Raw genomic sequence first — 56810 nt, 5'->3', positions numbered from 1 at the left:
GCCACATGGGCCGCCAGGGCCTCGGCGGTGTCGAAACGGCCACCGTTCTGGCCGTCGGTGCCGACAAAGTCCGTATCGCAGAAATCACACACCGCCGTGGCCCGGCCGGACTCCCGGCCGTTCCACAGGTTGCACTTGCTAAACCGGCAGAACACGGCGGCACGCCCGGCCTGGGCACCTTCCCCCTGGAGGGTATAGAAGGCTTCCTTCACCCGGTACATCAGTTACGGGCCTCATAGGGCAGGGGGTCGGTCATACCGTGGGAGGCAAAGGCTTCCAGCCGCTCGACACAGGAGCCGCAGACACCGCAGGCCTTGTGCCGTCCGTTGTAGCAGGTCCAGGTCTGGCCGTAGTCGAGGCCCATGGCCAGGCCCTCGGCGAGTATTTCCCCCTTGTCGGCGCGGATATAGGGGGCCTCGACGGCCACCGGTTCATAGTTGGCCACCCGGCACACCGCATCCATCTTCTCGACGAACTCCGGGCGACAGTCGGGGTAGATGGCGTGATCGCCACCATGGGCGCCGAACCACACCGCATCCGCCGCCACGGTCACCGCGTAGCCGGTGGCCAGGGACAGCAGGATCATGTTGCGGTTGGGCACCACGGTGGATTTCATGCTTTCTTCCTCGTAATGCCCCTCGGGCACCTCGCTGCCCCCGGTCAGGGCGGAGCCCGCCATCACCGCCTGCAGGGACCGGATATCCAGCACCTTGTGGGGCAGGCCCAGTTCACCGCAGACCGCGGAGGCTGCCTCCAGTTCACGGACATGGCGCTGGCCATAGTCAAACGACAGCGCATGCACCCGGTGCCCTTCCGCCAGGGCCCGGTGGAGCAGGGTGAATGAGTCCATCCCCCCCGAATAGATCACGACAACGGTTTTCGACACCTGTCCTCCCGCTTGCAAAATGGACACTGGTGATTAATTGAGGATCGGGTCACGATCAGCGCATCCCTCAAGCGCACCCCTCGGAAGTACCGGACTGTCAGGAAACCTCCGCCGGGGTACCATCGACTTCCTATTGTAACAGCCACCCGACACTATGGGTTCGCGTCAAACCACATGGACGGTTACACTTTGCAGACAGCTCAACGACTAACTGAATTGCCGATGACCCAGCCCAACGCACCGGCCTTTATCGATTTTGAGGCTTCCAGCCTCGACCTGATCGCCAGTTACCCGATCGAGGTTGGTCTGTGCCTGCCGGACGGTTCCCTGCACAGCTGGCTGATCAAGCCCCACGTGCTCTGGCACGACTGGTCGGACAGCGCCGAGCAGATCCACGGCATCAGCCGCGACACCCTGAAAGCGGAAGGGCTGAGTGTCAGGCAGGTGGCCCACCACCTCAACGAACTGCTCGACGGCGAAGTGTTCTGTGATGCCTGGACCTTCGACAGCTTCTGGCTGCACCGCCTCTACCGTGCGGCGGACATGCGTCCGACCTTCCAGCTCGAGTCGGTGTCGCTGCTGCTGTCCCCGGCCCAGGTCCACCACTGGTCCACTATCCGGCACCAGGTGATCCAGGACCTGGGACTGCCGGTTCACCGGGCAGCCAATGATGCCCAAATCCTTCACTCCACCTGGTGCCAGGTAACCGCCGCCATCGAAGGTGACCAGCACGCCCCCCTGGACAAGCTGTAGGGCAACGGATCTCCCGCGCAAAAAAAAGGCGCTGCGGGAAGCCCGTAGCGCCAAAACAATAAAGGAGAGATCACACAGTAACTGACGTGATACTGCGGATTGCACAACGTAAAACACGTGACAGTGATTATTTTCCGCATCCTTCCCCCAATGGTCTGTACGCGTTTGCCGAAGGCAGGGTTTGTGCTTATACCCGCCACTCCGATACCCATTTGCAAACCACCACCTCCGCGATACACTGATACATCGTCGGCCCTTCGGTGGCCGGCCATCCACTGAACAGCATTGCCTGACCATGAAACCGTACGGAGAGTCCCACATGGGCTTGAAGACACATCGCTATCCATTGTTCACGGGCGCACGGCGCAAGGCCCTGATGCCGGTCCGTGGCATGGTGATTTTCAGGTAAAGCTTTCGGTTCTGCCCGGAAGCTCAGGCGACCGGGCATGCAGTTTCCCGCATGCAGACCCGGTCCCGTGAGACCGGGTTTTTCGTTTTTTGCAGCCGCAAAACGGTAAGGAGATTGCTATGAGGAGCGCCGTGAACAGACCAACAACCAGACGTGCCGCCAATGTACCGGCCAGCCGCAGGCCCGGCCCTATCCGCCGTCCGGAGAAAATGCCGCTGCTGGATGCGATCTGCAGGAAACTGAACCAGCGGGTCAATCTTGACGATGAACGCAGCGTGCTCGGTCTCTATGAGCGCGGCTGGATCTTCAACGGCGTGCTGGCCAGTCTGGACGGTGCCGAGGCCCGTTACGTCAAGGCTCTGGCGAGCCGCTACGATTCGTGGATCGCCCGTCAGGTGGCGTGACGGCGGAAGTGCTATAGTCTGGGTCATGATAACAAGGAGCCTATCATGAGCCAGACTTCCGTTGCCGATACCCTGCGGGAATACCTCTCCCTCCTGGAAATCCTCGACGATGCCTACTGGGAAGCCAGCACCATCCAGAACAAGGACCTGCTGTACGACATCATCAGCATCTTCCACCAGGAAGTGGCGGAACTGAACAAGCTGAGCGTGCAGGACCACCACTACCCCTACGAAGTGATCACCGAAGGTATCCGTCGGGTGGTACCGCAACTGGAACGGCTGGACGAGGAACGCCACGACATTATCCAGCGTACCCAGACCCTCACCGATTTCCGGGACATCGTCTCCTCGGTGCTCGGCATCCTGGAGGCCCAGCTACGCACCATCTGATGCGATTACGCGCCGTCTGATTCGATAATACCCGGCACCTCGCTCACCACCACCGTGCGGTTGCGCCCCCGTTCCTTGGCCTGATACATGGCCTTGTCCGCCATACGGCACAGGTTGGCCGCCGAACCGGCGTGATCGGGATAGACCGCCACCCCGATGCTGATGGTCAGGTCCAGGGTTTCACCCGCCGAGACCCGGACCGGCTCGTCGGCGATGCGCCGCCGCAGGCGTTCGGCAATATCCCAGGCCTCCTCCACGGACATCTCAGGCAGGACCACGATGAACTCCTCGCCGCCGAAACGCCCCAGGGTATCCACCGTTCGGATACTTTCGGCGAGGCGCAGGCTGACGGTACGGAGTACTTCATCCCCCACTGCATGGCCCCGGGTATCGTTGACCTCCTTGAAATGGTCCAGGTCTATCCACAACACCGCCAGATGCCGTTCATAGCGCTCCGCCCGGGCTACCTCCTCCTGCAGGATGCGCTCGGTTTCCCGCCGGTTGAACTGACCGGTCAGGGGATCCAGGGTCGCCAGCTCCGACAGCCGGGCTTCCAGGGCCTTGCGATCGGTTACGTCCAGGATGATGCCCTCCAGCACCAGGCCGCCGTCATCCTCGACACTGCGCCCGCGCTCCCAGACCCAGATCACCTCGCCATCCGCCCGGCGCAGCCGGTACTCCATGGAAAAAGGCTCGGCGGATCCAATGGCGTTCTCCACCGCCTGGGTTACGCTGACACTGTCCTCCGCCAGTATCAGGCTTGCCCAGGACACCACCTGATTATCGATCAGATCCCGGGGAGCATAGCCCGTCAGGTCCCGGCAGCCACTGGAAATGAACTTCATGGTCCAGTGCTCATCGTACAGGCACCGGTAGGCCATGCCCGGCAGGTTATCCATGATGGTGGCCATCTGGCGTTCCCGGGCCTGGAGTGACCGCTCCGCCGCCTTGCGTTCGGTGATGTCCATGCCCAGGGCAATGGAGCCCGCCACCTTGCCGTGGACATCCCGGAAGGCCTTGGAGTGCCAGGCGATCACCCGTTCTCCGTTATGGCGGGTATGGACGGAGGTTTCCAGGCCTTCGGCCTCTTCATGACCGGCCAGGATACGGAACACCCGATCCCGCACCCACTGTCGATACTCGGGGTCCGGGTAGAGGGACTCCCAGATGGCGTCATTGCCAATGACTTCGTCACTGGTATAGCCACTGATCTCTTCCGCGGCCCGGTTCCAAAGCTGGATCCGACCGTCCTGATCCAGCAGGTTGATCCAGATATTGGCATTGTCGATCACACTGCGCTGGAACTCGCTGAGCTTGATGATCTCCTGCTGTTGCCCGTACTGGCGCTCGAACAGTTCCCGGTCACGGTGGAACTGACGCAACATGGCCAGGAAAAGAACCGCAGCGGTCACCACGACGAAAGCCCACCCCTTCCAGGTCTGGACACGGGTAAGCATCGCTGGATCGCGGACCAGCCGTTCCACGGCAGCATCGGAGAACAGGATCCAGGCCCCACCAGCCAGCAGGTAGACAAGGGCAATGGTGAGTGACCGGTTAAACGGCATTTGGCGTCTTTTGATAGGATTCATTGGCCAGCGGTTCATCCAACAGCATCGGTAAACAGCCAAAGGCACTGTTGCGCGGGAAGCCCATATTCTCAATTCATACGATTGCATGGCCCGGGCGGTTTGCAGGCCCTGTTGTTAACAGTAGTGTGTTACTTCGTTAACGTCGACCGCTTCCACATTTTTTTACGACTGTCATACTGCGGTCGTAACAAGGCTCCAGTGTCCCCAAACCACATCACTACAGGGAACCTTCCTATGACATCCGGTCATCCTGGAACCGTCAACAGGGAAAACCGACGAGCACTCTGGTCCTGGGCTCTTTACGACTGGGCCAACAGTGCCTTCTTCACCATCATCCTCACCTTCATCTTCGCCCGCTATTTCAGCCAGTCGGTGGTCCAGGACGATGTGGCCGGTACCGAAGCCTGGGGCAATATCGTGGGACTGTCGGGGCTGGCCGTGGCCATCCTTGCCCCGATACTGGGCGCCATCGCCGACCAGAATGGCCGCCGCAAGCCCTGGCTGATCGGCTTTACACTACTCTGCGTGATTGCCACCGCCATGCTCTGGTTTGTCGCGCCCGGCAGCGGTGACCTGTGGTTCGCGGCCTTCTGGATCAGCCTTGGCATACTGGGCGCGGAATGCGCCTTTATCTTCTACAACGCCATGTTGCCGGACCTCGCCACGCCCGAACGGGTGGGCCGCTGGTCCGGCTGGTCCTGGGGCCTGGGCTACGTGGGCGGTGTCACCTGTCTGGTGGTGGCGCTGTTCGTCTTCATCGAGGGCGACACCAGCTGGCTGGGCCTGGACCGGGACGCCCTTGAGCATGTGCGCGCCACCTTCATACTGGTGGCGATCTGGTACCTGGTGTTCTCCCTGCCGGCCTTCTTTTTCATTCCGGACCGCCCGTCCCGGGGCCTGCCTCTGGTGCCGGCGGTCCGGGCGGGGCTGGTCCAGCTCCGGGACTCCATCCGCCAGGTGCGGCAGTACCGCACCATCGTCCGCTTCCTGATCGCGCGCATGCTCTACACCGACGGACTGGCCACCATCTTCACTTTCGGCGGGGTCTATGCCGCCGGTACCTTCGGCATGGATCAGACCCAGGTACTGCAGTTCGCCATCGCCCTGAACGTCACCTCCGGCCTGGGGGCACTGGCCTTCTCCTGGGTGGACGATGCCATCGGCGGGCGCAATACCGTCTTGTTGTCGCTAACGGGGCTGACCGTCTGCGCGGCATCCATACTCTTTGTCACCGATCCCCTCTGGTTCTGGGCCGTGGGCATGACCCTGGGCATCTTCGTGGGCCCGCTGCAATCCGCCAGCCGCTCCTATATGGCCCGAGTGGCGCCGCCACACCTGCAGACCCAGATGTTTGGCCTGTTTGCTTTCTCGGGCAAGGCCACCGCCTTCCTCGGTCCGCTGCTGGTGGGGTGGGTCACCGCCTTTACAGACAGCCAGCGCTGGGGTATGAGTACCATCCTGATATTCCTGCTGATCGGTTTCGCGCTTATGCTGACGGTGCCGCCGGCATCGAGAACCGTCCATCACCAACCTGCGGAAGCGAAGTAAGCCATGACACCCGGTATAGAGGCCGCCAGAAAGGCCGGTATCAGCCACAATATCCACCAGTACGACCACGACGCCCACAGCGAATCCTACGGCCTGGAGGCGGCGGAAAAACTGGGCGTGGAGCCGGACCAGGTCTTCAAGACCCTGGTGGTGGAAACCGACAACGGCCAGTTGGTGGTGGGGATCGTGCCGGTCTCCGCCAGCCTCAACCTGAAGAAAATCGCCAAAGCCGCCAAGGCAAAAAAGGCGGCCATGGCGGACAAGCAGAAAGTGCAGCGCACCACCGGCTACGTACTCGGCGGCGTCAGCCCCCTGGGCCAGAAGAAGGCCCTGACCACAGTAATTGACGGCTCCGCGCAGAACTTCGGTGCCATCTACGTCAGCGCCGGGCGGCGGGGCCTGGAAATCGAACTGGCGCCGGCGGATCTGGCAAAGCTGACAAACGGCATTTTTGCGGATATCCGACAGGACTGATAACACAGCTCTCTTTCAATCGAACCTCTGGCGCTACAGCAAAAAAGCCCGGTCGGGTCTCCCCGGCCGGGCTTTTTACTACCAGACGGTTACTCAGGTGCGCTTGGCGCTCTCCCGGGCTTCGTCCAGGATCTTGTTGAGGGTCTCGCTGGGCTGCATGATCTTGCAGACCTTGTCCGCGGGCGGGTGGTAGTAGCCACCGATATCCGCCGGATGGCCCTGGATCACGCTCATTTCCTCCAGGATCTGGTCCTTGTTCTCTTCCAGCTGTTTGGACAGCTTGGTGAAGAACTCCTTCAGGTCCTTGTCCTCGTCCTGGTTGGCCAGCTCCTCCGCCCAGTAGCGGGCCAGATGGAAGTGGCTGCCCCGGTTGTCCAGCTCGCCGGTCACCCGTGATGGTGACTGGTTATTTTCCAGCAGACGACCGGTAGCCTTATCCAGGGCCTCGCCCATCAGGCGGGCACGCTGGTTGTCCTGCTTCTCGCCCAGTTCTTCCAGGGAAACCGCAATGGCCAGGAACTCACCCAGGGAATCCCAGCGCAGGTGGTTCTCCTCCAGCAGCTGCTGCACGTGCTTGGGCGCGGAACCGCCAGCGCCGGTCTCGTACAGGCCACCGCCGTTGAGCAGCGGCACGATGGACAGCATCTTGGCGCTGGTGCCCAGCTCCAGGATCGGGAACAGATCGGTGAGGTAGTCACGCAGCACGTTACCGGTCACGGAGATGGTGTCCAGGCCACGGATCAGGCGCTCCATGGTCCAGCGGATGGCGCGGACCGGGGACATGATGCGGATATCCAGACCCTCGGTGTCGTGCTCTTTCAGGTAGGTCTTCACCTTCTCGATCAGCTGGGCGTCGTGGGGACGCTCGTCGTCCAGCCAGAACACCGCCGGCATGCCGGTGGCGCGGGCCCGGTTGACCGCCAGCTTGACCCAGTCGCGGATCGGCAGGTCCTTGGTCTGGCAGGCGCGCCAGATGTCGCCTTCCTCAACCTTGTGCTCGGTCAGCACGGTGCCGTCCTCGGCTACGATGCGGACGGTGCCGGCTTCGGGAATCTCGAAGGTCTTGTCGTGGGAACCGTATTCCTCGGCCTTCTGTGCCATCAGGCCGACATTGGGCACGGTACCCATGGTGGTGGGATCGAAGGCGCCGTGGGTCTTACAGAAGTTGATCACTTCCTGGTAGATGGTGGCGTAGGTGGACTCCGGCATGACCGCCTTGGTGTCCTTCAGCTTGCCATCCCGGGCCCACATCTTGCCGGAGTTACGGATCATCGCCGGCATGGAGGCATCCACGATCACGTCACTGGGCACGTGCAGGTTGGTGATGCCCTTGACCGAGTCCACCATGGCGATTTCCGGGCGGTGCTCGTAGGTCTTGTGCAGGTCTTCCTGGATCTGCTCCTGCTTGGATTCCGGCAGTTGCTTGATCTTCTCGATCACGGACGACAGGCCGTTGTTCGGGTTGACGCCGATTTCCTGGAACAGGTCGCCGTACTTCTCGAACAGCTCCTTGTAGAAGACCTTCACCGCGTGACCGAACACGATCGGGTGGGAGATCTTCATCATGGTGGCCTTCACGTGCAGGGAGAACATCACCCCGGTGTTCTCGCAGTCGGCAATGGCGTCCTCGAAGAACTTCACCAGCGCCTGCTTGCTCATGTACATGCCGTCCAGCACTTCACCTTCCTGCAGAGGCAGATCGGCCTTCAGTACCGTCTGCTCACCCTTGCTGTTCTCGAACACGATGTTGGCCTTGGTGGCCTTGTCGAGGGTGACGGACTGTTCGCTGGAGTAGAAATCGCCGCCGCGCATATGGGCGACGTGGGTGCGGGAAGCGGGGCTCCACTCACCCATGGAGTGCGGGTACTTGCGGGCGAAGGCCTTGACCGCCGTGGGTGCACGACGGTCGGAGTTGCCTTCACGGAGTACCGGGTTCACGGCACTGCCGAGAACCTTGGAATAACGTTTATGGGCTTCCTTTTCCTCGTCGGTTTCCGGATGTTCCTTGTACTCGGGAACCTTGTAGCCCTGCTCGTTCAGCTCCTTGATGGCCGCCCGGAGCTGCGGGATGGAGGCACTGATGTTCGGCAGCTTGATGATGTTGGCGTCCGGGTCCTTGGTGTACTCGCCCAGTTCCGCCAGGGCATCGGGGACCCGCTGGTCTTCTTCAAGGTAATCGGGAAACGCCGCCAGGATACGGGCGGCGAGGGAAATATCACTGGTCTCGAAGGTGATGCCCGCCGGGGCGGTGAAGGTCTGCAGGATCGGTAGCAGGGAGCGGGTCGCCAGGGCCGGCGCTTCGTCGGTCAGTGTGTAGACAATCTTCGGATTTTCGGTTGTCATTTTCGTCCTCTGGATAATGGATGAATTCAGGACGGTCACCATCTGGCCAAGCGTCTTGTGAACCCCTGACCGCAACAATGACTGAATAGGGTCTTTTGATGAGTCACATAAGATAGCATTTTTTTTTGACATTGGGTTACGATCTTAGTCTTAACCCAATCCATTACCGCAACGTTACCCTCTGATGGGGCCAGTCAAAACAGCCAGTTACACCATCGAAAGCCCTGCCTGGCATTCCCTCCCGACCTGTGCTTTAGTAATTCACAAACGCTCTGACACCCCCTGCCGGGAGAAACTGCATGATTCATGGACGGACTGCACCTGTCGCCGCATTTCTGGCCCTTGTCACCCTCACGGGCTGTGCCGGTCGCGATGCCACGCTCTCCCGGGGAGTTGATGACCCTTGCGCCACCGTACAGGGGCTGATCGCCGACTACCCTGGGGGGTTCCCGGCCTATCGCGGCAAGGCCAACAACACCCGCAACATCACCACCTACCGGGCGAAGGAAGACCTGGTGGCCGGCCACTGCGAGATCTGGCGGTGGGGCAATGGCGATAGCGCCTATAGCTGCTCGGCGACCGCCCCCTCCATCGATATTGCCAGGGATCGCTACCTCAAGTCGGTGAACTACCTGATGCAATGCCTGGGGCCGGACTGGAGCACCGTTGAAATGAGCCGAAACCGGGATGGCGAGACCGACGGCCAACTCACCCGGTTCACCTCCGACGAGCATCCGGACCTGTCCGTGTCGGCCCATCTGATCGATGAGAAACGGGGCCCGAAGCGCCGCTACACCAACTACCTGTACCTGGGCAGTCGGTCCCAGGCTCCAGCGGTTCAGGACTGAGCATCAATGCCTGACAGGGGCCGAAACCAGGGAACGGCTATGATGGGCTCCACCCATGACAGTTGGCAGGCTTCCGGCTCAGCCCTCCCCGTCCAGCAGGCCGGCAGTGCGGCATTGCTCGCGGATATGGTCCAGGGCCTGGGGGTTGGCCAGGGCGTCCCGGTTGTCCGCCCTGGTTGAACCATTGATCAGCCGGGCCACCGCCAGCTCCACCTTCTTGCCGCTGCGGGTATAGGGGATGTCGTCCACGGCAATGATGTGCTTCGGCACATGGCGCGGGCTGGCCCCTTCACGGATACGGCGGCGTAGCTGCTGCGCCAGGTCGTCGGTGAGGGTCTGGCCCGCTGCCGGTACCACCAGCAGTACCACTTCCACATCGCCGTCGATCTGGCGTCCCACCACCAGGCTGTCCGCCACCTCGGCGATGGTCTCCACCTGCCGGTAGATTTCCGCAGTACCGATGCGCACGCCGCCCGGGTTCAGGGTGGCGTCGGAGCGGCCATAGATAATCGCACCACCGTGCTCGGTGAACTCGATGAAATCGCCGTGGGCCCAGACGCCGGGGAAGGTGGCGAAGTAGGCATCGTGGTAACGCTCACCATCCGGGTCGTTCCAGAATCGCACCGGCATGGACGGCAGTGGCTGGCGGCAGACCAGCTCACCACGACCCTCGCTGACCGGTTGACCATCATCACCATAGGCCACCGCATCCACCCCCAGGAAGCGGCACTGGATCTCGCCCCGGCGTACCGGCAACAATGGTGTCGCCCCCACAAAGCAGCCGCAGATATCCGTGCCGCCGGCAATGGAGCCCAGCAACACATTGGGTGCGCCATCGCCATACACCCAGTCATAGTCTTCCGGCAGCAACGGTGAGCCGGTGGAGAACACCACCCGCAGGTGGCTCTGGTCCAGGTTCCGGGCCGGGGCCAGTTCCGCCTTGCGGCAGCCAGCGATAAAGCGGGCGCTGGTGCCGAAATGGGTGACCCGTTCCCGGGCCACGGTGTCCCACAGCATGTTCAGGTCCGGGTAGCCGGGTGAGCCGTCCACGGTGACCACGGCGGCGCCGGTTATCAGCGCGGACACCTGCCAGTTCCACATCATCCAGCCGCAGGTGGTGAAGTACAGGAAGCGGTCGTCCGGCCCCACGTCGCCGTGGAGCATCAGCTCCTTGGCGTGGTTCACCACCAGCCCGGCACTGCCGTGCACGATGCACTTGGGCTTGCCGGTGGTGCCGGAGGAATACAGGATATAAACCGGGTGATCCGGCGGCAGCGGCGTGAAGGACGGTGCCTGGCCCACCCCGGCGGCCAGCGCCTCCTCCCAGGTGGTGACCCCACCACCGGCAATGGGCGCCTCGTCCGGCAGTTGCGCAATGCTCACCACGCACTTCAGCGAAGGCAGTTGTGCCACCAGGTCACGGAAGGCCTCCTGGCGCGGGAATACCTTGCCGCCGTAGCCATAGCCGTTCACGGCCACCAGCGCCGTGGGCTCGATCTGGCCGAAGCGGTCGTTGATGGCCCCCACCCCGAAGTCCGGGGAGGCGGAACTCCAGATGGCCCCCATGCTGGTGGTGGCCAGCATGGCGACAATGGCCTCGTAGCCGTTGGTGACAATACCGGCCACCCGGTCCCCCTGGGTAATCCCCTGGCTGCGCAGGAAGGCCTCGAACGCGCCAACATCCGCCTTCAGCTGGCCATAGCTGCGCCTCAGTACCAGGCGGGTCTCGCAATAGGCCACCACCGCCTCACGATCGGCATGGTCGCCCTCCGCCAGCCGCAACAGGTTGGCGGCGAAATTGAGCCTCATTCCGGGGAACCACTCCGCCCCCGGCATCCCACGGCTGCCCAGTACCCGTTCGGCCGGGGTGTCGCAGACCAGGCCGCAATAGTTCCAGACCTTCTGCCAGAAGGTCTCCAGCTCGTCGACGGACCATTGGTGCAGGGCATGATAGTCGGCAAACGGCCCCAGGCCCTGGTCTTCCAGCCAGGTCCGGAAGCGCCCCATGCGGGAGGTTTCCAGGGTTTCGTCAGACGGTGTCCAGACCACCATGGACTCGTGCTTGTCACTCATTCAGGACTCCTTTACTGCATGTGCCAGCCATGGCTGACCACAATGGACTGACCGGTCAGCGCGGCAGAGGGGAAAGCGGCCAGGTGGACGGCCAGCTCCGCCACATCCTCGACGGTGGTGAACTCGCCATCCACGGTGTTCTTCAGCATGACGTTGCGGATCACTTCCTCTTCGGAAATCCCCAGCTCCTTCGCCTGCTCGGGAATCTGCTTTTCCACCAGCGGAGTGCGCACGAAGCCCGGGCAGATGATGTTACTGCGCACACCATGCTCGGCCCCTTCCTTCGCCACCGCCCGGCAAAGGCCCAGCAGGCCGTGCTTGGCCGCCACGTAGGGGGATTTCAGGGGCGAGGCTTCCACCGAGTGCACCGAGCCCATGTACAGCATGGTACCGCCCTGGCCGTCGTACATCTGCCTCAGGGCCGCCCGGGTGACCAGGAAGGCGCCGTTAAGATGGACGTCCACCACCTTGCGCCAATCGCCATAGGCCAGTTTGTGGACCGGGTCGATGTGCTGCACCCCGGCGTTGGCCAGGGCGATGTCCACACCGCCCCACTGGTCGGCCAGTTGGCGGAAGCCGTCATCCACGGCCTGTTCGTCAGTGACATCCATGGCCAACGCCATGGCCTGGCCGCCGGCCGCGCGGATCGCTTCGGCAGCTTCGCTGGCGCTCTCGTGGTTCAGGTCGGCGATGGCGACCCGGGCGCCCTCCCGGGCGTACTGCTCGGCGACGGCCCGGCCGATGCCACGGGCGGCGCCCGTAATCAGGGCGGTTCTCTGTTTCAGCCTCATGACGGATACTCCTTGTTGATCCAGTTCATTATTGTTGTTCATTGACCACCATACACTTCATTGGGCAACCAGGTGGCCAGGGGTTCGAAGGCAAACACCAGCCCCAGCCCCAGCAACTGCAGCAGGATGAAGGGCAGCACCCCCAGGTAGATATCCCGCGTGGTGATGCCGGGTGGACAGACCCCCTTAATATAGAACAGAGAGAAACCCACCGGGGGTGTCAGGAACGACGTCTGCAGGCAGATGGCGAACAACACCGCGAACCACACCGGCTCCACCCCCAGGGAAAACAGCACCGGGGCCACCAGGGGCAGGATAATCAGGGTGATCTCCACCCAGTCCAGGAAAAAGCCCAGCAGGAAGGTAATCAGCAGCACCGTCAGCAGGACACCCGTGGTGCCGAAGGGCAGGCCAGTGATGGCGTCGCGGATCACATCATCACCGCCCAGCCCCCGCAACACCGCCGCAAACACCGTGGCACCGATAAAGATGCCGAAGATGAACGCGGTAGTACGACTGGTCTGATACAGCGCCTCCCGCAGTACGGTCGTGTCCAGCCGACGGCTGACAAAGGCCATCAGCATGGCTCCGGCGGCCCCCACTGCCGACGCTTCCGTGGTGGTGGCAATACCGAAAAAGATCGACCCCAGTACCGCCAGAATCAGCGCCATGGGCGGCACCACCGACAGGAACACATCCAGCAGGACCCTCAGATCCAGTTTCTGGTGGTGCTTCGGCGCCGGCGCCAGGTCCCGTTTCAGCCAGGCGGCAATACCGATATAGAGGATGTACATCACCCCCAGCATGAGGCCAGGGATCAGCGCGCCCATGAACAGTTTGCCCACCGACGCATCGGAGGTTCCCAGCCGGTCCGACATCAGTACCAGCATAATGCTCGGCGGCACCAGAATACCCAGGGTACCCACGGAACAGGCGGTGCCCACCGCCAGGGACTTGTTGTAGTGGGCCTGCATCATTGGTCCCAGGGACAACATGCCCAGCAGCACCACCGAGGCTCCAACAATGCCGGTGGACGCCGCCAGCAGGATGCCGACGATCACCACGGTGATGGCATAGCCACCCCGCAGCGGCCCCAGCACCCGCACCAGGCTGTGCATCAGTTTTTCGGCGATGCCGGAACGGTCCAGCATGATGCCCATGAAGATGAACAGCGGCAGGGCCACCATCAATTCATTGGCCACGATGCCGTAGATACGGGCATCCAGCACACCGATGGTGCCGGACCAGGTAAACCACAGGTCCGCGTCGAAGTATTCAACCAGTACATGACCAACGACCGCGAACACCAGGCCAATGCCGGCCAGTGACCAGGCCACCGGGAAGCCCAGCAGCAACAGTGCCATGAAACTGGCGAACATGGCGATAACGAGCAGCGTTTCCAGTCCCATCAGTGGTCCTCCTCCCGGTCATGGGGAGCGGCCCGGGGAAAGCCGGCCAGCAGGGTGGTGCAGCGGGTCAGCCGGGAGAACAGGGCCAGGGCCACCAACGCCAGTCCCAGGGGCAGGAAGCCCTTGAAGATAAACCGGTACGGCAGACCGCTGGGGGCCTGGGAGCGCTCCTCCAGCACAAAGGCCTTCCAGGCGTAGGGCACCAGGGCATCCATCATCAGGTACAGGATCGGCAGCGCCAGCAGGGCGATGCCCAGGGCCTCGATCAGCGCGCGGGTCCTCAGGGAGAACTTCTCCCGCAGCACGTCCACCCGCACGTGGTCATCCTTCACCACCGCATAGGCCAGGGTCATCATCATGGCAATGCCGAACAGGTGCCAGGACAGCTCCTCCAGGGCGATGGAGCCCCTGGACAGCACGAACCGGCTGAATACGTTGACCAGCACCACCACCAGCATCACCAGCCACAGCCAGGACAGGCCCCGGCCAATGGCGCTGATCAGCCTGTCCAGGCCCAGGGAGAGCCGGTTGTGGGGCAGGCCATTAGGGTGGGCAGCGGGGCTGGCCGGAGCACTGAAAGTCGCAGGTTCCGTCACATCAACCTCGGGTATGTTCTGGTTTCAGGGGAAAAGCGGGCAGGCGCGGAATGCGCCCGCCCGTCGCTGGCTACGGGATCAGTCGTACTGGTAGAAATCCCGGGGCAGGTAGCCCTTGCTGTGCCAGATGGAGTGATGCTCCATGAACTCACGCTGGCTGGTGAGCACCCGCCTGAACATCTCGTCCTCGGCGGCGATGTCATCCAGCACCTTGTTGGTGGCGTCCTGGAGTTCCCGCAGTACCGGCTCCGGCAGGGTCTGGGCGGTCACGCCCTCTTCCTGGTAGTCCCGCAGGGCGGTGGGCTGGGCGAATTCACTCTCGGCGAAGCCCTTGAGGGTGGCAGCCTCGCAGCCCATTTCCACCAGGGCGCGGGTCTGTGGTTCAAGGCTTTCCCAGACATCCTTGTTGACCAGCAGGTGGGAGGTGGTCAGGGTCTGGTGCCAGCCCGGCATGATGTAGTTCTTGATGATCTGGTCCAGTCCCAGCATCTTGTCGATGGCCGGTTGCGAGAACTCGGTGGCATCGATGGTCTGGCGTTCCAGGGCCTGGTAGATCTCACCACCGGGCACCATGGTCACCGAGGCGCCCAGCTCTTCGAGCACCTTGCCGCCGATGCCGGCGAAGCGGATGCGCAGACCGTCATAATCCTCCAGTGATTCGATGGGTTCGGCAAACCAGCCGGCACCCTCGGGCCCGATGATGCTGCACAGCATGGGGTGGATGTTGCGCTCGGCGTAGATTTCCTCCAGCAGTTCGCGGCCTTCGCCCTCGTAGTACCAGGCCAGGTAGGCCGGGGGCTCCATGTTGAACGGCGCACCGGAATACAGTGGCAGGGCGGGGATGGTGCCCTGGTCATAACCGACCCAGGTATAGCCGGCGGGGTACTTGCCCTCGCTGACGGCATCCATGATCTCGAAGGGGGGCACCAGTTCGCCCGGCTCGTAATAGCGGAACTGGATGTCGCCGCCGGAGATGTCATTGAGGTTCTCGGACAGATGCTTGACCGGTGTGGTCAGCCCCACCAGGTGGGAGGGAAATGCCAGCGGTACCTGCCAGCGGACCTTCTCGGCGGCGGCGGGGGTGGCGGACAGGGCCAGGGTGCTGGCGGCAGCCACACCCAGAGCCAGACGGGAAACGGAGGTCTTGATCGACATATCGGGTTCCTTGTTGTTTTTGTCGCACTCACGACAGGACTGTCTGTTGCAGCCAGAACAACCGGAACCGGACCGTCATCATCATGGACACGGAAAGCCAGCGTTATTGGTGGTTGTTCTGGCTGGCATCCTGGTGAGCAGGAACCGTGCCGTTTATATTTTTACCTTTAATATCATTATTTTATAAGTTCACCCGACAACCGGACACATTGCAGTGTCCTGAAATCAGGACATGTTGCGCGCGAACGGTGATGGCCATGTCCTGAATAAAGGACACCTGTCCTGAAATCAGGACAGTCGGGACAGTTTCTGGTAGAACACCGAACGGGAAATGCCCAACAGCCGGGCCGCCTGGCTCCGGTTGCCCCGGCAGGCCGCCAGGGCTGATTCGATGGCCTCGCGTTCAGCCGAAGCCACGGCCTCCGCCAGGGTCCGTGTACCGGCCAGGGCGTTGTGGCCAGTCCGGCTCCCTGCATCCGTATCGTTGGTTGGTAACGGCTCGAGAGCGGGCAGAACCTGGGCCAATGCCTGCCGGTCCAGGATCTCCGCTCCGTCGTCCAGGGTCAGGGCACGCTCCAGCACATTGCGAAGTTCCCGGATATTACCCGGCCAGTGATGCCTGGCCAGCAGGGCCAGGGCGTCATCCGTGATCTCCGCGCCGAGGCCCGGTCCGTCCGTAAGGTCCGCCAGCAGACTTTCACATAGGATACCAAGGTCCGCCAGCCGCTCCCGTAGCGGTGGCACCCGGATTTCCAGCACATTGAGCCGGTAGTAGAGGTCGGACCGGAAGCTACCCTCGGCCACCATCGCCTCCAGGTCACGGCTGGTGGCGGCAACGAGGCGCACATCCACCGGCACCACCCTGCTGGAGCCCACCGGTTCCACCTCACCCTCCTGCAGGGCCCGCAGCAGCTTGGCCTGGAGCGACAGGGGCATGTCCCCCACCTCATCGAGGAACAGGGTGCCACCACTGGCCAACTGGAAACGACCGGTACGGTTCCGGTCGGCACCGGTAAAGGCACCGGCGGCGACCCCGAAGAACTCCGCCTCCAGCAGGTTTTCGGGTATGGCCGCCAGGTTCACCGCCACGAACGGCTGCTCCGCCCGCCCGGACCCGGCATGAATCGACTGCGCCAGTACCTCCTTGCCGGTGCCGGTTTCCCCCAGCAACAGCACGGGCACGTCCCGGCCGGCGGCCAGCCTGGCCTTGCGCTTGACATCCAGGGCCTGCGGGCTGGCGCCGGTAAAGTCCGACAGGCTGTAGCGGGTGCCACGGGCCGTCCTTGCCAGCGCCTTGCGGGCAGCCTGCAGGTCCTGGTGCAGGCGCCGGTAGCGGGCCACCAGCGGCGTCAGGGGCTGCAGGTCGTCGTACAGAATACAGGCAATGGCACCGACAACCTCGTCATCGTCGTTGAAGTACGGCAGACGGGTGACCACCAGTTGCTGGCCCTGATGCTCCATGATGTCCAGCAGCAAAGGGTCGCCACTGGCTACCACCTCCGGCATGCGGGTGTGGGGGATCACCCGTTGCACCGGCTGGCCGAGCACGTCCTGCGCCCTTACCCCCAGCAACCGACAATAGCTGTCGTTGATCCAGGTGATTTTCGCATCCCGGTTCACCGCGATGGCACCGGCACTGGCCTTCTCGAACATGGCGATCAGCGCATCGATCATGTCCCGGGTCAGGCCACGGATTCCGCTGGGCTGGTAGGATTGCGACATGGCATTACCTGGCTTTGGATCTGGTCTGGACGTTGAGCCGGCTCCGTGGCGGCGACGTATGATATGACACACCCATTTTCGAGACGCCCCCATGACGCTGGCACGCTGGCTGTCGGCACTGGCACTGCTGGTGCTTGGCGGATGCACCACCCATATCAACCCACCGGACGATCTGGTGGAACCCAAGCATACCGGGTTTGAGGAACGGCTCAACATCCGCTACTCGCCGGAGGGCTGGCCCGAGGCACTGCACGCCGACTTCTACGTGGCGGAGCGGACCACACCGGGGCCGGCGGTACTGGTGGTCCATGGTGGCGGCTGGCAGGGTCGTTCACGGGCCGACATGACCGACACGGCCCGTGAACTGGCCCGCCATGGCCTGACCGCCATGAATATCGACTACCGGTTTGCCCCGGACCATCAGTACCCGGCGCAGTTGAGGGACCTGCAACAGGCCCTGGACTGGCTGCGGCGACACCACCATCAAATGAACGTGGACCCCGAGCGCATTGCCGGTTTCGGTTATTCCTCCGGGGCTCACCTGATAAGCCTGCTGGCCACCGTCAACAGTAGCGACCATCCCGACCGGGCTCCCTGGAATCCGGACCAGCAGGGACTGCTCGCGGTGGTGGCGGGTGGCCTGCCCGCCGATCTGCGAAACTTCGATTCCGGACGCTTGCTCAGGCAATTCCTCGGCGACACCCGGGAGGCCATGCCGGAACGCTATGAGAGGGCGTCACCGGCTGCCTGGGTGACGGCGGATACACCGCCCCACTTCCTGTTCCACGGCACCTGGGACGATCTGGTGCCGGTCTCCCAGGCCCGCGACTTCCATCGGCGCCTGGAGGCGGCGGATGTAACCAGCCAGCTGGTGCTGATGCACGGCCAGGGCCACGTCACCACTTTCCTGTTCCGGGGGGCCGTCATGGATGAGGCTCTGGTGTTTCTGAAAGCCCACACCCGATAACCCGGGTCACCCCAGCCGGAGGAAGGGGGCCAGGGATATCCCGAGGATAAACACCAGTGCCACCAGCGCCGCAATAACCGTGACCGGCTTGCGCAGGAACTGGTGCCAGATACCGTCGCCACGCCCCTGCCGCAAGGCCTCTTCCCAGGCCTCCCGCTGGCTGCGCTGGCGTCGGGCCTGGTAGTCCTCCAGCAGGGTCCTGGCCCGTTCCGCCTCGATCTCGTCATGGGCCCAGAAACCGCCCATGCTGATACCCCAGAACGACGGCGGCGTCTCGTAGTAGTTGATCCGATGCTCGTCGAACAGGGCGCGGATCTCATCCGCCTCGTCGTCGGGCACATGGCGCAGATTCATCAAATGGTGGGGCATCGGTTACACTCTCGGGGCCGTCTGGCTTTTGTACGTCATTGCTACAAGGATACTCCATGCCCGGCCACCTTGAGACCCTGCTGGCCTTCGATCACCAGTATCAGCGCGACCAGCGGCAGTCGCCGGCCTTCCTGCACCGGCGGGACCGCCGCTACGCCCTGGATCGGGGCGAGGGCCAGAAGCCGGACATCCATCACTGGCTGGGCCAGCTCGAAGCCCTGAACGGCGCAACATCCGCAGGCTTCCCGGAACTGAGGTTCTGGCGACAGTTCGCCACGGCCTTCATCAGCGCCGGGGCACTGCTCGGGATCATCACCATGTCCGGGCTGCTGTTTTACGACGGTGGCCAGCAGATCAATATCACCGTGATCCTCGGCGTCATCCTGCTGCAACTGGTGCTGGCCCTGTTCACCGCCTGCCAGGGGCTGGCCGGCTGGCAACCCTGGGCCCCCCTGGTCCACAGCCTGCAGCACCGTCTGGAGAAGCGTCAGCCATCATCCGCCCTGTGGCCCCTGTTCAGCCCGATGATGGCACGGACCGCCCAGGCCGCCGGCCTCGCCTTCGGCGTCACCGGACTGCTGACCCTGCTGGTTTCCGTGGTGGTGCAGGATCTGGCTTTCGGCTGGAGCACCACCCTGGAAACATCAGCCGAGGGCTGGTATCGCATTGTCTCCTGGGTGGCGGCCCCCTGGTCCGGCTGGCTGCCGGTGGCGACTCCCACACCGGACCTGGTGGCGGATACCCGTTTCTTCCGCCTGGAGGGCACCGGCACGGACATCGCCGGCATCCGCTGGGGTGCCTGGTGGCCCTTTGTCGCCATGGCCTGGCTGACCTGGACCATCCTTCCCCGCCTGTTGCTGCTGGTGGTGGCCACCCTGGATCTTCGTCGCAAGGGGCTGCGGGCGCTTTGCGACCACCCCGGCTATAAGGCGCTGCTCTGGCGCATGGAAACCCCGGCGGTGGAAACCGGCAGCGACGCCACCGACAGTGGCCAGCTTCCCGTCGATGTCACCTCGAACACCGTTGCCATTCCCGAGACGCCGCTGGTGGTCTGCTGGGCCGGCGCCTCGCCGGAGGACATCCTGACAAAGCCGCCTTCGCAGCCCCTGCGGGCGGGGGGCAACCAGAGTCTTCAGGCCGACCGGGACACGCTGTCGGCCCTGGCCGGGCAGCGATCCCCGGAGGACCGGCAATTACTGGTGGTGACCCGTAGCTGGGAGCCTCCCACCGCCGAACTGGAGGACTTTCTGGAGGAGGCAGCGGAACGGTTCCCGGACCTCACCCTGATCCTGCTGCCGGTGGCCAGCGCCCCGGCACAGCCACCGGCGGAACAGGCCCTGGCCCAGTGGCTACGCTTTGCCGACCGGGTCGGGCGCGGCGTTCACGTGGCAGCCGTCGATACGGCGGAGGCACTCCATGAAACGGACTGATCAGGCGCCGCTCTTCGCCGTGGTTGGCCATCCCAACCGGGGCAAATCCAGTGTGGTGGCCACCCTGTCCCAGAACGACCGCATCGCCATCGCCCTGGAACCGGGCACCACCCGGGAGAGCCACACCTATCCCCTGACCGTGGACAACCACACCCTGTACACCCTGGTGGACACCCCCGGGTTCCAGCGCCCACGGCGGGTGCTGGAATGGCTGGAGGCCCACAGCCTGTCCGCCTCCGATCGGCCGGACACGGTGGCGGCCTTCGTACACCAGCACCGGGAGAATCCGAAGTTCCGGGACGAGTGCGAGCTTCTGACGCCGATAATCGAGGGCGCCGGCATCATCTACGTGGTGGACGGCTCAGTGCCCTATACCGCCGAGCAGGAGGCGGAAATGACCATCCTGCGCTGGACCGGGCAGCCCAGCCTGGCCCTGATCAACCGTATCGGCACCGACGACCACACCGAAAGCTGGCACAAGGCGCTGGGGCAGTTCTTCCAGGTTGTGCGCAGTTTCGACGCCGTTCGCGCCTCGTTCGAGAAACATCTTAGCCTTTTAAAGGCCTTTGGCCAGCTCCGCCCGGAATGGGAGCAGCCCCTGGAGCAGGCCACCCACTATCTGACTCGCCAGCGGGAAGACCGGCAATGGCAGTCGGCCCGGCTGATTGCCGCCGCGCTCGCCGACATGATGCGCCACCAGGAGTCCCGCACCTTGCCCCGAAACCTGCCAATACCCGGCAGCGACAGCCGCGAGGCTCTGGAAGCCCGACTGCGGGACCGCTGGTACCAGCACCAGCGGGAGCGGGAGGAGCGCCTGCGGCGGGATATCGAGACCCTGTACCAGCACCACCAGATCGCCCGCCAGGAGGCGGAACTCAGCTGGCACCAGGACCATGACCTGTTCAGCGAAAGCACCCGCCAGGCCTGGGCCGTGAGCAAGCGCTACCTGGCCACCGCCGGCTTCGGTGCCGGAGCGGTGGGCGGCGCCAGCATCGACGCCCTGACCCTGGGGCACTCACTCGGGGCGGGTGCCCTGATCGGTGGCCTGATCGGCGCCGCCGGCAGTTACTTCTACGGCGACCGGCTGGCGGTGCAGGCGTTACGGCTGGGGCCACTGAAGGGGAGCGGCGAGCTGCAGACCGCCACCTTCGGCCCCGTGCAGGACCTGCAATTCGGCTATATTGTTCTGGGAAGGGCGGTGGATCACTGGTGGCACATCAGCGAGAGGAACCATGCCGGTCGGGATCCGCTGGAGCTGCCCCCCTCCGACAGCCACTGGCTGGAACAACTGGACAGCCCCCAGCGCAAGGCGATCCAGCAGGCCCTCGGCAAGCTGCGCAAGGGCCGGCAACTGGCCCCTGACGAACAGCAGGGCCTGGAAGCCGCCATCCACTCTGCACTGGTGGGTTACCGGAAATGGCGGGCCGATCACGGTGCCAGCAGGGATTCGATGGACCCCGGAAAGACCGGCTGGCCTCGTTAAGGGGCGGCCAAACGGTTATAATGCAGGGCTTGTCACATTCAGTAGCCTCTGAACGATACCGGGATGATCCCTGGCTTTCAGAACGGCTTTACCCAACCAGAACGAGGTACGCCCATGAAAATCGTACGAGTGCAGGACATCATCGGTACCGAACGTGAAGTCAGCGACAAGCAGTGGACCAGTCGCCGTCTGCTGCTGAAAAAGGACGGCATGGGTTTCTCGTTTCACGAGACCATCATCAAGGCCGGCTCCGAGCACACCTTCTGGTACAAGCACCACCTGGAAGCCGTCTACTGCGTGGCCGGCAACGGGCGTATCAAGGACCTGGCCACCGGTGAAGTCCACGAAATCACCGATGGCACCCTGTATTCCCTCGACAACCATGACCGCCACACCCTGTATGGTGGCACCGAGGACATGCGCCTGATCTGTGCCTTCAACCCGCCGGTCACCGGCCGTGAAATCCACGACGAGGACGGTGCCTACCTGCCGGACACCAGCGACAACTGATTGACCGTGGTGGACGCCAAAACCACCATCGCGCCGCCACCGCCAGCCTCCCTGCTGCCGGTGGCGGTGTTGCTTTGGCTGGCCGGTGTCTACCTGCGCATTCCCATCCTGGTGGCGCCACCGCTGGCGCCATTCATCAGCGATGACCTGGGCCTCAACCAGGCACTGACCGGTGCCCTCACCACCCTGCCCATCCTGATGCTGGCCATTGGCGCCATGCCCGGCTCCCTGGCGATTTCCCGACTCGGTCCCCGCAATACCCTGGCACTGGCCATCACCATCATGGCCCTGGGGTCCGCCGCCCGGGGGCTGGTTCCCGACGCCGTCACCCTGATGGTCGCCAGCGTCGTCATGGGTCTCGGCATCGCCATGATGCAACCCGCGCTGCCGGCCCTGTTGCCACGATGGCTGGAGCCCCACCACATCGCCATCGGCTCCGCCATCTACATGAACGGCATGCTAATGGGGGAATTCATCGGCGCCGGCGTCACCTTGCCGGTGCTGATGCCACTGCTGGACAACAACTGGCAGGCCACCCTGCTGGCGTGGTCACTGCCCGCCCTGCTGGTCGCCGGGGCCCTGTTCATCCCCAGGCGGGACCTCAGCCGTCCCACCGGACCACCGGCCTGGCTACCGGACTGGCACAACCCACTGACCCTGAAACTGGGCCTGCTGCTGGGCCTGTCCGCGTCCATGTTCTTTGGCCTGAACGCCTACATGGGCAACCTGCTGGAGCAGCAGGGCCATTTCGAAAAACTGTCCGAAGCCCTGTTCTGGTACAACATCGCCCAGGTCTTCGCCTCCCTGATGATGCTTAAAATGGCCCGGCAATGGGTCGGCCGCCGCAACCTGATCATCTGGATGGCGGCCCTGAGCATCCTCGGCACCGCCGGCACCATCGTCACCGAAGGCTGGTGGTCCATCGCCTTCGCCACCTTCATGAGCTTTGTCGCCGGCATACTGCTGATCCTGCTGATCGCCCTGCCACCACTCGTGGTCCGCTCCGAAGACACCGGTCGCCTATCCGCCGGTACCTTCCTGGTGGGCTACACGGTCGCATTCTCGGTACCCATGCTGGGCGGCGTCCTCGCGGACTGGACCGGCGACATCCGCCACGCCCTGATGATCATGGTCGGCTACAGCCTGCTGGTGCTCCCACTGGCGTTCACCCTCGACCTGACAAACAAAAAGGGCCAGCCCGAAGGCTGACCCAGAAGTGGCCCCACACTCACAGCCTGAAGGCCGTGGAGCGGGGGGTGGATTCTGCAGGGAACCCTTGTCTGAGCGAAGCGAGTTTTGGGTTTCCGGAAGAACCCGCCCCCCGCTTCGCGGCCCACCCCCAATCTTAGAGGTAGAAGTCTCTCAACGGAGGAAACCCGTTAAATTCAATAGCGCTGTAAGTGGTCGTATAGGCCCCGGTAGACAGCCAGTACATCCGATCCCCGATCGCCAGATTCAGAGGCAACGGATACTTGTGGTGCTCATACATGATATCGGCACTGTCACAGGTCGGCCCGGCAATCACACAATCCTCGCCCTCACCGGACTTCTCCGTCCAGATCGGAAACTTGATCGCCTCATCCAGCGTCTCGATCAGACCACTGAACTTGCCCACATCCGTGTACACCCAGCGGTGCAACGCCGTGCGGGACTTGCGGGAAATCAGCACCACCTCGCTCACCAGCACACCGGCATTGGAAATCAGTGAACGACCCGGCTCGATGATAATCTCCGGCAGGTCGTCACCGAAATCCTCCCTCAGGAAGCGATGGATCTCCTCCGCGTACACTCCCAGCTCATTGGTGCGGGTGATGTAGTTGGCCGGAAAACCACCGCCCATATTGATCATCTTCAGCTCGATGCCATCCTCTTCCTTAAGACGCTCGAAGATGACCTTCACCTTGTTCAGGGCCGCATCCCAGGCGCCGATCTCCCGCTGCTGGGAACCCACGTGGAATGATACGCCATAGGGCACCAGCCCCAGGTCACGGGCCAGGATCAGCAGGTCCATGGCCATGTCGGTCTGACAGCCGAACTTGCGGGACAGGGGCCAGTCGGCGGTCAGCGTGCCCTCGGTCAGGATACGCACATACACCTTCGAGCCAGGGGCCGCCTTGGCAATATTGCGCAGGTCCGCCTCGGAATCCGTGGCGAACAGGCGCACACCACGCTCGTAGAACGTGCGGATGTCCTTCGCCTTCTTGATGGTATTGCCATAGCTTACCCGATCACCGGTCACACCCAGGGCCATCACCTTGTCCAGCTCATACACCGACGCAATATCAAAACTGGCGCCCTTGTCCCGTAGCATGGTCAGGATCTGCGGAGCCGGGTTGGCCTTCACCGCGTAGTAGACCTTGGCGTACGGAAAGCCTTCCACCAGCTCGTTGTACTGGCGGTCGATCACCTTGGTGTCGATCACCACGAACGGCGTTTCCTGGGTATCCGCAAAGTCCTTGATGCGTTTGAAGGTCTCAGGGTCGTAGTAGTCGGCAATGTTGGCGTTGGTGACATCGGTCATGGGTGGTGTGTCCCTCCACAGGGTAATCGCCCATAAAAAAAGGGCACCACAGCAACGCTGCAGTACCCGTCATATGGCGCGATCATCGGGCTTTTTTCATGGGTCAGATATGAGCAGAAATACCCATGGGGCAAGGCCTTATGAAACCGCTGGAATAGATTTGTAAGGGATTGAAACAGGAAGGTGCCGAAGGCTATTCAATGCACCGTCCAGACTGCTAATGTGATCACGAATTAAACAGCCGGAGTGTAAAGATGTCTGAAGTCGCTTCCATGGCAGCCGCCAGCACCCAGATGAGCCAGCAACGGGTGAGTGAACAGGCACAGATCCAGGTCATGAAAAAGTCCATGGACATGCAGCAACAGGGCGCCATGCAGTTGCTGGAAGGCATCTCCGATACCGCCGTGCCCACCGCCGGTGCCAATCCGTCGGATCGCGTCGGGGCCAATATCGACGTGAAGGCCTGAGGGCCTTCACTGCGGTCTACTTCTTGAAGAACGTAAGAAAGGCACCGGCAACCAGCGCCGCAACGCCGCCGATTATGTACCACATGGTCTCGTCACTGAAACGGCCCGTCACCGTTTCCGCCAACTGTTCGCCCATGGACTGTGACGCCTGGTAACCAAAGAATAGCAGCAAGGCGCCTACCACCAGCAAAACAATACCCAGGATCTTCGGGGTGCCCATCTCTTCTCCTCATATCTCTTGTATCTGTCACCTAAGCTAGCCGGATTCGGTGGGAAAAACAAAGGATAAGAGCATCACAATCAGGGCGAGCCTACCCGTTCAGACCGCCACCGGCCATAGTGGGGCCGGACCATCCGGATCCTCCGGCGCCGTCCGGGTCCGCAGATAGCCCAGGATGGCATCCTTTAACGCCGTTCCCTGGGCCAGCCCCTGGTTGCCAAACAGCCGGTTGAATTCCAGCACGTAGGGGTAGCCTTCCACCAGGGCGATGTCGAAACCGGCATGGTCCACGCCCAGCGTCCGTGCCAGCCTCAGGGCAAGGTCCGTCGCCACTGCCGGCACCGCCGACGCATCGATTTTTCCGCCCCGTGCCACGTTGTTATAGAAGCCCTGATCCGACTGCGTTCGCCAGTAGGCGGTCAGCACCTGGTCACCCACCACAACCACGCGCACATCCCGGTCGATGGGCAGGTATTCCTGCACGTACAGCACCGGCGTCCGCTCGCAGTATCGTAACCAGTTCTGGCGGGATTCAATCAGCCAGACGCCTTCCCCCATGGAGGCCTTGGGCAGCTTGGCGACGAAGGGCGAGGGCATGGTCGCCCAGAGCCGATCCCGCTCCTCCGGTCCGTTGGCTTCGATCAGTGTCCAGGGGGTATGTTCCGGTGCCACGGCCTGGAAGGCCCGGGTCATCTCCACCTTGTCATGGCCGATGCGGTAGCTGGCTTCACTGGGGAAAACCCGGCACTTCAGGCCATGGACCAGGGCGTTTAACTGCCAGTATTCCGGGAACAGTACCCAGTCTGCTGCTTCCAGTTCGGCCTTATGACGCAGGAAGTGCTCGGGTTTGATGATGGTGGTATCCGGGAAGCCCAGGGTACGGAAGATATCGAAGGAAACCAGTTGCATTGGGTTGGGCGCTCAGGGGAAGAGTTGTGCATTTTATGGGCAGCCTGGGTTTTAGCAAGTGATTTGTTCTTTGGCTGAGAGCTGGGTTCGTAGATTGGTTGGTTTGGTGGCTGGCGGTGGGGTAAGGGGGGCGCTTTCTCCGCCGCAATTCACGGTCCGTCCCTGGACCGACCTTGCTTCGCGACATCCCTGTCGCTGCTGCGAAATCACCCCCCTTACCCCACCACCGACGGGCAGATTTGCTGAACTCACAACAAACCGGACAGAGGTATCTCCCCGTTATCGGATGACTATTGTCGTCATGGGAAAATCGGAGTTCGGGATACCTTTCTACAGGCTTTATTGTCTTTAGCGGCCAGCACATGGTTAAAAGCGCGGGGTTACTGGGAGGTCTTTTTAGAGCAGGGCCATGGATGGCCCGGAGCAAGGTCGGTCCAGGGATGGACCGTGAATTGCGGCGGCAAAAAGACCTCCCAGTGACCCCGTGCCTGCACCTGAATTCGCAATCTACATTAGTCAGAAACGGAAGAACGATAGCGGGCGGGACTAACCCCCTCCCACCGCCGAAATGCCCGGGCAAAGGCGGCCTCCTCGGAAAACCCAAGGCGCTCACTCACCTCCACCACCGATTGCCCGGCCCTCAACAGCTCCACGGCCAGCCGATGCAACTCCCGCTCCCGCAACACTTTGAACGACAAGCCCTCATCCGCCAGCAACCGGTTCAGGTGCCGACCGCTGACCGCCAGCTCCGAGGCCACCCGCTCCTTGCCCCAGTTGGGATGCTCCCGCACCAGACGACTCACCTGCCCACTCAGGCTCTGATGGCCCAGCGATTCCAGGGTATGGTCCGCCAGTTGCCGCAGATGATCCCGCAAGGCGCTGTTGGCCTGGATCAACGGCAGGTCGCCCTGGCCCCGGTGAAATTGCAGACAGTTGCGATCAGCGTCGAACACCACCGGCATGCCCAGCCGCTCCCGATAGGTCGCCCCATCACCCCGGGACGGGTGGGTCAGCAGCAGGGTCTCCGGCCTGAATGCCTCCCCAGTGGCCCAGCCCGCCAGACGCACCAGCGACGCCATCACCGCGTCCACCCGTTCCGCCACCCGGACCTGGTACTCGGGCCGATAGCAAAGGCTAATCCGATCAGCGTCCTCCGAGATCGAGAACTCGCCCCCATCACCCACCACCGGCGCATACTCCACCAGCGCCTCCAGCCCTTCCCGCAGGGTATCGCAGCTCACCAGCAGCATGCCGGCGCTGTCCAGGTGGCCCACCTGCAGCGCCAGGCCGATCTCCAGCCCGGCCAGCGGGTCATCGACCGCCCGGCAGTACTCATCCCAGAGCCGGTCCTGCACCGACAGCGGCACCCGCTGCCCCGGCACCACCTGACGAGTAATATCGTCGGACAGCGCAATGCCCTGACGCTGTGCCGCCTGCAGGATCGCCTGGGCATAGAGATGGGTAACCGTGGGTGACGTTCCGATCATGGCCTGAATTGTCGTGGTTTCTGTCCTGTCCGGTCAGGAAAACGGACGCGTTTACCCATAAGATACGGGATGACAACAACAAAATCAGGAAAACCAACATGTATGCAGTGATCGGCGCCGGCCCCATGGGCCTTGCCTGTGCCCGCAATCTCCAGAAGCAGGGCATTCCCTTTACCGGATTCGAACTCCATGGCGATGTGGGCGGCCTGTGGGATATCGACAACCCCCACAGCACCATGTACGAAACCGCGCACCTGATCTCGTCCAAGCGCATGACCGAGTTCGTGGAGTTTCCCATGAAGGACTCGGTGGCCCAGTATCCCAGCCACCACGAGCTACGCACCTACTTCCGGGACTTCGTCGACCATTTCGGCCTGCGTGAACACTACGAGTTCAATACCCGCGTGGTGAACGTGGAGCCAGACGGCGACCAGTGGCAGGTGACCACCGAGTGCGATGGCCAGCAACAGACCCGCACCTTCGAAGGGGTCATGATCGCCAACGGCACCCTGCATACTCCCAACAGGCCCGGACTGCCCGGCGAGTTCGACGGTGAACTGATGCATTCCGCGGACTACCGCTCCCCGGACGTGTTCAAGGACAAACGGGTGCTGATCATCGGCTGTGGCAACTCCGGTGCCGACATCGCCGTGGATGCGGTGCACCATGCCCGCTCGGTGGACATGAGCCTGCGCCGGGGTTACTACTTCCTGCCCAAATTCCTCAACGGCAAGCCCATCGACACCATCGGCGGCAAACTGAAAATGCCCCGGCCCATCAAACAGCGGATGGACGCGGCCCTGATCCGCCTGGTGATGGGCAAGCCCTCGGACTATGGCCTGCCGGACCCGGACTACCGCATGTACGAGTCCCACCCCGTGATCAACTCCCTGATCCTGCATCACCTGGGCCACGGGGATATCCACCCCCGGCGAAGCATCGACCGGGTGGAGGGCAAAACCGTCCACTACAGCGATGGCGAGAGCGGCGAGTACGACTTGATCCTGATGGCCACCGGCTACCTGCTGGATTACCCGTTCATCGACCGCAAACACCTCAACTGGCCGGAACACGAGGACGCGCCCCGGCTGTACCTGAACATGATGCATCCGGACCATGACAACCTGTTCCTGATGGGCATGATCGAGGCCACCGGCCTGGGTTGGGAGGGCCGCAACCAGCAGGCGCGGCTGGCCGCCTTGTACATCCGCGAGCGACAGAAGGGTGCCCGGGCCGCCAATGACCTGCAACGGAAAAAGAAGGAGCGGGTAGGCGAGCGGCTGGACGGGGGCTACAACTACATCAAGCTCGCCCGCATGGCCTACTATGTGAACAAGGACCAGTACCTGGAGACCCTGGCAGGCCATATCGCCGAACTCCAACCCGACCACAGCAAGGGGTAAATCCGTATGACGGTGCAGTTCGACCCCGCCAGCCTGGTCACCCTGAACGTGATCCTGGCCCTGATGATGTTCGGCGTGTCCCTCAACCTGAGACCCGCTGACTTCAAACGGGTCCTGACCATACCCCGGGCCCCCATCGCCGGGCTGCTTGCCCAGTTCCTGCTGCTACCGGCGGCCACATGCCTGTTCACCTGGGCCTTCCGGGTGGACCCGCAACTGGCCTTGGGCATGATCCTGGTGGCTTCCTGTCCCGGGGGCAGTTTCTCCAATATCATGACCTGGCTGGGCAAGGGCAGCGTGGCGGTATCGGTGAGCATGACCGCTGTCTCCAGCCTGGCCGCCACGGTGATGACGCCGCTGAACTTTGCACTCTATGGCTGGCTCAACCCCCACACCCGTGCCTACCTTCAGGAGATTGCCCTACAGCCGGAAAACATCCTCCTGCTGGTGCTATTGGTGCTGGCCCTGCCGCTGATACTGGGCATGGTCACCGGCCGGCGCTTCCCGACGCTGGCGGTGCGCAGCGAGAAACCCCTGCGATTCATCTCGCTGCTGATCTTCCTGGCATTCGTGGCCATCGCCTTCCTCAACAACGTGGACCTGTTCCTGACCCAGTTCCATACCTTCTTCTGGCTGGTGGTGGGCCACAACCTGCTGGCGCTGGCCCTGGGCTACGGCATGGCCCGGCTGATGAAACTGTCGGTACCGGACCAGCGGGCGGTCACCATGGAGGTGGGCATCCAGAACTCGGGACTGGGGCTGGTGATCCTGTTCACCTTCTTTCCAGAGGCCGGCGGCATGATGCTGATTACCGCCTTCTGGGGCGTGTGGCACCTGGTGTCCGGCCTCACCCTGTCACAGATCTGGGCCCATCGCCCGCTTCCCGATCCCGAACCCGTACAACCACAAAGCTGACATCATGACCACCGAAAAACGCATCCTGATCACCGGCGCCGCCGGCTACATCGGCCACCAGCTGGGCAACCGCCTGGCGAAGGACTGTTTCGTGATGGGCACCGACCTGCACTGGCGGGAAGGCCTGGACTTTCCCCTGGAAGTGCTGGATGTCCGCGATTCGAGACTGGTGCTGACCCTGGCGGAATACCGCATCACCCACGTCGTCCACCTGGCCTCAATCCTCCAGGCCTCACCGGACCGGCAGCGGGACTACGACATCGACGTCAATGGCACCCGCAATGTGCTGGAAGCCTGCGTGGCCGCCAAGGTCCAACACATCACCGTGACCAGTTCCGGCGCCGCCTATGGCTACCACCCGGACAACCCCGAGTGGATCGACGAGGACGACCCGCTGCGGGGCAACCCGGAATTCGCCTACTCGGACCACAAGCGCCAGGTGGAGGAACTACTGGCCCGGTACAGAGCCGAGCACCCGGAACTCCAGCAGCTTATCTTCCGGCCCGGCACGGTGCTGGGCATGGATACCCGCAACCAGATCACCAGCCTGTTCCTGGCGCCCCGGCTGCTGGCCATTCGCGGCAGTGACTCGCCGTTCGTGTTCATCTGGGACCAGGATGTTCTGGACGCCATGGAGCAGGGCATCCGCGAAGACCGCTCCGGCCGTTACAACATGGCCGGCGACGGCGCCCTGACCATTCGCGAGATCGCCCGCAAGCTGGACAAACCGTTGCTGGTCCTGCCGGCCAGTGTCGTCAAGGCCGGCCTGCAGGTGGCGAAATGGCTGGGCAAACCGGTGTCGCCGGCGCAGGTCAATTTCCTGCGCTACCGGCCGGTGCTCAGCAACCGCCGCCTGAAGGAGGAATTCGGTTACCGGCCCCGGAAGACCTCGGCGGAAACCTTCGACTTCTTCATCGGGCATGCCCAGCAGCGGGGTGACCTGTGACCGTTACCCTGATTACCGGCGCCGCCAGCGGCCTGGGCTGGGCCATGGCGCGATACTGGTACCAGGCCGGGCACTGCCTGGTGCTGGCGGATATCGATGCCGAGGCACTTCTCCGGCGGCGAGCGGAACTGGGCGACGACACCCGGGTGCATATCGTCACCGTCGACGTGACCCGGCGGGACGAACTCCAGCGCCTGGTGCACGAAACCGAGATCACCTTCGGCCGGCTGGACCTGCTGGTGAACAATGCCGGTATCACCCACCGGTCGCCCGCCACGGACACCAACCCGAAGGTGTTCCGCAAGGTCATGGCGGTGGACTGGCAGGGGCCGGTGGAGCTGACACAACTGGCCCTGCCCTTGCTTGAGCAGTCCCGGGGCGGCATCATCTGCATCGGCTCCATGGCCGGCTGGATGCCAGTGCCGGGGCGAGCCGGCTACTGCGCCGCCAAGGGGGCCCTGGCACAGTTCTTCGAGGTGCTGCGGCTGGAGCTGGAGCCCCGGGGGATTCATATACTGATGGTGTACCCCAGCTTCCTGGACACGCCCATCGAACACAACGCCCTGGGGGCGGATGGGAACAAGGCCAGCCATGCCCGTTCCACCATCGGTGGCCTGTCCAGCGCCGATGACATGGCGCGGATGATTGACCAGGCCCTGAACAGGCGCAAGCGTTGGCTGCTTCCCGATGCCGTCTCCCGCTTCGGCAGCCTGTTGTGGCGCATCGCGCCGGCCCTGTACCTGCGAGCCATACGCCGGAAGTTTGCCGGCGATATTGCCGGTAGCCAGGCATTGGCACCACCCGATACCCCGGACAAAGGCCCCACAACATGATCGACCCCTGGCTGTGGCTGGGCTTTGCCATCCTGCTGGCCTACACCATCGAAGCCATCACCGGCTTCGGCTCCATTGTCATCGCCCTGTCCCTGGGGGCCATGTTGCTGCCCATCCCCGAGATGCTGCCGGTGCTGGTGCCCCTGAATGTGTTCATGAGCGGTTACCTGACCTGGAAGCATCACCACCATATCGACTGGCGGTTACTGGCCACCCTGATCCTGCCGCTGATGCTGGCGGGCACCCTGGCCGGCTACCTGCTGACCCCCTGGCTGGGGGTCGGCATCCTCAAAGCCCTGTTCGGCGCGCTGGTGGTGTGGTTTGCCGGCAAGGAACTGTGGCGACTGTTCGGGGGCCGAGTGGCGGAACCCCACGGCCTGATGACCAGCCGCATCATTACCTTCGGGGCCGGCATCACCCATGGCCTGTTTGCCTCCGGCGGGCCGCTACTGGTCTACGCCCTGGCGGGTATCCGGCTGGACAAGAGCCGCACCCGGGCCACCCTGCTCACGGTCTGGTTCACCCTGAACCTGACCCTCAGTGTGCTCTACCTGTTCGATGGCAGCCTGGTGGCCAGTGCCCACCGGCTGGTGTGGTACCTGCCGCTGCTGGTGGTGGGCGTGCTGGTGGGGGAATTCCTGCACCACCGGCTCAACGAGGAGCGCTTTAGGCAGGCGGTGTACAGTGTGCTGCTGGTGACCGGTGTGCTACTGATCCTGCGGACATAGATACCAATTAGCTATCATTAATTAAACAGCGATAGCCTGGAAGAATGAAAAGCATTGGAAAGTCCCATTGGGCAGTCACCGTCCCGATCCGGATACTTATCGTCCAGACGCCTGATGAGATTCCGAGGAGGGACCAATGCGTACCGTACAAGAGCTGATGTCGAAATGGACTCCTGCGCTGCACGAGCGGGACTACCTGAGCCGCGCCGTGGACCAGATCCTGTCCAGTGGCTATACCGGCCTGCCGGTGGTGGATGACAACAACCGCCTGGTGGGATTCCTGTCCGAGCAGGACTGCATCCGCTCACTGGCCAGCAGCACCTACCACTGCGACAACTGGGTACGGATCAGCGACATCATGTCCCGCCACCCGGTCTCCGTCACACCGGACATGTCGGAACTGGCGCTGGGCGCCCTGTTCACCGAACAGAAACCCAAGGTGTACCCGGTGGTGGACCGTGACAACCGCGTGCTGGGCGTGCTGACCCGCTCCCATGTGATGGCGGCGCTGAACGAGCAACTGAAGACCTGCCGGGCGGCGTAGGCTGCCTGACCCCGACGTGGCCGAGCAGGTGGACTATGTGTGACGGGGAGCGAACATAATGATCGCCATTCCCAGCAGCGCCACGGCGGATCCCAACAGGTCATAGGGGGTGGGCCGGATACCGTCCACCACCCACAGCCACAGGATCGCCATAAAGATATAGACACCACCATAGGCGGCGTAGACACGCCCCGCAGCGGTGGGGTGCAGGGACAGCAACCAGGCAAACAGCGCCAGACTCAACGCCCCCGGGAGCAGCAACCAGATGGACTTGCCTTCCCGCAGCCACAGGTAGGGCAGATAACAGCCGACAATCTCGGCCAGTGCCGTGACCAGGAACAGACCGACAGTTCTCAGTTCAGGCAATAGTAAGTACTCCCGACATCCCAATGACACCCCGGGCCAGGGCACGAAATACACACCTCTTACCGTGCTGTTTGGCCCTGCACGACAGAATAGTCACCCTTTAAGACAACAACTTGCAAGCGTGGATGCCAGTTCGGTGCGCCAACATCAATTCTGTTCAATAACCGGCCCCCGGATATCCGCAGAATGCCTCCGTCACCCAAGCGGAGAACCACCCATGAGCCTTTCCCTGATCCTGCCCATGTCGGCATTTGCCCTGGCTGCATCCATTTCGCCGGGGCCGGTTAACCTGGTCTGCCTGAGCAGCGGCACCCGTTATCCCATCGCCCGGGGACTGGTCTTCGTGACCGGCGCGACCCTGGGTTTTATCGTGCTGTTCCTGGCCGTCGGTCTGGGGCTCTACTCGCTGATGACCATGGTGCCGATGCTGGAGGAGCTGTTGCGGTGGGCCGGCGTGGCCTTCCTGCTCTACTTGGCGGTGCGCCTGGCCCGGGACAGCGGTGACCTGCCGGAGGACGACGCCCGGGCACCGGGCTTTGCCACCGGCGCCCTGATGCAGTGGCTGAATCCCAAGGCCTGGCTGGCCTCCGCCTCCGGCATTGGCGCCTACACCAGTGCCAATGACCTGGATACCATCCTGCTGTTCGCCTCGCTTTACCTGCCCATCTGCTGGCTGTCGCTGGCCACCTGGGTCTATGCCGGCGCCTTCCTGCGTCGGCACGTGCAACGGCCTGTGGTGCTGGTCACCATCAACCGGACCCTGGCCGCCCTACTTGCCGCCAGCTGTGTCTATCTGCTGTTTGGCTGAAGCCACCCGGTACTGTTTCGGGGTGGCCGCCATCAACCGCTTGAAGGTGCGCTGGAAGTGGGCCTGGTCGGCAAAGCCCGCGTCCAGGGCGGCCTCGACGATGGGGGCACCCTCCCTGAGGGCCCGACGACCGAGCTGTATCCGGCGGTTGACCAGGTAGGCATGGGGCGTGAGGCCGTAATGCTGCTTGAAGGCGCGGACCAGGTGGCCGGCGCTATAACCCGAGTGATCACACAGCATCTCCAGCGAGATATCCTCGGCCACATGCTCGTCAAGGTACGCGGCCAGCGACTTTAGGGTCTCCGGCGCCTGGGGCCGGGAGGGGACCGGCTGGCTGGTGAGTTCATGCATCAGGTCCGACAGGAACTCCACCACCTCGGTCTGCTTTTCCAGCAGGTCCCGGTCATCATCCAGCAGGCAGTGCGCCATGTGGCAATAACGCCGGTACCAGCCCGGGGCGGACACAATGGGTGTCTCGATATCCCGCCACTGGAGCGACGGCAGCAGGCCCGCCCGGTAACGCAGGTCCGTCAGCCAATCCGCATCCACGTACATCATGAAGTAGGCCCAGGGCTGGTCCTCGATCGGATTGCAGTTGTGCACCCACTCGGGGTTCATGAGCACCAGGTCTCCGGCCGCCACCTGATAACGGTCGCTGCGATAGCAATAGGTGCTCCGGCCGCCGGTAATGGCGCCGATGGACCACTGGGTGTGGCTATGGGGCGCGTAGCAGACCTGGCGGCCGTCCTCGACCTGGCGCAGTTCCACATGGGGCATGCGGGGGTCGCGCCAGAAAATGGGGTTGGGTTTCATGTGGCTCTCCATGCTCCCGGATAGGACACTGGGTACCAGTATACTTATTTCTGAAGCTATCGCCCGGACCGTTTGGTACCCATCCTTGCCTCCGCCGTGAACGGGTCTTCGGGCCAGGGGTGCTTCGGATAGCGGCCACGCATTTCCTTGCGGACGTCCGGGTACACCTCGCGCCAGAAGCTGGCCAGGTCCGCGGTGACGGCCAGGGGGCGTTGTGCGGGTGATAGCAGGTGGATAACAACGGGGACACGCCCGCCGGCCAGCCTGGGGGTTTCGGTCCAGCCAAACAGGGCCTGGAGTTTGACCGCCAGCACAGGGCCGTTCTCCGCCGTGTAGTCCAGCCGGACCTGCTGACCGGTGGGGATTTCCAGGGTGGTGGGCAGTTCCCGTTTCAGGGCCTGCTGCCGGTCCCAGGGCAGGAGCGTCTGCAGGGCGTCCATCAGATTAACCTGCTGCAGGCCTTTCCAGTTCCGGATACCGGCCAGGAAGGGAGCAAGCCACTGGTCCAGCGTGGCCAACAAGGCCTCGTCTGACGTATCCGGCCATTGCTCCGGCTCCAGGGAACGCATAAAAGCCACCCTGGCCTGCCACTGTCGGGAAGTCTCGTTCCAGGGGAGGCTGTCGATGCCTTTTTGGCGGACGGCAGTGAGCAGGGCAAGCTGGATCTGCTCCGGCCCCGGCTCCGGTAAGGCTTTCTCGGTCAGGACCAGGGCCCCCAACCGGGTGATACGGCGGGCGACTACAGTCCCCCGGGCGTCGTCCCAGGTTGCTTCGTCCGTGGTGTCGATATGGTCGGCCAGGTCCGCTTCCAGGGTGGCACGGTCGGTGGCGGCAGCCAGATAGATCCGCGCCTCCCTGGCCCGGCCATCCAGGTCGGCGGTGACGATCCATGGCTGCTGTCCCAGGGCATCCTCGTCGGGCAGGCTGGCCCCACGGCCATTGCTGAGCTGGTAGCGGTTGGCATCCCCGGAGCGCCTCAGGCCAACCCGGTCCGGGTAAGCGAGTGCCAGCAGACGGCCTGCCGGCAGGGTGTCATCCACATCCCGGGCGTGGGCATCCGGCAACAGTCGGGCGGCGGAACGGCGGATGGCATCGAGGCGGCTCCGGTCCAGATTCGGGACCCGGTACTCTCCACTCAGGGCCTGCAAACGATAGCCAATATCCGCCCCCGCACCGGGGCCAAGCAGGTCCCTTTCACCCAATAACGCCGCCAGTCTGGCCGCTGATTGCGGATAACCCGACTCCCGGCCCTTCAGCACCATATGGGCCAGGCGGGGATGGATGCCCAGGGCCCGGGCGTTGCGGCCGTGGTCGGTGATGGTGCCGTCCGGGTTCAGGAGATCCAGCCATTGCAGCAGTGCCACAGCCTGGTTCCAGTGGGCGGCCGGTGGCGGGTCGAGCCAGTCCAGGTCCTCCGGTCTGAGCGCCCCCCACTGCGCCAGTTCCAGCGCCAGGGGGGCCAGGTCCGCCTCCAGGATCTCGGGGGGCGTAAAGGCGGCAAGACCATGCTGGTCGGACTCGCTCCACAGGCGGTAGCACACCCCCGGCTCCACCCGTCCGGCCCGGCCCTTGCGTTGCTCGGCGGCGGCCTTCGACACCCGCCCGGTCTCCAGGCGGGTCATGCCGCTGTTGGGGTCGAATACGGCCCGGCGGGCCTGACCGGCGTCGATCACCACTCGCACACCCTCGATGGTCAGGCTGGTCTCGGCAATGGCGGTGGCCAGCACGAGCTTGCGTTCGCCGTCGAGGGCGGGCTGGATGGCCCGGTCCTGCTCGTCGCCCTTGAGGTTGCCGTACAGGGGCGCCAGGTGGACATTGGCCGGCAGGTCGGGGCGGATCAGGCGCTCCACCTGACGGATCTCCCCGGCGCCGGGCAGGAACACCAGGATGGACCCGGTCTCCGTGGTCAGCACCTCGCGGATGACCGAGGCGACGTGATCGGTCACGCGCGGTGCCCGCCCGGCGGAGGTCGATAGCGGACGGTGGATCACCGATACCGGAAAAGCGCGGCCCTCGCTGCTGATCACCGGCGCATCATCCAGCATCCGGGCCAGGGGCGTGGTATCCAGGGTGGCGGACATCACCACCACCCGCAGGTCCGGGCGCAATACCTGCTGGGATTCCCGCACCAGGGCCAGGCCCAGGTCCGCCTGCAGGGAGCGTTCATGGAACTCGTCGAACAGCACGGCGGCGTAGTCATCCAACAGCGGGTCGGACTGGATCAGGCGGGTGAGGATGCCCTCGGTGACCACCTCGATTACCGTCTGCGAGGAAACACGGGTATCCAGCCGGGTGCGGTAGCCCACCGTCTGGCCGGGTTTCTCGCCCAGTTGCCGGGCCATGAAGCGCGCGGCGGACCGGGCCGCCAGCCGCCGGGGCTCCAGCATCAGGATCCGGCGCCCTTGCCGCCAGGAGGCATCCATCAGCGCCACCGGTACCCGGGTGGTCTTGCCGGCCCCCGGGGGTGCCTGAAGCAACACGGTGGTTTGTGACGCCAGGGTGGCAGTGAGTTCCGGCAGTACCTGGTCGATGGGCAGCATGGACAAATTCCGGGATCTATCGGCGGGCGTGCCAGTCCTCGGCACGGGGAACGAACAGGGCGAAGAACAGCCCCCAGCCCAGGGCAATGGCCCCCAGGGTGAAGGCGCCCACCAGGGTACCACCGGCATCCAGCCATTGCCGCGTCAGGCAGGGGCCGGCCATCTGCGTGACACTGTACAGGGCCACCGTGGCTGCGGACAGTCTCGGCCCCTGGTGGGGGTGCAGGGCGCGACCAATACGCTGGGTCAGCAGCACGGTGCCCACAAAGGTGCTACCCACCAGCAGGGCACAGAGCACAATACCCCGTGGGTCCGGCCAGAGCACCAGCGCCAGGGCCCCCAGGAACTGGATCAGGTAGTTCAGTCGCAGGGCCCGGAGATCACCCACCCGTGAGCCCAGGTAACTCCAGATGATGGGCGTGGGAATGGTCACCACCGCCACCAGCAGCCAGGAGCCGTCCACCAGCCAGTGGCCTTCCGGTAACTGGGTCTTGGTGAGCAGGGGCAGGAAGGTCATGGGCAGGATATAGCCCAGCCCGGCTCCGGCATAGGACAGGAACAGCGGAATGCTGGCCCGGTCCAGCAGGGGTCCCTTGTCGACGAACGAGCCGTCGTCCCGCTGGAGCCCCGCCGGTACATCCAGTTTCAGCAGATACCAGGTGGCCCAGGCCGCCAGCGGAATGGACAGCAACGCCGCCGGCCACCAACGGGCGGGGCCGGTGAGCAGGTCCGCCGTGCCGGACACCAGGAAGCTGGACAGCAACAGGCCCACGCCCACCCCCACATAGACCAGGCCACTGGCGGAAGTACGATTGCGCCTCACCAGCCACTCCAGGATCAGCGCCGGCGCCTGCACGAACACCACACCATTGGCGATGCCGTTAACCAGCCGCAGGGCGGACAGCCACGAGGCCGGTTCCACCTGGGTCTGCAACAGGGTGGTTATCACGTGGACCACCATGGCGATGGGCAGGGTCAGGCGGATCTGGTCCGGGCGGTACCAGCGGATGGCCAGCAGGGCACCAATGAGGTAGCCCAGGTAATTCCAGGTGGCAACGGAGGCGCCTTCACTGGCGGTAAGTTGGCCATCACCCACCAGGTAGGGCAGCAGGGGGGTGTAGATAAAGCGGCCCAGGGCGTGGACCACCAGCAGGATGGTGGCGCCGGCCACCACTACCGACAGGAGATTGGCAGGATTAGCGGTGGACCGGTGCTCTGTCATGACGACTCCAGCGGGATGGATCCCGGATCACGGAGCCTCTGACCTGGTCGCCCCCGGGCGGATGGCCCGGACGGGAACCCGTCTTGAAACTCCTTAGGTTACTTCACATCGACCTTGGCGGGCGTAATGTACTCGATTCTGGGCGGTCCCGCCAGGCAACCGGCGGCCACCTTGCCGAAGGCCTTCATGTGGTCGCTCTTGCCATGGGGTTCCAGGTGCTCGGCGGATTCCCAGACTTCCAGGAACACCAGCCGGTTGGGATCGGACAGGCTGGTGTGCAGCTCATACTCCAGGCATCCGGGCTCCTTCAGGGTTGCCTCAATGCAAGGTTTGGCGGCTTCCAGCAAGGTCTCGCGCTGATCTGGCTTTACATTCAGGATGGCTCGTACGTATAGCATGGTTGTCCTCGGGTTGGGGTTGACGCACCCCGGGCGGGGCGTGCCATTGGTTGGAGGACCGGGCAATCAGCCAGGGTGTGACTGGTTGCGACGGGTCCACTCGTAGATCTCTCGATAGGCCTCGGCCAGCTTGTCCGGGTCATGGGGGGGCTGGATCAGGGCGGCCGTTCGGCCCTGGGGGTTGATCAGGGCCAGGTGACCACTGTGGTCCACCAGGGTATTGCCGTCACCATCATCCCGGTGCACGAAAACTGCCCCCACACTCTGTGCCAGGCTGCGCAGCACATCGATATCGCCGGTTACACCGTGAAAATCCTCTCCGAAGAAATTCACGTACTGCTTCAGCTTTTCTGGGGTGTCGTGCTTGGGATCAGCGCTCACCAGCAGATAGTTGGGCTGGGGCAGCTCAGACGTCAGGCGGGTGTCGGTCTGGCGCAGGGTGGCCATGGTGGCGGGGCAGATGTCCGGGCAGTTGGTGTAGCCCACGAAGACAAAGGTCCAGCGGCCCTCCAGGTCTTTGCGGGTCATTTCATCGCCCTCTTCAGTGGTGAGGGTGAAGTCCACCAGCTCCCGGGGCTCGTCATACACAAAGGTGTTGATGGCGCTCAGATCCGGTGCCGGCTCGGGTTCCTGGCTCCGGCCATCCATCTGCTGGAAGATCACGAACCCGAAAATCAGGAACACGATCAGCAGCAATATCAACAGCGTGCGCCGGATAGAGCGATCCATGGGGTCTCCCGTAACGTTATCGCCGTGTCAGAAGTAGAAGAAGTGGTCCACCAGCAACACCACGAACAGGGCCATCAGGTACGTGATGGAGTACTTGAAGGTGGCCAGTGCCACGCGGCGGTCATCGCCCCGGAGCAGGCGGACCGCATACTGCAGGAATCGTAACCCGAGAACCGTCGCGCCCGCCAGGTAGATCCAGCCCGACATGCCGGTGGCAAAAGGCAGCAGGGTGGCCGCCAGCAGCATCAGGGTATACAGCAGGATATGCAGCTCGGTGTAACGGTTGCCGTGGGTGACCGGCAGCATGGGAATGCCTGCCTTGGCGTACTCCTCCTTGCGGTGGATCGCCAGGGCCCAGAAATGGGGTGGTGTCCAGGCGAAGATAATCAGCACCAGCAGCAGGGCATGGCCCTCCACCTGGCCGGTCACCGCCGTCCAGCCCAGCAGTGGCGGCATGGCCCCCGCCAGGCCACCGATGACGATGTTCTGGGGGGTGGCCCGTTTGAGGAACAGGGTATACACCCCGGCATAGCCCACCAGGGACGCCAGGGTCAGCCAGGCGGTGAGGTGGTTGACCTGCCACATCAGGACCATCATGCCGGCAACCGCCAGCACGGTGGCGAACAGCAGTGCGTCCATCTGGCTGACCCGCCCGGTGGCCACCGGGCGGCGACGGGTGCGGGCCATGATGGTGTCGATCTTCTGGTCCACCACATGGTTGACCACCGCGGCGGCGCCCGCCAGCAACGCGATACCCAGGTTGCCGAACAGCAGCACACTCCATCCGGGAACGCCGGGCGTGGCGAGCAGCATGCCGATGACCGAAGTGAGGATCATCAGCGCCACCACACGGGGCTTGGTCAGTTCCAGGAAATCCCGCCAGGAAAGGGATCGGCTGGCGGAGGACTGGGCAGCCATGGCCTTGGCCTGGTCAGTCATGCGGGTACCTCGCGTTGATTTGTTGTTGTGCCTGCCGGTTCTGCGACCGGCTGTCGTGCGTAGCCATGCACACGCCAGAGCATGTGGATAACCGTCAATAGCAGTCCGGCCCCCATGGCGTTATGGGCCACCGCGACGGACAGTGGAATATGGAATGCGACATTGGCTATGCCCAGCCCAATCTGCATGAGCAGCACCCCCGCGGTCAAGAGGACCATGGATCGCAGCGGGGTCTGTCGTACCTGACGCCATAGCGCCAGCAGCAGCACGGCAAAATACCCCAGTACCACCATCGCCCCGACACGGTGGGTCATGTGGATCGCCACCCGCCCGTCGGCGGTAAGCTGGCCACCCAGGTAGTTCGGGCCAATGGTCTGGAGGATATCGAAACCATGGCGGAAATCCATGTCCTCCGGCCACCACTGGCCCTGACAGGTGGGCAGGTCGGGGCAGGCCACCGCCGCGTAGTTGGCGGCGGTCCAGGCCCCCAGGGCAATCTGCAGGATCACCAGTGCCAAACCGCCGTAGAGCCAGGGCCGCAAACGGGCCAGGGCGCTTTCCCGTTCCGGCGGTACCGGCTTGCGGGACGCCCGCAGGCGCAGGGTCAGTAACGTCAGCAGACTGAGGGTGGTAAAGCCCCCCAACAAATGTAACGCCACCACCTTGGGCCAGAGCTGCAGGGTCACCGTCCACATGCCGAACAGGGCCTGCAACACGATAAACCCGGCGGTGAACAGGGGAAGTCTGACCGGCACGCCTTCGCGGCGGTGACGAACCGCGTAGATGGCAATGCCGAACACAATCAGTCCGAGGCTGCCGGCGGCGTAACGGTGGATCATTTCCGGCCAGCCCTTGGACACATCCACTGGGCTTTCCGGGAAGCGGGCGTTGGCCTCTGCGATGCTGGCTTCACTCTGGGGCACGGTAAGGAAACCATAGCAGCCCGGCCAGTCGGGGCAACCAAGCCCGGCGTCCACCAGGCGGGTCCAGGCCCCCAGCATCACCACTACCACGGTAAACAGCGCGGCAATCAGTGCCCAGCGCGCCATCACGCGGTGGGCCTTGCCCGGTTGATTCATGGCAACTTGTTGTTCTTTTTCCACAATCCGAACCCTTGCATGGCCGGGCGCTGCCCGGACGTTTCTATCCGATCTGGGAGAGCTTCATCAGGTGCTTGAGGTCTTCGAGCATTTCCTTGCCGGTGTTCCCGCTGCCGTAGTGCATCATCACATTGCCAAACGGATCCACCACCAGGATGCGGGGGCTCTCCGCCGGGTTCACATCCGCCGGCCAGGCGGGCTCGGCATCCGGGGCCAGGCTCAGGCGCTCCATGGAGCTGTACTCCTCTTGCCAGCGCGCCTGAAGTTCCTCCGGTACCGTGCCAATCCAGGCGGCGCGACCCATCCGGTTGGCATTCTTGCCCAGGGCGATATTCACCTGCCGGGCCAGGTACAGGAGCTGTTCACAGGCGTCACCGCAGGTATCCGCGCTGACGATCATCATCCATTTGGCATCCGTCACGTCCGGGCCAAACCGTGCCTGGAGGGGCTGGCCTTCAGCATCCTGCAGGTTCAGTTCGGCAACGGGAACCGGTGGCTCGATCAACTCGCCGTGATTGCTGCGGGTTTCGGGGTGCAACCAGCCGGAGTAGTACATGATGGTGGCAAAGATCATCGGGCCGAAGCCGATGGCAAACAGCAGCAGGGCGGTACGACGACCGCGGCGCACCTGTTCCGGGGACGGTTCGGCTTCCTGCTGCTGGGCAGTCGTATCGGTCATTCAGGACTCCTGCTTACGATAGCTCGCTATTATTGTCAGTATGATGAGCGCCGCTGCCATGGTGAACCACTGCAGGGCATAACCATAATGGGTCTGGGGACCCATCATATCGGGTTCCCAGTCAGCCCGGAAGGCGCCAGGCTGATTTGTGCCATCCAGTTTCACGATCTTCTCCGCCACCCCGGGCTCCACTTCCTCAGCCAGCTCCACCGGCAGCGCCTGCACCCGCCTGGGCCAGGTAGAAGGATTGCTTCTGGCGGTCGGCTCCCCTGCCAGGATGGGCGGAACCGGGTAGTCCGCCACCCGGGCCAGCAAACGCACCGGCCCTTGTGGCGTGTCGATGGCGGGAAGCTGGTCCCGGCGGCGTTCCGCCTGCACCCAGCCCCGGTTAACCACCACCGGCGCCCCCTGGTCGGGGTGAAACAGGCTCAGCACTTCATACCCCGGGGCGCCATCCCGGGTGCGGTTATCCAGCAGCCATACCGGCGTCCCGTAGCGCCCGGTCAGGACCACCGGCTGCCCGGTTACCCTGTTCTCGATGTCCATATCGGCCCACGGGCGGGCCTGGGCCGGGTCGTCCCACTGCTCCAGCAGGCGCTGTTTTTCCCCCGCCCGATCCAGCTGCCAGAACCCGAGGCCCAGCAGTACCGGCAGTATCACCAGGGCCAGCAGTAGCAGCCGCCAGTCGGGAGCCCAGACCCGGCGACGGGATTCATGTTCAGACATGCTCTGTTATAGTCCCAGTCCCGGGCCACCGCACCCGTCCCTGATGACGGACCATCCGGTTATGGCCCTGAGGCGTCATGCCTCTGCACCGAAAACAATAACGGGAATCCGATTCGGGGACGATACCCATGCTTCTAAAAATCCTGATCGTCGTACTGATGATGGCCGTCATCATCAGCCTTTTCAGTGGCCTGTTCTTCCTGATCAAGGACGATGGCGGCAAACGGCGGGTGGTCAACTCGCTGGCGGTCAGGGTGGGTCTCAGCATACTGCTGCTGGTCATTATTCTGCTGGCCCTGTGGCAGGGCGGGCTCAGCCTGAACCCGACACCCTACTGATGACCATCCAGACAGAGGCCAGGCCGGGAACCGGGCGATTGCCCGGCGCCCGCTGGCCAGCGGTCAAATAACGTAGACGAACACAAAGAGGCCCAGCCATACCACATCCACGAAGTGCCAGTACCAGCTTGCCGCCTCGAACCCGAAGTGGTTGTCGCCGGTAAAGTGGCCTTTCTGGATACGGATGAACATGACGATCAGGATCAACGACCCCAGGATCACGTGGGCGCCGTGGAAGCCGGTCAGCATGAAGAAGGTGGAGCCGTAGATACCTGACTGCAGGGTCAGGTTCAGATCCTGGTAGGCATGCACGTACTCTTCTGCCTGCAGTCCCAGGAACACCAGGGCCAGCACAATGGTGGCCGCCAGCCAGATCTTCAACTTCTTGCGGTTATCTTCCTTGAGGGCATGGTGGGCCACGGTCACAGTGAACGAGGAAGTCACCAGCAGGATGGTGTTCACCAGGGGCAGGCCCCAGGGTCCGATAACACCTTCCGGTGCCGGATAGGCTTCCGGGTCGGGGTTGTTGATCAGCGGCCAGGTGGCCTGGAAGCCTTCCCAAAGCAACGCGCTGGCCCCCTTGTCCCCTTCGCCACCCAGCCAGGGTACCGCGAAGACGCGGGCATAGAACAAGGCACCAAAGAAGGCCCCAAAGAACATCACCTCGGAAAAGATGAACCAACTCATGCCCCAGCGGAAGGAACGATCCATCTGCGGGCTGTAGAGCCCCTCCCGGCTTTCGCGAATCACCGATCCGAACCAGCCGAACAGCATGTAAACCATCACCAGGCTGCCGATCAGGAAGATGAACCAGGAGCTGTGGGTGGATTCCCCCTGCCCGCTGTTGACCATGACGGATGCTACCCCGTAGACGGTAAGGAACATCCCGACCGTGGCCACGATGGGCCACTTGCTCTGTTCAGGTACGTAGTACGTCTGGTTGTTCGCCATGCTTTTCTCCAGAGGCCCGTTCCGCTGGCCTGTCCATTCTCGATTATTGTTGTCGTGTCTCTCGCTGCATCGGATGGCATCCGGGGCGCCGTGCCCATTGCTCCCGGCCAGACCTGCTGGCCGGCCCCCGGTCCGGAACCGACCGGGTAACCAGGGCCGCGAATACCCCTTACTTTACGTCCGGCGGCGTTTCAAAGGTGTGATACGGGGCCGGCGACGGCACGGTCCATTCAAGGCCTTCGGCACCATCCCAGGGTTTGGCCGGGGCTTTCTCGCCATAGCCCTTGGCACACTTCACCACGATGAACAGGAACAGCAACTGGGTGGTACCGAACATGAAGGCGCCCACACTGGACACCATGTTGAAGTCCGCAAACTGCAGCGCATAGTCCGGAATACGGCGGGGCATGCCGGCCAGGCCCAGGAAGTGCATCGGGAAGAAGGCCAGGTTCATGCCCACGAACGACAGCCAGAAGTGGGTCTTGGCCAGGGTTTCGTCATACATGGTGCCGGTCCACTTGGGCAGCCAGTAGTAGGCCGCCGCAAAGATGCCGAAGATCGCACCCGGTACCAGTACATAGTGGAAGTGGGCCACCACGAAGTAGGTGTCGTGATACTGGAAGTCCGCCGGGGCGATGGCCAGCATCAGGCCGGAGAAGCCGCCGATGGTGAACAGGATGACGAAGGCCACCGAGAACAGCATGGGTGCCTCAAAGGTCATGGACCCGCGGAACATGGTGGCCACCCAGTTGAACACCTTCACCCCGGTGGGCACCGCAATCAGCATGGTGGCGTACATGAAGAACAGCTGACCGAAGATGGGAATGCCCACGGTGAACATGTGGTGCGCCCACACCACGAACGACAGCAGGGCGATGGCACCGACCGCATAAACCATGGAGGCATAGCCGAACAGCGGCTTGCGGGCAAAGGCCGGGATGATATGGGACACCACACCAAACGCCGGCAGGATCATGATGTATACCTCGGGATGCCCGAAGAACCAGAACACATGCTGGAACAGCACCGGGTCGCCGCCGCCGGCGGCGTCAAAGAAGCTGGTGCCGAAGTTGATATCCATCAGCATCATGGTCACCACGCCGGCCAGTACCGGCATGACGGCAATCAGCAGGAAGGCGGTGATCAGCCAGGTCCACACGAACAGGGGCATTTTCATCAGGGTCATGCCCGGTGCCCGCAGGTTGAGGATGGTGGCGATCACGTTGATGGCGCCCATGATGGAGGAAATCCCCATGATATGGACGGCAAAGATGAAGAACGTCGTGCTTGGCGGCCCGTAGGTCGTCGACAGCGGCGCGTAGAAAGTCCAGCCGAAGTTGGGGGCGCCGCCCTCCATGAACAGGGTGGATACCAGCATCAGGAAGGCCGCCGGCAGCAACCAGAAACTCCAGTTGTTCATCCGGGGCAGCGCCATGTCCGGCGCCCCCACCATCAACGGCAGCATCCAGTTGGCCAGCCCCACGAAGGCCGGCATGACCGCACCGAAGACCATGATCAGGCCGTGCATGGTGGTCATCTGGTTGAAGAACTCCGGCTGCACGATCTGCAACCCGGGCTGGAAGAGCTCCGCCCGGATAACCATCGCCATGCTGCCCCCGAGGAGGAACATGGCAAAACTGAAGATCAGGTACATGGACCCGATATCTTTGTGGTTGGTGGTTAACAGCCACCGGGTCATGCCCTTGGCGGGACCGTGATGGTGGTCCTGGGCGTGGGTATCTGTGACCGCACTCATTTGAAACCCCCGTTGCCGCCTGATTCTTTTCGCTGGCGATGTCTTGTTATCTGGCGAACCCGACGGCGGAACCCTGCCCGCCGTCCGGCTGTCTGTTATTGATTCTTGTAGTCGAACACTTCTTTCGGCGTCACCATTTCACCGGTGTTGTTACCCCAGGCGTTACGCTCGTAGGTAATCACCGCGGCCAGGTCGGCCTCGCTGAGCTGGGCCCCGAAGGCCTGCATGGCGGTACCATTAACGCCGTTGACCACGACATCCAGGTGCGCCTCCATGTCTTCGGTCACTATCGCTGAGCCCTTGAGCGCCGGGAATGCCCCACCGCCAGTACCGTCCTGGCCATGACAGGCCGCACAGTAGGAGGTGTAGACACCCTCGCCACGCTCGACCAGCTCTTCCAGGGTCCAGTCCTTCTCGGTGAGCTGACGCTCCTTCTCGGCCGCTTCCCGACGGTCCGCTACCCACTGGTTGTATTCCTCTTCCGGCACCGCTTCAACCACCACCGGCATGAAGCCGTGGTCCTTGCCGCACAGCTCGGTACACTGACCGCGATAGGTGCCCGGCTCGTTCACCTCGAACCAGACCTTGTTGATAAAGCCGGGGATGGCGTCTTTCTTGATACTGAAGGCCGGTACCCACCAGGAGTGAATAACATCGGCTGCGGTGATCTGCAGGCGAATCCGCTTACCCACCGGAATCACCATGGGTTCGTCCACCTCCAGCAGGTAGTTTTCATTCTTTTCCATCCGGTTATCGATTTCATCCCGGGAGGTGGCAAGGTTGGAGAAGTAACTGAACTCATCATTGAGATACTGGTACTGCCAGCGCCACTGGTAACCGGTGACCCGGATATCGATGTCGGCTTCGCTGGTATCGTACATGTCGACCAGGGTGGCCGTGGCGGGGATGGCCATGATGACCAGGATGGCAAAGGGTATAATCGTCCAGAGAATCTCCACAAGGGTATTTTCGTGGAAATTCGCGGGCTTGTAGCCCTTGGACTTTCGATGGGCAAAGATGGACCAGAACATGACCCCGAAGACCACGACGCCGATGGCGACGCATATCCACAGGATGGTCATGTGAAGACCATAAACCTGGTTGCTTGTTTCAGTGACCCCCGGGGACATGTTCAGGGTCCACTCGGCCAACGCCGGAGCAGACAATAACAGGCCCGCGACAAGGGCACCTGCCCGTTTTACGTGCACGTGCATACCGCGTCTCCACAGAATGTTGTTCTTGTTCATGACAGACACACTTGGAGCGGTCGTCTCTCCTGCGACGGCTGTCTGTCATGTCTGGCGGATCTGCGTGACACTTCCAGTGGATCGATGGCAGTGGATCGTTGGAAGTTCGTCCCCCCGGGCGCTATTGAAACCGGTCACGCTCGCACACGCAACAGGTGGATTGCCGGGAAGTCTGTTCACGGATAACCAGACGCCAGTATAGACAGAGAGTTAGCTCACACTCAAAACCTCCGACACATTTTGAAAAATTTTATAGATATAACCTTATGCATTTGAGATATATAGACCTTCCTGACGCGGCCGCGACATGCTGACCCTGACCCGCTCGGACCGGCACCTGTGGCGGCTGGCGTGGCCATTGATGCTCACCAACCTGACCGTACCGCTACTCGGACTGGTGGACACCGCCGTGCTGGGCCACCTCGAAAGCCCTGAGTATCTGGGGGCGGTAGCGGTGGGCGCCAACCTGTTCAGCATCCTCTACTGGACCTTCGGCTTCATGCGCATGGGCACCACCGGACTGGCGGCCCAGGCCTATGGGCGCCGGGACGCCACCGCCCAGACCGCGCTGCTGCTGCGCTCTCTGCTACTGGCCTGCGGCATCGCACTGGTGCTGATCCTGATGCAGTCGCCGCTCATTGCCACCGGCCTGGCCCTGATGAATCCGGGGCCGGAGGTGGCGGAGCTGGCGGCGGGATACGCTGCCATCCGTATCTGGAGCGCCCCGGCGGTGCTGTGCCAGTACACCCTGGTGGGCTGGCTGATCGGCTGCCAGTTGCCCCGCGGGCCGATGATCATGCTGATCGCCGCCAACGGTGTGAACATCGTGCTGGATGTGCTGTTCGTCACGGTGCTGGGCTGGAACAGCCGTGGTGTGGCCCTGGCCACGGTTATCGCGGAGTATGGCGCTACCGTCCTGGGCCTGTGGCTGGTGTGGCAGCGCCTGCCGGACCATCGGGCGAGCCTGCGGACGCTGATCGGCACGCTGCCGGACTACCTGGCGCTGATCCGCGTCAACCGTTTTATCATGGTGCGCACCATCGCGTTGCTGCTGGTGTTGGCCTTCTTCACCGCCCAGGGCGCCCGCCAGGGGGAGGTGATCCTGGCCGCCAATGCCGTCCTGCTGACCTTCCTGCTGGTGATCTCCAACGGCCTGGACGGCTTTGCCAATGCCGCCGAGGCCATGGTGGGCCAGGCCGTGGGCAGACGTTCACACCGTCGGTTCCTGGTAGCCTGCCGCACCGCCACCCGCTGGTCACTGATTGGCGCGGTGGTGTTCACGGCGTTGTTTGTTGTCGGCGGGCACTGGCTGATCGGCCTGCTGACCAGCATCAATGAGGTTCGTGATACCGCCCGCCAGTTCCTGCCCTGGCTCTGGCTGCTGCCGGCCACCGCCGTATGGGGTTACCTGTTCGACGGTATCTTCATTGGCGCCACCCGCACCCGGGACATGCAGAACACCATGCTGTTCTCGGCGCTGGTGGTGTTCCTGCCCGGCTGGTGGCTGACCACCGGCTGGGGCAACCACGGGCTGTGGTTTGCCCTGATCCTGCTGATGGTGGCGCGGGCGACGTCCATGGCAACGGTGTTCATGGTCCGGACACGACATGGATCATGGTTCTTCAATGAGTGACCGGTAATCCCCCGGCACGAGAAAAAATCTCAACTACACTCCACTTTAGGGAGCCGCCGACGCGGATAGCCCCGCATGACATAGTAACCCCGGCATTGTCTGACATGACTCCAGAGGCAGTATTGAACATCATTGATCAGGCCCGTCGGCAGGAAGCCCGTTCCGGCGAATTCCTTCGCCAGATGCGCGAAAAGGCAGCCAGGCTGCCTGCCAGCGTCACCGTGGACGGCTATCAGCCAGCCATGTGCCTGTTCCAGTTCGCGATCGAGTACATCGAGATGGCCCCGCGGCTGATCGACTGTATCGACGATTGTGCCCGCAAGTCCGGCAAGCGCGGGCTGTTTGATCCGTTCATCCAGACCGCCATCTGTTACTTCACGCAACCGTCCATCATGCTCACCCGTTACGACGGCCTCGACGGCCTGCTAATCAAGGCCTACCTGTGCCATCGCCTGATGGAGGAAATGTACGAGAACAACCTCTCCACCCGCCGCAGCCAGGTGGTGGACATGGAAGCCACCCAGGCCAACCTGCTGGCCCACCAGCTCATCGGGGAGCCGTTCGCCAACGAACTGGACGAATCCATCAACATGACCATGCTCAACCTGATCCGGTCACCAAGCTACTATGAACTGGATCTGGATCCGTTCGTAGAAGAACTACAGAAGGCCGCCAGGATGTGGATGAAGGAATACTGGGAAAACCTGCTGACCCGGAACCACATCCGGTTTACCCTGATGCCCTGACCAAAACCAACGAGCAACGGCAATGACGTGCAAACAGGCCCTGGTACTGTGCTTTACGGTGGCCCCCATGCTTGCGGCTGCGGATAACCTCCACTTCCAGGTTACCGATGCCGGCAACGGCAAGCCGCTGGCCGACGCGGTGATCGTCGTTCCGCTACCGGCGGGCGAGGTCGTCCCGGACGCCCGCATGGTGCAGAAGAACCGCCAGTTCGTCCCACACGTGATGGTGGTGCCCCCCGATACCGATGTGGCCTTCCCCAACCGGGACAACACCCAGCACCACGTCTACTCGTTTTCCCCGGCCAAGACGTTTGAAATCGAGCTGTATGCCGGTGTACCCGAGGCACCGGTCAACTTTGGCACCACCGGCGTGGTGGAGCTGGGTTGCAACATCCATGACCAGATGCAGGGCTTCATCCTGGTCACCGACCAGCACCATGGGGTCACCCGTGAACAGGGAGAGGTCTCGCTGGACTGGCCGGACGATCGCCCGCGGCCCGACCAGATCCGCGTATGGCATCCCCGGCTGGTGAACAACACCGAGCTGGTGGAGGTTACCGTCGACCTGACCGGAAGCGACCCGGTGACCCTGCCATTGGACGTGCACCCCGAGCCGGAAAAGGATTCCTCCCTCCAGCGACTGCAGCAGCGTTTCCGGGAGCTATGAGCTGGCGGCTCGGCAGTCTCGGGTTCCGTGGCCGCCTGCTGGTGGCCATGCTGTCCCTGGTGGCGGCCACCGCCCTTGCCCTGGGACTGGCGTTCATGTTCTACCTGCTGGAAGACGAGGAGCAGCGGGCCGCCAACAGCCTGGATGTCGCCGCACGGGTCACCACCGAGATCATGGCTGGGCGGGCCGAATTGCTGAGTGGCAGCCTGAAGGTACTGGTGGATGATTTCGGGTTCCGGTCCGCCATCGCCAGCGACAACCAGGCCACCCTGGAAAGTGCCCTCAATAACCATGCCGGTCGCGCTGGTGCCGATATCGCCGTGGTGCTGGATAGCAACGGCAACCCGAAGGCCACCCTGGGCACCGCCGACATCAACCTGAAGGACTTCCTTCCCCGACTGCTGGCAAGGGCCCGGGACCAAGGGCAGGCGGAGCAGATCGTCAGCACCGGCAACAAGGCCCTGCAGATGTTTGTGGTGCCTGTTACCGGCGCCGGCCTGCGGGCCTGGCTTGTCGCCGGTTTCGCCCTGGACAACGGCTTTGCCCGCCAACTGGCGGAACTGACCGACACCAGCGTCGTATTCCGCAGCCGTGCCAGTGGCTCCCTGCTCGCCGCGAGCGCCCCCCCGGAACCCTTCACCAGACTGCCCGAGCCCGGGGACAACGGCGACATGCAGGAAACCCGGGGATTCTTTTTCCGCGCCATCGACCTTGGCCCGGGACAGCCCTCCCCGGTGCAGGCCATGCTGCTGATCGACCGGGAGCGGGCCCTGGCCAACTACCATGACCGCGCCACCGATCTGATCCTCATACTGTTGGTTGCCGTTGCCCTGTCCGGGCTGGTGGTACTGGTGACGGCGCGGGCGCTGGGTCGCCCGGTGCTGGATCTGGCACGGCTCGCCACCGCCATCGGTGATGGCGAGCCGGTCACCGAACCCACACCACCACGGACCCGGGAGCTGCGAACCCTCCAGGATGCCCTGATCGCCATGCAGCGCCGGGTCAGGGAGCGGGAGGAACGAATCCGCTTCAACGCCTTTCACGACGAACTCACCGGCCTGACCAACCGTAAGGCCCTGAACGAACAGTTGGAGGAATACCTGCGGAAACGGCGGCCACTGTTGCTGGCCGGTATCACCCTGACCCGGTTCCGGGCCCTCAACGACACCCTCGGGTTCGATTTTGGCGACCAGGCCCTGGGTCTGGCCGCCGACCGGCTCCGCACCACCCTGGAACACCAGGCCCTGCTACTGAGCCGTTCCGGCGGCAACGAGTTCGTGGTACTGGCCGATCCTGAAGCAGGTCCGCTGGACACCCTGCTGGCCCGTATCCGGGATGCGCTCCAGGCCGAAGCCACGATTGGCGGGACACCCCTTCACCTGCAGGTGGCCCTGGCGGGCCTGGAAGTCCCCCGGGATGCCGGCACCCTGGATGAGATCCGGCGGCGGCTACGGCTGACCCTGAAACGGGCCGAACACAGCCCCGGGCTGGTAGCCCTGTACGAACCCGGCGGGGACGAGCACCACCTGCGGGAGCTGACCCTGAGCCAGGACCTGCGCCAGGCTATTGCCACGGGTGGCCTGGACCTCGTCTACCAGCCCAAGATTGACATGAACAGCGTGGGCATTGCCCAGGTGGAAGCCCTATGCCGCTGGCACCACCCGGAGCTGGGCTTTATCTCACCGGAGGAATTCATCCTGCTGGCGGAGCAGACCGGCCAGATCGGCAACCTGACCCGCTTTATCCTGACCCGGATTGCCCAGGACCTGGCGAGCCTGCACCGGGAAGGCCTGTTGATCGGCGCCGCCATCAACCTGTCGGCCCTGGACCTGGGCAACCCGCAACTGACCGACGATGTCCGGCAGGCCTTCGGGGGACGGGGAATCGACTGCCACTGGCTGACCTTCGAGGTCACCGAAAGTGCGGTGATGTCGGATGCTGCCTCCGCCCACCGCACCCTGGACCAGCTCAGGGCCATGGGAGCGACCCTGTCGGTGGACGACTTCGGCACCGGCTATTCGTCCCTGTCGCAGCTGCGCCAGTTGCCGGTACAGGAACTGAAGATCGACAAATCCTTCGTGCTGCGCCTGCACCAGGAACCCCAGGACCAGTTGATCGTCCGATCCACCATCGATATGGCCCACGGCCTGGGCCTCACGGTGGTGGCGGAAGGCATCGAGAACCTGGAAAGCTGGCAACTGCTGCAGGACTGGGGCTGCGACAAGGGGCAGGGGTTCTACATGGCTCGCCCGATGCCAGCGCCGGACCTTGGCGACTGGGCCCGGACCTTCCGAACCCGGGCCGACACACTGCTTCCGACCACTGGAGATATCTCATGAGAGACCACCCAGGCCGCACCGGACCAACCCTGGCCATCGCCGCGACTCTGACCCTGTCCACATCCGCCCTTGCCGACCCCGGCAGCCGGCTCTGGGCCACCGGCGGGGTCACCACCATCGAGGGCAGTGCCGGCGGCGGACTGGTGCCCTGGGCAGTGCTGGCCGGCTACGCCAGCGATCAGGAGTGGGGCGGCACGGTCACGCTGTCACGGGCAAAAGTGGACGACTTCACCCTGGACGTTGCCGGTGCTGCCGTGAACTGGCACAACCGTATCGAAGTCAGCATCGCCCGCCAGACCCTGGACCTGGACACCCTGGGGGCCACCCTGGGTGAAGACGAGCTGTCCCAGGATATCTTCGGAATCAAGGCGCGGCTGTTCGGCGATGTGCTCTACAGCGATTACGGCCAGTGGTCCGTGGGACTGCAGCACAAACGCCAGCGGGACTTCGACATACCGGAGGCCGTGGGCGCCGAGGATGACCAGGGCACCGATGTCTACCTGTCCGCCAGCAAGCTGTTCTTTGCTGCGGTGTTCGATCGCAACCTGCTGGTCAACGCCACCCTGCGGGGCACCAGGGCCAACCAGGGTGGGTTGCTGGGCTTTGGCGGTGACCGCAACGACGACTACGAGGCCATGCTGGAAACCAGCGCCGGCTTACTGCTGAACCGCAGCTGGATCATAGGCGCCGAGTACCGGCAGAAGCCGGACAACCTGGGCTTCGCCACCGAGGATGACTGGTGGGACGCGTTCGTGGTCTGGGTGCCGGACCGGCGTCTGTCCGTCACCGCCGCCTGGACCAACCTGGGGAACATCGCCGGCCTTGAGGACCAGCGGGGCCCCTACCTTTCCCTGCAGGGCAGTTTCTGAGGAGCACCACGATGACACTGAGAATGGGCACGATCATCCTGCTGACCACCCTGGCACTGCTCACCGGGTGCGCCACCCGCGATACGGCGTCCGGGGATGCCCTCTACCAGGACCTGGGTGAGCGCGCCGGTATCGCCAATATTGTGGAAGACCTGCTGTACCGTATTGTCGAGGACGAACGCATTGCCTTCCAGTTCCAGGGCATCGACGTGGTGCAGTTCCACACCAACCTAACGGACCAGATCTGCGAGATCAGCGGTGGCCCCTGCACCTATGGCGGGCGCCCCATGACCGAAGTACACACGGACATGAACGTGACCGAAACCCAGTTCAATGCCCTGGCGGAGCAGCTGGTGCTGGCCATGGAGGACAACGGCGTCAGCACCAGCGCCCAAAACCGGCTCCTGGATCGGCTGGTGGAACTGCATCCCCAGATCACCCACCGGTAACGCTTGGCGTGGATAACAACTGGCGTTAACCTTGTTGGCCTTCAAACCGCTGAATTCCCACTGACCGGAGTACCCCCTCAATGGACAATCCCGATCTCGGCAAACTGATCCTTCGCCTCACCCTGGGCGGGCTGCTACTGTTCCATGGCATCAGCAAGCTGCTCAACGGCGTCGGATTCATCGAGGGGCAACTGGCCAGCCATGGCATTCCCGCGTTCTTCGCCTATGGTGTATTCATTGGCGAACTGTTGGCGCCCCTGATGGTGATCCTGGGCTACCAGACCCGCATCGGGGCCCTGATCATTGTCTTCAACATGCTGGTGGCCATCGCCCTGGTCCACACCCACGAGTTGATGAGGCTCGGCGGCAACGGTGGCTGGGCACTGGAGCTGCAGGGCTTCTTCCTGTTCACCGCGCTGGCGCTGATCTTCCTGGGACCAGGCCGCTACAAGCTGAAGAACTGAGGTAACACCATGACCCGGCACGTGCCCCCCGGTCGCTACCGGCACTACAAGGGCAAGGACTACGAAGTCATCGGCACCGCCCGCCACAGCGAAACCGAGGAATGGCTGGTGGTCTACCGCTGCCTGTACGGCGACCACAGCCTGTGGGTGCGCCCCCTGGAGATGTTCAACGAATCGGTGGACGTCGCCGGGGAGGAAGTACCCCGCTTTACCCGCATCGGCGACTGATGCCCTAAGTCCCTGATGCATCGTGCCCGGGCGTCCAGGACCCCGGGCATTTTTGACTCCACGGTCCGTTTCCTGCACATTAGCGCCCCTTCAAAACCTGACCAACCTGTAATCAATCCTGCAGAAGGCCCCAAAAGGGACTCTGCCAGTCACGGAGTCTTACCATGAACGCCGTTGTCGCTGCGGTTATCGTCATGCTCGTACTGAGCCTGCTTCGCATCCACGTTGTCGTTGCCCTGATTATTGGCGCCCTTGTCGGCGGCCTGCTGGGCGGACTGTCCCTGGACGCCACCATCGAAGCCTTCAACACCGGCCTGGGCGGTGGCGCCACCGTGGCCCTGTCCTACGCCACCCTGGGTGCCTTTGCCGTGGCCATCGGCAAATCCGGCCTGGCCCATGCCCTGGCGGACAAGGCCCTGGCCCTGGTGGGCAACCAGGACGCCGGTGACACTTCCGCCGCAGCCAACAGGGGCGTGCGCTTCCTGATTATCGGCCTGTTGCTGGCGGTGGCCCTGTCCTCCCAGAACATCCTGCCGATCCACATCGCCTTTATCCCGCTGATCGTGCCGCCGCTGCTGTACGTGATGGCAAAGCTCAACCTGGACCGCCGGCTGGTGGCCTGCGTGCTGACCTTCGGCCTGATCACGCCGTACATGTTCCTGCCCGTGGGCTTCGGCGGCATCTACCTGAACGAAATCCTGATGGCCAATGTGGCGGACAACGGCATCGCCATCGAGGGCCTGAGCGTGATCAAGGCCATGGCCCTGCCGGCTCTGGGCATGCTGGTGGGCCTGCTGGTGGCGGTATTCTTCAGCTACCGGGGCGAGCGTCGCTATGACCTGTCGCTGATTGAGCAGACCGAACGGGTGGATACCAGCTACAACGGCTGGACCCTGTTCATGGCCATTGTGGCCATCGCCGCCGCCTTCGTGGTTCAGCTCTGGCTGGGCTCCATGATCCTGGGGGCGCTGACCGGCTTCGTGTTGTTCAACCTGTCCGGCGTGGTGCGCTGGAAGGAATCCGACGACCTGTTCACCGAAGGCATGAAGATGCTGGCGATGATCGGCTTCATCATGATTGCCGCCAACGGCTTTGCGGAAGTGATGCGGGAAACCGGCGATATCGCCAGCCTGGTGCAGGGCTCCGTGGATGCGATCGGCGATAACAAGGCGATGGCCGCCTTCCTGATGCTGGTGGTGGGCCTGCTGATCACCATGGGCATTGGCTCGTCCTTCTCCACCATCCCCATCATCGCGGCTCTCTACGTACCGCTGGCCCTGGAACTGGGCTTCAGCCCCCTGGCCATTGTCGCCCTGGTGGGTACCGCCGGCGCCCTGGGGGACGCAGGCTCACCCGCCTCCGACTCCACCCTCGGCCCCACCGCCGGCCTCAACGTGGACGGCCAGCACAACCACATCTGGGATACCGTGGTGCCGACCTTCCTGCACTATAACCTGCCGTTGCTGGTGTTTGGTTGGCTGGCGGCAATGATGCTGTAACCAGCGGACTGGGGGGTAGTGAGGCTTCGGCGGGTTGGTTTCAAAACGAAAAACGGTTGTTTTTCTGACTGTTTTGAAACCAACCCGCCAAACCCTCACGGCATGCCCCAAGCTGCTGTCATCCAAACAAAGGTATCCAGGCGATATCTGAAACGTAAAAACAAAAGGGTCCGGGTGGGGGT

57 protein-coding genes (1 of these 57 running past the window's edge) are annotated in these 56810 nt (G+C 63.2%); 29 read left to right on the top strand and 28 right to left on the bottom strand.

The features are described 5' to 3' along the window. Together queE and queC are read right to left on the bottom strand one after the other, a co-directional pair. A protein-coding gene (queE, locus tag RO069_RS03685) for a 7-carboxy-7-deazaguanine synthase (protein WP_328185387.1) crosses the window boundary here: on the bottom strand, positions 1–221 show its 5' end (the start). The gene continues 457 nt to the left of window position 1, outside the view; 221 of the gene's 678 nt are visible here — the first part of the coding sequence; it begins with the start codon at positions 219–221; its stop codon lies off the left edge, out of view. After that, on the bottom strand, positions 221–886 hold the full coding sequence (gene queC, locus RO069_RS03680) for a 7-cyano-7-deazaguanine synthase QueC (protein WP_328185386.1): 666 nt from the start codon (positions 884–886) through the stop codon (positions 221–223). The genes queE and queC overlap by 1 nt, the downstream gene beginning before the upstream one ends. Positions 887–1108: 222 nt before the next feature. On the opposite strand from queC, the gene RO069_RS03675 reads away from it, so the two are divergent. The 3 genes from RO069_RS03675 to RO069_RS03665 all read left to right on the top strand — a co-directional run bounded on the left by RO069_RS03675 (position 1109) and on the right by RO069_RS03665 (position 2842). Further along, positions 1109–1639: a 3'-5' exonuclease gene (locus RO069_RS03675; RefSeq protein WP_328185385.1), complete on the top strand. Its 531-nt coding sequence runs from the start codon at positions 1109–1111 to the stop codon at positions 1637–1639. 540 nt (positions 1640–2179) lie between these two features. Further along, positions 2180–2452 carry a hypothetical protein gene (locus tag RO069_RS03670; RefSeq protein WP_328185384.1) on the top strand — a complete coding sequence of 91 codons (273 nt, stop codon included), beginning with the start codon at positions 2180–2182 and terminating at the stop codon, positions 2450–2452. A gap of 45 nt (positions 2453–2497) precedes the next feature. Continuing rightward, complete coding sequence (locus RO069_RS03665; RefSeq protein ID WP_328185383.1) at positions 2498–2842, top strand: hypothetical protein; 345 nt, start codon at positions 2498–2500, stop codon at positions 2840–2842. 5 nt (positions 2843–2847) lie between these two features. On the opposite strand, the gene RO069_RS03660 is transcribed toward RO069_RS03665, so the two are convergent. Continuing rightward, the gene (locus RO069_RS03660) at positions 2848–4407 is read right to left on the bottom strand and encodes a sensor domain-containing diguanylate cyclase (protein WP_328185382.1); all 1560 of its coding nucleotides are present in this window, start codon (positions 4405–4407) and stop codon (positions 2848–2850) included. Positions 4408–4665: 258 nt separating this feature from the next. On the opposite strand from RO069_RS03660, the gene RO069_RS03655 reads away from it, so the two are divergent. Together RO069_RS03655 and ybaK are read left to right on the top strand one after the other, a co-directional pair. Beyond that, positions 4666–5979 carry an MFS transporter gene (locus RO069_RS03655; RefSeq protein ID WP_328185381.1) on the top strand — a complete coding sequence of 438 codons (1314 nt, stop codon included), beginning with the start codon at positions 4666–4668 and terminating at the stop codon, positions 5977–5979. A gap of 3 nt (positions 5980–5982) precedes the next feature. Further along, positions 5983–6453: a Cys-tRNA(Pro) deacylase gene (ybaK, locus tag RO069_RS03650; protein ID WP_328185380.1), complete on the top strand. Its 471-nt coding sequence runs from the start codon at positions 5983–5985 to the stop codon at positions 6451–6453. Between the two features lie 93 nt (positions 6454–6546). Here ybaK and RO069_RS03645 read toward each other — a convergent pair whose 3' ends face one another. Next, positions 6547–8796 (bottom strand): NADP-dependent isocitrate dehydrogenase, encoded by a 2250-nt coding sequence (locus RO069_RS03645; protein WP_328185379.1) that lies wholly within the window; start codon positions 8794–8796, stop codon positions 6547–6549. Positions 8797–9095: 299 nt separating this feature from the next. Here RO069_RS03645 and RO069_RS03640 point away from each other — a divergent pair, with 299 nt between their 5' ends. Next, entirely contained in the window at positions 9096–9644 is a 549-nt protein-coding gene (locus RO069_RS03640; RefSeq protein WP_328185378.1) for a hypothetical protein, read from the top strand. Positions 9645–9722: 78 nt separating this feature from the next. Here the strand turns inward: RO069_RS03640 and RO069_RS03635 are convergent, their stop codons facing one another. The 6 genes from RO069_RS03635 to RO069_RS03610 all read right to left on the bottom strand — a co-directional run bounded on the left by RO069_RS03635 (position 9723) and on the right by RO069_RS03610 (position 17390). After that, entirely contained in the window at positions 9723–11717 is a 1995-nt protein-coding gene (locus RO069_RS03635; protein ID WP_328185377.1) for an acetoacetate--CoA ligase, read from the bottom strand. 11 nt (positions 11718–11728) lie between these two features. After that, complete coding sequence (locus tag RO069_RS03630; protein ID WP_328185376.1) at positions 11729–12508, bottom strand: 3-hydroxybutyrate dehydrogenase; 780 nt, start codon at positions 12506–12508, stop codon at positions 11729–11731. A gap of 38 nt (positions 12509–12546) precedes the next feature. Beyond that, positions 12547–13917, bottom strand: coding sequence for a TRAP transporter large permease (locus tag RO069_RS03625; RefSeq protein WP_328185375.1), 1371 nt, complete (start codon positions 13915–13917; stop codon positions 12547–12549). Next, on the bottom strand, positions 13917–14513 hold the full coding sequence (locus RO069_RS03620) for a TRAP transporter small permease subunit (protein ID WP_328185374.1): 597 nt from the start codon (positions 14511–14513) through the stop codon (positions 13917–13919). The genes RO069_RS03625 and RO069_RS03620 overlap by 1 nt, the downstream gene beginning before the upstream one ends. Positions 14514–14591: 78 nt before the next feature. Continuing rightward, the gene (locus RO069_RS03615; protein WP_328185373.1) at positions 14592–15668 is read right to left on the bottom strand and encodes a TRAP transporter substrate-binding protein; all 1077 of its coding nucleotides are present in this window, start codon (positions 15666–15668) and stop codon (positions 14592–14594) included. A gap of 288 nt (positions 15669–15956) precedes the next feature. Then, positions 15957–17390, bottom strand: a complete 1434-nt coding sequence (locus RO069_RS03610; RefSeq protein ID WP_328185372.1) for a sigma-54 interaction domain-containing protein — start codon at positions 17388–17390, stop codon at positions 15957–15959. Positions 17391–17481: 91 nt separating this feature from the next. On the opposite strand from RO069_RS03610, the gene RO069_RS03605 reads away from it, so the two are divergent. Continuing rightward, the gene (locus tag RO069_RS03605) at positions 17482–18357 is read left to right on the top strand and encodes an alpha/beta hydrolase (protein ID WP_328185371.1); all 876 of its coding nucleotides are present in this window, start codon (positions 17482–17484) and stop codon (positions 18355–18357) included. A 6-nt stretch (positions 18358–18363) separates the two neighbouring features. On the opposite strand, the gene RO069_RS03600 is transcribed toward RO069_RS03605, so the two are convergent. Next, on the bottom strand, positions 18364–18726 hold the full coding sequence (locus RO069_RS03600; RefSeq protein ID WP_328185370.1) for a DUF6164 family protein: 363 nt from the start codon (positions 18724–18726) through the stop codon (positions 18364–18366). Positions 18727–18782: 56 nt separating this feature from the next. Between RO069_RS03600 and RO069_RS03595 the strand changes: the two genes are divergently transcribed. The 4 genes from RO069_RS03595 (at position 18783) to RO069_RS03580 (ending at position 23358) form a co-directional block, all read left to right on the top strand. Next, a complete protein-coding gene (locus RO069_RS03595) occupies positions 18783–20156 on the top strand; it encodes a DUF2868 domain-containing protein (RefSeq protein WP_328185369.1) in 1374 nt (457 codons plus the stop codon). Further along, positions 20143–21639, top strand: a complete 1497-nt coding sequence (locus RO069_RS03590; protein WP_328185368.1) for a GTPase/DUF3482 domain-containing protein — start codon at positions 20143–20145, stop codon at positions 21637–21639. Before RO069_RS03595 ends, RO069_RS03590 begins: the two co-directional genes overlap by 14 nt. A gap of 114 nt (positions 21640–21753) precedes the next feature. Further along, positions 21754–22149, top strand: coding sequence for an ectoine synthase (locus RO069_RS03585; RefSeq protein WP_328185367.1), 396 nt, complete (start codon positions 21754–21756; stop codon positions 22147–22149). Positions 22150–22155: 6 nt separating this feature from the next. Next, positions 22156–23358 (top strand): MFS transporter, encoded by a 1203-nt coding sequence (locus RO069_RS03580; protein WP_442915326.1) that lies wholly within the window; start codon positions 22156–22158, stop codon positions 23356–23358. Between the two features lie 136 nt (positions 23359–23494). Here RO069_RS03580 and RO069_RS03575 read toward each other — a convergent pair whose 3' ends face one another. Continuing rightward, positions 23495–24670, bottom strand: coding sequence for a type III PLP-dependent enzyme (locus RO069_RS03575; RefSeq protein ID WP_328185366.1), 1176 nt, complete (start codon positions 24668–24670; stop codon positions 23495–23497). A 254-nt stretch (positions 24671–24924) separates the two neighbouring features. Between RO069_RS03575 and RO069_RS03570 the strand changes: the two genes are divergently transcribed. Next, complete coding sequence (locus RO069_RS03570; protein ID WP_328185365.1) at positions 24925–25137, top strand: YjfB family protein; 213 nt, start codon at positions 24925–24927, stop codon at positions 25135–25137. 16 nt (positions 25138–25153) lie between these two features. Here RO069_RS03570 and RO069_RS03565 read toward each other — a convergent pair whose 3' ends face one another. The 3 genes from RO069_RS03565 to RO069_RS03555 all read right to left on the bottom strand — a co-directional run bounded on the left by RO069_RS03565 (position 25154) and on the right by RO069_RS03555 (position 27753). Beyond that, the gene (locus RO069_RS03565) at positions 25154–25357 is read right to left on the bottom strand and encodes a DUF3185 family protein (RefSeq protein WP_328185364.1); all 204 of its coding nucleotides are present in this window, start codon (positions 25355–25357) and stop codon (positions 25154–25156) included. 99 nt (positions 25358–25456) lie between these two features. Further along, positions 25457–26266, bottom strand: coding sequence for an ATP-grasp domain-containing protein (locus RO069_RS03560; protein ID WP_328185363.1), 810 nt, complete (start codon positions 26264–26266; stop codon positions 25457–25459). Positions 26267–26778: 512 nt separating this feature from the next. Next, complete coding sequence (locus RO069_RS03555) at positions 26779–27753, bottom strand: AraC family transcriptional regulator (RefSeq protein ID WP_328185361.1); 975 nt, start codon at positions 27751–27753, stop codon at positions 26779–26781. Positions 27754–27851: 98 nt separating this feature from the next. Between RO069_RS03555 and RO069_RS03550 the strand changes: the two genes are divergently transcribed. The 6 genes from RO069_RS03550 (at position 27852) to RO069_RS03525 (ending at position 33122) form a co-directional block, all read left to right on the top strand. Next, positions 27852–29156, top strand: coding sequence for a flavin-containing monooxygenase (locus tag RO069_RS03550; protein WP_328185360.1), 1305 nt, complete (start codon positions 27852–27854; stop codon positions 29154–29156). Positions 29157–29162: 6 nt separating this feature from the next. Further along, positions 29163–30071, top strand: a complete 909-nt coding sequence (locus RO069_RS03545; RefSeq protein ID WP_328185359.1) for a bile acid:sodium symporter family protein — start codon at positions 29163–29165, stop codon at positions 30069–30071. A gap of 4 nt (positions 30072–30075) precedes the next feature. Then, on the top strand, positions 30076–31017 hold the full coding sequence (locus RO069_RS03540) for an SDR family oxidoreductase (protein ID WP_328185358.1): 942 nt from the start codon (positions 30076–30078) through the stop codon (positions 31015–31017). Next, positions 31014–31850: an SDR family oxidoreductase gene (locus tag RO069_RS03535; RefSeq protein WP_328185357.1), complete on the top strand. Its 837-nt coding sequence runs from the start codon at positions 31014–31016 to the stop codon at positions 31848–31850. Before RO069_RS03540 ends, RO069_RS03535 begins: the two co-directional genes overlap by 4 nt. Beyond that, positions 31847–32578, top strand: a complete 732-nt coding sequence (locus RO069_RS03530; RefSeq protein ID WP_328185356.1) for a sulfite exporter TauE/SafE family protein — start codon at positions 31847–31849, stop codon at positions 32576–32578. The genes RO069_RS03535 and RO069_RS03530 overlap by 4 nt, the downstream gene beginning before the upstream one ends. 136 nt (positions 32579–32714) lie before the next feature. After that, on the top strand, positions 32715–33122 hold the full coding sequence (locus RO069_RS03525; RefSeq protein WP_328185355.1) for a CBS domain-containing protein: 408 nt from the start codon (positions 32715–32717) through the stop codon (positions 33120–33122). Between the two features lie 33 nt (positions 33123–33155). Here RO069_RS03525 and RO069_RS03520 read toward each other — a convergent pair whose 3' ends face one another. After that, positions 33156–33488 (bottom strand): YnfA family protein, encoded by a 333-nt coding sequence (locus tag RO069_RS03520; RefSeq protein ID WP_328185354.1) that lies wholly within the window; start codon positions 33486–33488, stop codon positions 33156–33158. Between the two features lie 217 nt (positions 33489–33705). Between RO069_RS03520 and RO069_RS03515 the strand changes: the two genes are divergently transcribed. After that, entirely contained in the window at positions 33706–34296 is a 591-nt protein-coding gene (locus RO069_RS03515; protein ID WP_328185353.1) for a LysE family translocator, read from the top strand. Here the strand turns inward: RO069_RS03515 and RO069_RS03510 are convergent. From RO069_RS03510 to RO069_RS03470, 9 genes are all read right to left on the bottom strand, one after another. Then, positions 34258–35109, bottom strand: coding sequence for an AraC family transcriptional regulator (locus tag RO069_RS03510; protein ID WP_328185352.1), 852 nt, complete (start codon positions 35107–35109; stop codon positions 34258–34260). The genes RO069_RS03515 and RO069_RS03510 overlap by 39 nt on opposite strands. Positions 35110–35165: 56 nt before the next feature. Next, the gene (gene hrpB, locus RO069_RS03505) at positions 35166–37649 is read right to left on the bottom strand and encodes an ATP-dependent helicase HrpB (RefSeq protein ID WP_328185351.1); all 2484 of its coding nucleotides are present in this window, start codon (positions 37647–37649) and stop codon (positions 35166–35168) included. A 16-nt stretch (positions 37650–37665) separates the two neighbouring features. Then, positions 37666–38871, bottom strand: coding sequence for a YbfB/YjiJ family MFS transporter (locus RO069_RS03500; RefSeq protein WP_328185350.1), 1206 nt, complete (start codon positions 38869–38871; stop codon positions 37666–37668). Positions 38872–38969: 98 nt separating this feature from the next. Further along, positions 38970–39269 (bottom strand): putative quinol monooxygenase, encoded by a 300-nt coding sequence (locus tag RO069_RS03495; protein WP_189572088.1) that lies wholly within the window; start codon positions 39267–39269, stop codon positions 38970–38972. 66 nt (positions 39270–39335) lie between these two features. After that, positions 39336–39998 (bottom strand): SCO family protein, encoded by a 663-nt coding sequence (locus RO069_RS03490; RefSeq protein WP_328185349.1) that lies wholly within the window; start codon positions 39996–39998, stop codon positions 39336–39338. A 27-nt stretch (positions 39999–40025) separates the two neighbouring features. Next, positions 40026–40916, bottom strand: coding sequence for a heme o synthase (cyoE, locus tag RO069_RS03485; RefSeq protein ID WP_442915328.1), 891 nt, complete (start codon positions 40914–40916; stop codon positions 40026–40028). A 17-nt stretch (positions 40917–40933) separates the two neighbouring features. Next, positions 40934–42016 carry a COX15/CtaA family protein gene (locus tag RO069_RS03480; protein WP_328185347.1) on the bottom strand — a complete coding sequence of 361 codons (1083 nt, stop codon included), beginning with the start codon at positions 42014–42016 and terminating at the stop codon, positions 40934–40936. 64 nt (positions 42017–42080) lie between these two features. Beyond that, the gene (locus RO069_RS03475; RefSeq protein ID WP_328185346.1) at positions 42081–42716 is read right to left on the bottom strand and encodes a hypothetical protein; all 636 of its coding nucleotides are present in this window, start codon (positions 42714–42716) and stop codon (positions 42081–42083) included. Next, the gene (locus RO069_RS03470; RefSeq protein ID WP_328185345.1) at positions 42717–43442 is read right to left on the bottom strand and encodes an SURF1 family protein; all 726 of its coding nucleotides are present in this window, start codon (positions 43440–43442) and stop codon (positions 42717–42719) included. A gap of 128 nt (positions 43443–43570) precedes the next feature. On the opposite strand from RO069_RS03470, the gene RO069_RS03465 reads away from it, so the two are divergent. Next, entirely contained in the window at positions 43571–43780 is a 210-nt protein-coding gene (locus RO069_RS03465) for a twin transmembrane helix small protein (protein ID WP_328185344.1), read from the top strand. Positions 43781–43843: 63 nt separating this feature from the next. Here RO069_RS03465 and RO069_RS03460 read toward each other — a convergent pair whose 3' ends face one another. The 3 genes from RO069_RS03460 to coxB all read right to left on the bottom strand — a co-directional run bounded on the left by RO069_RS03460 (position 43844) and on the right by coxB (position 47701). After that, complete coding sequence (locus tag RO069_RS03460) at positions 43844–44731, bottom strand: cytochrome c oxidase subunit 3 (RefSeq protein ID WP_328185343.1); 888 nt, start codon at positions 44729–44731, stop codon at positions 43844–43846. Between the two features lie 169 nt (positions 44732–44900). Further along, positions 44901–46487: a cytochrome c oxidase subunit I gene (gene ctaD / locus RO069_RS03455; protein WP_328185341.1), complete on the bottom strand. Its 1587-nt coding sequence runs from the start codon at positions 46485–46487 to the stop codon at positions 44901–44903. 95 nt (positions 46488–46582) lie between these two features. Beyond that, on the bottom strand, positions 46583–47701 hold the full coding sequence (gene coxB, locus RO069_RS03450; RefSeq protein ID WP_328185340.1) for a cytochrome c oxidase subunit II: 1119 nt from the start codon (positions 47699–47701) through the stop codon (positions 46583–46585). A 340-nt stretch (positions 47702–48041) separates the two neighbouring features. Here coxB and RO069_RS03445 point away from each other — a divergent pair, with 340 nt between their 5' ends. The 9 genes from RO069_RS03445 to RO069_RS03405 all read left to right on the top strand — a co-directional run bounded on the left by RO069_RS03445 (position 48042) and on the right by RO069_RS03405 (position 56628). Then, on the top strand, positions 48042–49367 hold the full coding sequence (locus RO069_RS03445) for an MATE family efflux transporter (protein ID WP_328185339.1): 1326 nt from the start codon (positions 48042–48044) through the stop codon (positions 49365–49367). 104 nt (positions 49368–49471) lie between these two features. Further along, positions 49472–50113 carry a hypothetical protein gene (locus RO069_RS03440; RefSeq protein ID WP_328185338.1) on the top strand — a complete coding sequence of 214 codons (642 nt, stop codon included), beginning with the start codon at positions 49472–49474 and terminating at the stop codon, positions 50111–50113. A gap of 22 nt (positions 50114–50135) precedes the next feature. Next, complete coding sequence (locus RO069_RS03435) at positions 50136–50780, top strand: methylamine utilization protein (protein ID WP_328185337.1); 645 nt, start codon at positions 50136–50138, stop codon at positions 50778–50780. Then, positions 50777–53119, top strand: a complete 2343-nt coding sequence (locus tag RO069_RS03430; protein ID WP_328185336.1) for a bifunctional diguanylate cyclase/phosphodiesterase — start codon at positions 50777–50779, stop codon at positions 53117–53119. The genes RO069_RS03435 and RO069_RS03430 overlap by 4 nt, the downstream gene beginning before the upstream one ends. After that, positions 53116–53988: a DUF3034 family protein gene (locus tag RO069_RS03425; RefSeq protein ID WP_328185335.1), complete on the top strand. Its 873-nt coding sequence runs from the start codon at positions 53116–53118 to the stop codon at positions 53986–53988. The genes RO069_RS03430 and RO069_RS03425 overlap by 4 nt, the downstream gene beginning before the upstream one ends. Before the next feature lie 11 nt (positions 53989–53999). Then, entirely contained in the window at positions 54000–54437 is a 438-nt protein-coding gene (locus tag RO069_RS03420; RefSeq protein ID WP_328185334.1) for a group I truncated hemoglobin, read from the top strand. A gap of 80 nt (positions 54438–54517) precedes the next feature. Further along, on the top strand, positions 54518–54901 hold the full coding sequence (locus tag RO069_RS03415; RefSeq protein ID WP_328185333.1) for a DoxX family protein: 384 nt from the start codon (positions 54518–54520) through the stop codon (positions 54899–54901). A gap of 9 nt (positions 54902–54910) precedes the next feature. After that, positions 54911–55129, top strand: a complete 219-nt coding sequence (locus RO069_RS03410; protein WP_328185332.1) for a DUF1653 domain-containing protein — start codon at positions 54911–54913, stop codon at positions 55127–55129. A gap of 164 nt (positions 55130–55293) precedes the next feature. Then, positions 55294–56628, top strand: a complete 1335-nt coding sequence (locus RO069_RS03405; RefSeq protein ID WP_328185331.1) for a Na+/H+ antiporter family protein — start codon at positions 55294–55296, stop codon at positions 56626–56628. Positions 56629–56810: the final 182 nt, after the last annotated feature.

The organism is Marinobacter sp. OP 3.4 (assembly GCF_036224885.1).
GTDB lineage: Bacteria > Pseudomonadota > Gammaproteobacteria > Pseudomonadales > Oleiphilaceae > Marinobacter.
This window is presented reverse-complemented; position numbering and strand designations above follow the sequence as displayed.

Bases quoted from the DNA above. Each gene is read 5' to 3' on its own strand.
- RO069_RS03675 (WP_328185385.1), top strand. From the start codon at position 1,109: ATGACCCAGCCCAACGCACCGGCCTTTATCGATTTTGAGGCTTCCAGC.
- RO069_RS03665 (WP_328185383.1), top strand. From the start codon at position 2,498: ATGAGCCAGACTTCCGTTGCCGATACCCTGCGGGAATACCTCTCCCTC.
- RO069_RS03660 (WP_328185382.1), bottom strand. From the start codon at position 4,407: ATGCCGTTTAACCGGTCACTCACCATTGCCCTTGTCTACCTGCTGGCT.
- RO069_RS03655 (WP_328185381.1), top strand. From the start codon at position 4,666: ATGACATCCGGTCATCCTGGAACCGTCAACAGGGAAAACCGACGAGCA.
- ybaK (WP_328185380.1), top strand. From the start codon at position 5,983: ATGACACCCGGTATAGAGGCCGCCAGAAAGGCCGGTATCAGCCACAAT.
- RO069_RS03645 (WP_328185379.1), bottom strand. From the start codon at position 8,796: ATGACAACCGAAAATCCGAAGATTGTCTACACACTGACCGACGAAGCG.
- RO069_RS03640 (WP_328185378.1), top strand. From the start codon at position 9,096: ATGATTCATGGACGGACTGCACCTGTCGCCGCATTTCTGGCCCTTGTC.
- RO069_RS03635 (WP_328185377.1), bottom strand. From the start codon at position 11,717: ATGAGTGACAAGCACGAGTCCATGGTGGTCTGGACACCGTCTGACGAA.
- RO069_RS03630 (WP_328185376.1), bottom strand. From the start codon at position 12,508: ATGAGGCTGAAACAGAGAACCGCCCTGATTACGGGCGCCGCCCGTGGC.
- RO069_RS03625 (WP_328185375.1), bottom strand. From the start codon at position 13,917: ATGGGACTGGAAACGCTGCTCGTTATCGCCATGTTCGCCAGTTTCATG.
- RO069_RS03615 (WP_328185373.1), bottom strand. From the start codon at position 15,668: ATGTCGATCAAGACCTCCGTTTCCCGTCTGGCTCTGGGTGTGGCTGCC.
- RO069_RS03610 (WP_328185372.1), bottom strand. From the start codon at position 17,390: ATGTCGCAATCCTACCAGCCCAGCGGAATCCGTGGCCTGACCCGGGAC.
- RO069_RS03605 (WP_328185371.1), top strand. From the start codon at position 17,482: ATGACGCTGGCACGCTGGCTGTCGGCACTGGCACTGCTGGTGCTTGGC.
- RO069_RS03600 (WP_328185370.1), bottom strand. From the start codon at position 18,726: ATGCCCCACCATTTGATGAATCTGCGCCATGTGCCCGACGACGAGGCG.
- RO069_RS03595 (WP_328185369.1), top strand. From the start codon at position 18,783: ATGCCCGGCCACCTTGAGACCCTGCTGGCCTTCGATCACCAGTATCAG.
- RO069_RS03590 (WP_328185368.1), top strand. From the start codon at position 20,143: ATGAAACGGACTGATCAGGCGCCGCTCTTCGCCGTGGTTGGCCATCCC.
- RO069_RS03585 (WP_328185367.1), top strand. From the start codon at position 21,754: ATGAAAATCGTACGAGTGCAGGACATCATCGGTACCGAACGTGAAGTC.
- RO069_RS03575 (WP_328185366.1), bottom strand. From the start codon at position 24,670: ATGACCGATGTCACCAACGCCAACATTGCCGACTACTACGACCCTGAG.
- RO069_RS03570 (WP_328185365.1), top strand. From the start codon at position 24,925: ATGTCTGAAGTCGCTTCCATGGCAGCCGCCAGCACCCAGATGAGCCAG.
- RO069_RS03565 (WP_328185364.1), bottom strand. From the start codon at position 25,357: ATGGGCACCCCGAAGATCCTGGGTATTGTTTTGCTGGTGGTAGGCGCC.
- RO069_RS03560 (WP_328185363.1), bottom strand. From the start codon at position 26,266: ATGCAACTGGTTTCCTTCGATATCTTCCGTACCCTGGGCTTCCCGGAT.
- RO069_RS03555 (WP_328185361.1), bottom strand. From the start codon at position 27,753: ATGATCGGAACGTCACCCACGGTTACCCATCTCTATGCCCAGGCGATC.
- RO069_RS03550 (WP_328185360.1), top strand. From the start codon at position 27,852: ATGTATGCAGTGATCGGCGCCGGCCCCATGGGCCTTGCCTGTGCCCGC.
- RO069_RS03545 (WP_328185359.1), top strand. From the start codon at position 29,163: ATGACGGTGCAGTTCGACCCCGCCAGCCTGGTCACCCTGAACGTGATC.
- RO069_RS03540 (WP_328185358.1), top strand. From the start codon at position 30,076: ATGACCACCGAAAAACGCATCCTGATCACCGGCGCCGCCGGCTACATC.
- RO069_RS03530 (WP_328185356.1), top strand. From the start codon at position 31,847: ATGATCGACCCCTGGCTGTGGCTGGGCTTTGCCATCCTGCTGGCCTAC.
- RO069_RS03525 (WP_328185355.1), top strand. From the start codon at position 32,715: ATGCGTACCGTACAAGAGCTGATGTCGAAATGGACTCCTGCGCTGCAC.
- RO069_RS03515 (WP_328185353.1), top strand. From the start codon at position 33,706: ATGAGCCTTTCCCTGATCCTGCCCATGTCGGCATTTGCCCTGGCTGCA.
- RO069_RS03510 (WP_328185352.1), bottom strand. From the start codon at position 35,109: ATGAAACCCAACCCCATTTTCTGGCGCGACCCCCGCATGCCCCATGTG.
- hrpB (WP_328185351.1), bottom strand. From the start codon at position 37,649: ATGCTGCCCATCGACCAGGTACTGCCGGAACTCACTGCCACCCTGGCG.
- RO069_RS03500 (WP_328185350.1), bottom strand. From the start codon at position 38,871: ATGACAGAGCACCGGTCCACCGCTAATCCTGCCAATCTCCTGTCGGTA.
- RO069_RS03495 (WP_189572088.1), bottom strand. From the start codon at position 39,269: ATGCTATACGTACGAGCCATCCTGAATGTAAAGCCAGATCAGCGCGAG.
- RO069_RS03490 (WP_328185349.1), bottom strand. From the start codon at position 39,998: ATGGATCGCTCTATCCGGCGCACGCTGTTGATATTGCTGCTGATCGTG.
- cyoE (WP_442915328.1), bottom strand. From the start codon at position 40,916: ATGGCTGCCCAGTCCTCCGCCAGCCGATCCCTTTCCTGGCGGGATTTC.
- RO069_RS03480 (WP_328185347.1), bottom strand. From the start codon at position 42,016: ATGAATCAACCGGGCAAGGCCCACCGCGTGATGGCGCGCTGGGCACTG.
- RO069_RS03475 (WP_328185346.1), bottom strand. From the start codon at position 42,716: ATGACCGATACGACTGCCCAGCAGCAGGAAGCCGAACCGTCCCCGGAA.
- RO069_RS03470 (WP_328185345.1), bottom strand. From the start codon at position 43,442: ATGTCTGAACATGAATCCCGTCGCCGGGTCTGGGCTCCCGACTGGCGG.
- RO069_RS03465 (WP_328185344.1), top strand. From the start codon at position 43,571: ATGCTTCTAAAAATCCTGATCGTCGTACTGATGATGGCCGTCATCATC.
- RO069_RS03460 (WP_328185343.1), bottom strand. From the start codon at position 44,731: ATGGCGAACAACCAGACGTACTACGTACCTGAACAGAGCAAGTGGCCC.
- ctaD (WP_328185341.1), bottom strand. From the start codon at position 46,487: ATGAGTGCGGTCACAGATACCCACGCCCAGGACCACCATCACGGTCCC.
- coxB (WP_328185340.1), bottom strand. From the start codon at position 47,701: ATGCACGTGCACGTAAAACGGGCAGGTGCCCTTGTCGCGGGCCTGTTA.
- RO069_RS03445 (WP_328185339.1), top strand. From the start codon at position 48,042: ATGCTGACCCTGACCCGCTCGGACCGGCACCTGTGGCGGCTGGCGTGG.
- RO069_RS03440 (WP_328185338.1), top strand. From the start codon at position 49,472: ATGACTCCAGAGGCAGTATTGAACATCATTGATCAGGCCCGTCGGCAG.
- RO069_RS03435 (WP_328185337.1), top strand. From the start codon at position 50,136: ATGACGTGCAAACAGGCCCTGGTACTGTGCTTTACGGTGGCCCCCATG.
- RO069_RS03430 (WP_328185336.1), top strand. From the start codon at position 50,777: ATGAGCTGGCGGCTCGGCAGTCTCGGGTTCCGTGGCCGCCTGCTGGTG.
- RO069_RS03425 (WP_328185335.1), top strand. From the start codon at position 53,116: ATGAGAGACCACCCAGGCCGCACCGGACCAACCCTGGCCATCGCCGCG.
- RO069_RS03420 (WP_328185334.1), top strand. From the start codon at position 54,000: ATGACACTGAGAATGGGCACGATCATCCTGCTGACCACCCTGGCACTG.
- RO069_RS03415 (WP_328185333.1), top strand. From the start codon at position 54,518: ATGGACAATCCCGATCTCGGCAAACTGATCCTTCGCCTCACCCTGGGC.
- RO069_RS03410 (WP_328185332.1), top strand. From the start codon at position 54,911: ATGACCCGGCACGTGCCCCCCGGTCGCTACCGGCACTACAAGGGCAAG.
- RO069_RS03405 (WP_328185331.1), top strand. From the start codon at position 55,294: ATGAACGCCGTTGTCGCTGCGGTTATCGTCATGCTCGTACTGAGCCTG.